The 56,791-nt window shown below is 64.6% G+C and carries 51 protein-coding genes and 1 other RNA gene (1 of these 52 cut by a window edge); 20 read left to right on the top strand and 32 right to left on the bottom strand.

The window, feature by feature from the left end:
* The 7 genes from FOY53_RS08695 to FOY53_RS08665 all read right to left on the bottom strand — a co-directional run.
* On the bottom strand, positions 1 to 546 hold the beginning of the coding sequence (locus FOY53_RS08695) for an SAM-dependent methyltransferase (RefSeq protein ID WP_146587824.1). 663 nt of this gene lie to the left of the window's left edge; only the first 546 of its 1,209 coding nucleotides appear in the window; it begins with the start codon at positions 544 to 546; its stop codon lies off the left edge, out of view.
* 81 nt (positions 547 to 627) lie between these two features.
* Positions 628 to 2,049, bottom strand: a complete 1,422-nt coding sequence (locus FOY53_RS08690) for a cryptochrome/photolyase family protein (RefSeq protein WP_146587822.1) — start codon at positions 2,047 to 2,049, stop codon at positions 628 to 630.
* Between the two features lie 259 nt (positions 2,050 to 2,308).
* Complete coding sequence (locus FOY53_RS08685) at positions 2,309 to 3,949, bottom strand: BCCT family transporter (protein ID WP_146587820.1); 1,641 nt, start codon at positions 3,947 to 3,949, stop codon at positions 2,309 to 2,311.
* Positions 3,950 to 4,286: 337 nt separating this feature from the next.
* Positions 4,287 to 5,279: an acryloyl-CoA reductase gene (gene acuI / locus FOY53_RS08680; RefSeq protein ID WP_146587818.1), complete on the bottom strand. Its 993-nt coding sequence runs from the start codon at positions 5,277 to 5,279 to the stop codon at positions 4,287 to 4,289.
* Between the two features lie 173 nt (positions 5,280 to 5,452).
* Positions 5,453 to 5,962, bottom strand: a complete 510-nt coding sequence (locus tag FOY53_RS08675; RefSeq protein ID WP_186766549.1) for a DinB family protein — start codon at positions 5,960 to 5,962, stop codon at positions 5,453 to 5,455.
* Positions 5,959 to 6,666, bottom strand: a complete 708-nt coding sequence (locus tag FOY53_RS08670) for a DUF1326 domain-containing protein (protein ID WP_146587816.1) — start codon at positions 6,664 to 6,666, stop codon at positions 5,959 to 5,961. Before FOY53_RS08670 ends, FOY53_RS08675 begins: the two co-directional genes overlap by 4 nt.
* A 10-nt stretch (positions 6,667 to 6,676) precedes the next feature.
* Entirely contained in the window at positions 6,677 to 7,429 is a 753-nt protein-coding gene (locus tag FOY53_RS08665) for a DUF2182 domain-containing protein (protein WP_146587813.1), read from the bottom strand.
* Positions 7,430 to 7,508: 79 nt separating this feature from the next.
* Here FOY53_RS08665 and FOY53_RS08660 point away from each other — a divergent pair, with 79 nt between their 5' ends.
* The 10 genes from FOY53_RS08660 (at position 7,509) to FOY53_RS24060 (ending at position 14,155) form a co-directional block, all read left to right on the top strand.
* Positions 7,509 to 8,237: a FadR/GntR family transcriptional regulator gene (locus FOY53_RS08660; RefSeq protein WP_146587811.1), complete on the top strand. Its 729-nt coding sequence runs from the start codon at positions 7,509 to 7,511 to the stop codon at positions 8,235 to 8,237.
* A gap of 162 nt (positions 8,238 to 8,399) precedes the next feature.
* Positions 8,400 to 8,750 (top strand): DUF4345 family protein, encoded by a 351-nt coding sequence (locus FOY53_RS08655; RefSeq protein ID WP_146587808.1) that lies wholly within the window; start codon positions 8,400 to 8,402, stop codon positions 8,748 to 8,750.
* Positions 8,751 to 8,821: 71 nt separating this feature from the next.
* Positions 8,822 to 9,176, top strand: a transfer-messenger RNA (tmRNA) gene (gene ssrA, locus FOY53_RS08650).
* Positions 9,177 to 9,247: 71 nt separating this feature from the next.
* Complete coding sequence (locus tag FOY53_RS08645) at positions 9,248 to 9,898, top strand: DUF1194 domain-containing protein (RefSeq protein WP_146587806.1); 651 nt, start codon at positions 9,248 to 9,250, stop codon at positions 9,896 to 9,898.
* Positions 9,899 to 9,982: 84 nt separating this feature from the next.
* Entirely contained in the window at positions 9,983 to 11,239 is a 1,257-nt protein-coding gene (gene chrA / locus FOY53_RS08640) for a chromate efflux transporter (RefSeq protein WP_146587804.1), read from the top strand.
* 108 nt (positions 11,240 to 11,347) lie between these two features.
* Entirely contained in the window at positions 11,348 to 11,857 is a 510-nt protein-coding gene (locus tag FOY53_RS08635; protein ID WP_146587802.1) for an SspB family protein, read from the top strand.
* A gap of 85 nt (positions 11,858 to 11,942) precedes the next feature.
* Positions 11,943 to 13,343 carry a class II fumarate hydratase gene (gene fumC / locus FOY53_RS08630; RefSeq protein WP_146587801.1) on the top strand — a complete coding sequence of 467 codons (1,401 nt, stop codon included), beginning with the start codon at positions 11,943 to 11,945 and terminating at the stop codon, positions 13,341 to 13,343.
* Between the two features lies 1 nt (position 13,344).
* On the top strand, positions 13,345 to 13,521 hold the full coding sequence (locus tag FOY53_RS08625; protein ID WP_146587799.1) for a DUF4169 family protein: 177 nt from the start codon (positions 13,345 to 13,347) through the stop codon (positions 13,519 to 13,521).
* Complete coding sequence (locus FOY53_RS08620) at positions 13,518 to 13,736, top strand: ribbon-helix-helix domain-containing protein (protein WP_146587797.1); 219 nt, start codon at positions 13,518 to 13,520, stop codon at positions 13,734 to 13,736. Before FOY53_RS08625 ends, FOY53_RS08620 begins: the two co-directional genes overlap by 4 nt.
* 62 nt (positions 13,737 to 13,798) lie before the next feature.
* Positions 13,799 to 14,155, top strand: a complete 357-nt coding sequence (locus tag FOY53_RS24060; RefSeq protein ID WP_342783996.1) for a hypothetical protein — start codon at positions 13,799 to 13,801, stop codon at positions 14,153 to 14,155.
* Here FOY53_RS24060 and FOY53_RS08610 read toward each other — a convergent pair.
* The 4 genes from FOY53_RS08610 to FOY53_RS08595 form a co-directional block, all read right to left on the bottom strand.
* Positions 14,103 to 15,005 carry a fructose bisphosphate aldolase gene (locus tag FOY53_RS08610; RefSeq protein ID WP_146587795.1) on the bottom strand — a complete coding sequence of 301 codons (903 nt, stop codon included), beginning with the start codon at positions 15,003 to 15,005 and terminating at the stop codon, positions 14,103 to 14,105. The two genes, FOY53_RS24060 and FOY53_RS08610, sit on opposite strands and share 53 nt — an antisense overlap.
* A gap of 102 nt (positions 15,006 to 15,107) precedes the next feature.
* Complete coding sequence (locus FOY53_RS08605; protein ID WP_146587793.1) at positions 15,108 to 16,466, bottom strand: cytochrome P450; 1,359 nt, start codon at positions 16,464 to 16,466, stop codon at positions 15,108 to 15,110.
* Complete coding sequence (locus FOY53_RS08600; RefSeq protein WP_146587791.1) at positions 16,463 to 17,695, bottom strand: hypothetical protein; 1,233 nt, start codon at positions 17,693 to 17,695, stop codon at positions 16,463 to 16,465. Before FOY53_RS08600 ends, FOY53_RS08605 begins: the two co-directional genes overlap by 4 nt.
* Before the next feature lie 79 nt (positions 17,696 to 17,774).
* Positions 17,775 to 18,527, bottom strand: a complete 753-nt coding sequence (locus tag FOY53_RS08595) for a cytochrome c biogenesis CcdA family protein (RefSeq protein WP_146588147.1) — start codon at positions 18,525 to 18,527, stop codon at positions 17,775 to 17,777.
* A gap of 93 nt (positions 18,528 to 18,620) precedes the next feature.
* On the opposite strand from FOY53_RS08595, the gene FOY53_RS08590 reads away from it, so the two are divergent.
* Positions 18,621 to 18,845 (top strand): sulfurtransferase TusA family protein, encoded by a 225-nt coding sequence (locus FOY53_RS08590; RefSeq protein WP_146587789.1) that lies wholly within the window; start codon positions 18,621 to 18,623, stop codon positions 18,843 to 18,845.
* Between the two features lie 108 nt (positions 18,846 to 18,953).
* On the opposite strand, the gene FOY53_RS08585 is transcribed toward FOY53_RS08590, so the two are convergent.
* Positions 18,954 to 21,854, bottom strand: a complete 2,901-nt coding sequence (locus tag FOY53_RS08585; protein WP_146587787.1) for a ribonuclease E/G — start codon at positions 21,852 to 21,854, stop codon at positions 18,954 to 18,956.
* A 607-nt stretch (positions 21,855 to 22,461) separates the two neighbouring features.
* Between FOY53_RS08585 and serS the strand changes: the two genes are divergently transcribed.
* The gene (serS, locus tag FOY53_RS08580; protein WP_146587785.1) at positions 22,462 to 23,754 is read left to right on the top strand and encodes a serine--tRNA ligase; all 1,293 of its coding nucleotides are present in this window, start codon (positions 22,462 to 22,464) and stop codon (positions 23,752 to 23,754) included.
* Between the two features lie 3 nt (positions 23,755 to 23,757).
* Positions 23,758 to 24,459 carry a TspO-related membrane protein gene (locus tag FOY53_RS08575; RefSeq protein ID WP_146587783.1) on the top strand — a complete coding sequence of 234 codons (702 nt, stop codon included), beginning with the start codon at positions 23,758 to 23,760 and terminating at the stop codon, positions 24,457 to 24,459.
* A 147-nt stretch (positions 24,460 to 24,606) separates the two neighbouring features.
* On the opposite strand, the gene FOY53_RS08570 is transcribed toward FOY53_RS08575, so the two are convergent.
* The 4 genes from FOY53_RS08570 to FOY53_RS08555 form a co-directional block, all read right to left on the bottom strand.
* A complete protein-coding gene (locus FOY53_RS08570; protein ID WP_146587781.1) occupies positions 24,607 to 26,343 on the bottom strand; it encodes a SulP family inorganic anion transporter in 1,737 nt (578 codons plus the stop codon).
* 264 nt (positions 26,344 to 26,607) lie between these two features.
* Positions 26,608 to 28,080 carry a ribosome biogenesis GTPase Der gene (gene der / locus FOY53_RS08565; protein ID WP_146587779.1) on the bottom strand — a complete coding sequence of 491 codons (1,473 nt, stop codon included), beginning with the start codon at positions 28,078 to 28,080 and terminating at the stop codon, positions 26,608 to 26,610.
* Between the two features lie 64 nt (positions 28,081 to 28,144).
* On the bottom strand, positions 28,145 to 29,452 hold the full coding sequence (locus FOY53_RS08560; protein ID WP_246107332.1) for an outer membrane protein assembly factor BamB family protein: 1,308 nt from the start codon (positions 29,450 to 29,452) through the stop codon (positions 28,145 to 28,147).
* A gap of 106 nt (positions 29,453 to 29,558) precedes the next feature.
* The gene (locus tag FOY53_RS08555) at positions 29,559 to 30,215 is read right to left on the bottom strand and encodes a tetratricopeptide repeat protein (protein ID WP_146587775.1); all 657 of its coding nucleotides are present in this window, start codon (positions 30,213 to 30,215) and stop codon (positions 29,559 to 29,561) included.
* Between the two features lie 337 nt (positions 30,216 to 30,552).
* Between FOY53_RS08555 and FOY53_RS08550 the strand changes: the two genes are divergently transcribed.
* Positions 30,553 to 31,866 carry an efflux RND transporter periplasmic adaptor subunit gene (locus FOY53_RS08550; RefSeq protein ID WP_146587773.1) on the top strand — a complete coding sequence of 438 codons (1,314 nt, stop codon included), beginning with the start codon at positions 30,553 to 30,555 and terminating at the stop codon, positions 31,864 to 31,866.
* On the top strand, positions 31,863 to 35,588 hold the full coding sequence (locus FOY53_RS08545) for an efflux RND transporter permease subunit (RefSeq protein ID WP_146587771.1): 3,726 nt from the start codon (positions 31,863 to 31,865) through the stop codon (positions 35,586 to 35,588). The genes FOY53_RS08550 and FOY53_RS08545 overlap by 4 nt, the downstream gene beginning before the upstream one ends.
* A 70-nt stretch (positions 35,589 to 35,658) precedes the next feature.
* Here the strand turns inward: FOY53_RS08545 and FOY53_RS08540 are convergent, their stop codons facing one another.
* From FOY53_RS08540 to FOY53_RS08530, 3 genes are all read right to left on the bottom strand, one after another.
* Positions 35,659 to 37,485 (bottom strand): ABCB family ABC transporter ATP-binding protein/permease, encoded by a 1,827-nt coding sequence (locus FOY53_RS08540; RefSeq protein ID WP_146587769.1) that lies wholly within the window; start codon positions 37,483 to 37,485, stop codon positions 35,659 to 35,661.
* Between the two features lie 197 nt (positions 37,486 to 37,682).
* Complete coding sequence (locus FOY53_RS08535; RefSeq protein ID WP_222435233.1) at positions 37,683 to 39,527, bottom strand: PAS domain-containing sensor histidine kinase; 1,845 nt, start codon at positions 39,525 to 39,527, stop codon at positions 37,683 to 37,685.
* A gap of 304 nt (positions 39,528 to 39,831) precedes the next feature.
* A complete protein-coding gene (locus FOY53_RS08530) occupies positions 39,832 to 41,373 on the bottom strand; it encodes a LysM peptidoglycan-binding domain-containing protein (protein ID WP_146587764.1) in 1,542 nt (513 codons plus the stop codon).
* Positions 41,374 to 41,484: 111 nt separating this feature from the next.
* Between FOY53_RS08530 and FOY53_RS08525 the strand changes: the two genes are divergently transcribed.
* Positions 41,485 to 42,036 carry an LOG family protein gene (locus FOY53_RS08525; protein ID WP_146587762.1) on the top strand — a complete coding sequence of 184 codons (552 nt, stop codon included), beginning with the start codon at positions 41,485 to 41,487 and terminating at the stop codon, positions 42,034 to 42,036.
* Here FOY53_RS08525 and rarD read toward each other — a convergent pair.
* The 10 genes from rarD to FOY53_RS08475 form a co-directional block, all read right to left on the bottom strand.
* On the bottom strand, positions 41,979 to 42,893 hold the full coding sequence (gene rarD / locus FOY53_RS08520; RefSeq protein WP_146587760.1) for an EamA family transporter RarD: 915 nt from the start codon (positions 42,891 to 42,893) through the stop codon (positions 41,979 to 41,981). The two genes, FOY53_RS08525 and rarD, sit on opposite strands and share 58 nt — an antisense overlap.
* A 291-nt stretch (positions 42,894 to 43,184) precedes the next feature.
* Positions 43,185 to 43,640 carry a baeRF12 domain-containing protein gene (locus tag FOY53_RS08515; RefSeq protein WP_146587758.1) on the bottom strand — a complete coding sequence of 152 codons (456 nt, stop codon included), beginning with the start codon at positions 43,638 to 43,640 and terminating at the stop codon, positions 43,185 to 43,187.
* Complete coding sequence (locus FOY53_RS08510) at positions 43,640 to 43,870, bottom strand: hypothetical protein (protein WP_146587756.1); 231 nt, start codon at positions 43,868 to 43,870, stop codon at positions 43,640 to 43,642. The genes FOY53_RS08515 and FOY53_RS08510 overlap by 1 nt, the downstream gene beginning before the upstream one ends.
* Positions 43,871 to 43,993: 123 nt before the next feature.
* Positions 43,994 to 44,596, bottom strand: a complete 603-nt coding sequence (locus tag FOY53_RS08505) for a superoxide dismutase (RefSeq protein WP_146587753.1) — start codon at positions 44,594 to 44,596, stop codon at positions 43,994 to 43,996.
* Between the two features lie 94 nt (positions 44,597 to 44,690).
* A complete protein-coding gene (locus tag FOY53_RS08500; RefSeq protein ID WP_146587751.1) occupies positions 44,691 to 45,098 on the bottom strand; it encodes a hypothetical protein in 408 nt (135 codons plus the stop codon).
* 153 nt (positions 45,099 to 45,251) lie between these two features.
* A complete protein-coding gene (locus FOY53_RS08495; RefSeq protein ID WP_146587749.1) occupies positions 45,252 to 45,818 on the bottom strand; it encodes a sarcosine oxidase subunit gamma in 567 nt (188 codons plus the stop codon).
* Positions 45,811 to 48,828 (bottom strand): sarcosine oxidase subunit alpha family protein, encoded by a 3,018-nt coding sequence (locus FOY53_RS08490; protein ID WP_146587747.1) that lies wholly within the window; start codon positions 48,826 to 48,828, stop codon positions 45,811 to 45,813. Before FOY53_RS08490 ends, FOY53_RS08495 begins: the two co-directional genes overlap by 8 nt.
* A 62-nt stretch (positions 48,829 to 48,890) precedes the next feature.
* A complete protein-coding gene (locus FOY53_RS08485) occupies positions 48,891 to 49,220 on the bottom strand; it encodes a sarcosine oxidase subunit delta (RefSeq protein WP_146587745.1) in 330 nt (109 codons plus the stop codon).
* Positions 49,221 to 49,313: 93 nt separating this feature from the next.
* Entirely contained in the window at positions 49,314 to 49,637 is a 324-nt protein-coding gene (locus FOY53_RS08480) for a hypothetical protein (protein WP_146587743.1), read from the bottom strand.
* Positions 49,638 to 49,785: 148 nt separating this feature from the next.
* Complete coding sequence (locus FOY53_RS08475; protein ID WP_146587741.1) at positions 49,786 to 51,033, bottom strand: sarcosine oxidase subunit beta family protein; 1,248 nt, start codon at positions 51,031 to 51,033, stop codon at positions 49,786 to 49,788.
* A 188-nt stretch (positions 51,034 to 51,221) separates the two neighbouring features.
* On the opposite strand from FOY53_RS08475, the gene ccmI reads away from it, so the two are divergent.
* The 3 genes from ccmI to FOY53_RS08460 all read left to right on the top strand — a co-directional run bounded on the left by ccmI (position 51,222) and on the right by FOY53_RS08460 (position 53,270).
* A complete protein-coding gene (gene ccmI, locus FOY53_RS08470; RefSeq protein WP_186766548.1) occupies positions 51,222 to 52,454 on the top strand; it encodes a c-type cytochrome biogenesis protein CcmI in 1,233 nt (410 codons plus the stop codon).
* A 91-nt stretch (positions 52,455 to 52,545) separates the two neighbouring features.
* Positions 52,546 to 53,040: a Holliday junction resolvase RuvX gene (gene ruvX, locus FOY53_RS08465; RefSeq protein ID WP_146587739.1), complete on the top strand. Its 495-nt coding sequence runs from the start codon at positions 52,546 to 52,548 to the stop codon at positions 53,038 to 53,040.
* A complete protein-coding gene (locus FOY53_RS08460; RefSeq protein ID WP_146587737.1) occupies positions 53,037 to 53,270 on the top strand; it encodes a DUF1289 domain-containing protein in 234 nt (77 codons plus the stop codon). The genes ruvX and FOY53_RS08460 overlap by 4 nt, the downstream gene beginning before the upstream one ends.
* Positions 53,271 to 53,325: 55 nt before the next feature.
* Here the strand turns inward: FOY53_RS08460 and FOY53_RS08455 are convergent, their stop codons facing one another.
* The 3 genes from FOY53_RS08455 to dusA form a co-directional block, all read right to left on the bottom strand.
* The gene (locus FOY53_RS08455; protein ID WP_146587735.1) at positions 53,326 to 54,093 is read right to left on the bottom strand and encodes a hypothetical protein; all 768 of its coding nucleotides are present in this window, start codon (positions 54,091 to 54,093) and stop codon (positions 53,326 to 53,328) included.
* Between the two features lie 5 nt (positions 54,094 to 54,098).
* Entirely contained in the window at positions 54,099 to 54,923 is an 825-nt protein-coding gene (locus tag FOY53_RS08450) for a sulfite exporter TauE/SafE family protein (protein WP_146587733.1), read from the bottom strand.
* An 82-nt stretch (positions 54,924 to 55,005) separates the two neighbouring features.
* Positions 55,006 to 56,034, bottom strand: a complete 1,029-nt coding sequence (gene dusA / locus FOY53_RS08445; protein WP_146587731.1) for a tRNA dihydrouridine(20/20a) synthase DusA — start codon at positions 56,032 to 56,034, stop codon at positions 55,006 to 55,008.
* Positions 56,035 to 56,356: 322 nt separating this feature from the next.
* On the opposite strand from dusA, the gene FOY53_RS08440 reads away from it, so the two are divergent.
* The coding region (locus tag FOY53_RS08440; RefSeq protein ID WP_146587729.1) for an IS110 family RNA-guided transposase at positions 56,357 to 56,791 on the top strand (435 nt) is incomplete at its 3' end.

Here is a 56,791-nt window from a genome sequence, read left to right as displayed (position 1 = left end):
GCCCATCTGATCCACCAAACTGGCATATTTCGCGATCTGCGCCGACTCGGTGCTTTCCTGTCCGGTCCCGAACAGGGCGCTGGAATAGGTCATCGTCTTGTCGAGCCACAGCCCATAGAAATCGTTACCCAGATCGTAATGCGCCGAAATGTTGCGACGCGCCCCGCGCCGCGAATTGCCCTGCAACCAGAACCGCAGCTTTTCGAACGCCCGCAGCAGCCCCATCCCCGGAAAGCCGTCGTACAGGTCGTCGTTGTCGGCATGCACGAGGTCCATGAAGGCCATGAGATCCGGCGTGCTCCACCAGTTGTCGAGGTAGGCGTCACAAAACCCCAGATCGCCTTCGCGGATGAGGCGGGCAAAGATGTCCGGATTGTGGATGTGCAGTTCGGCCTCCGGCCCCGGATTGCGTCCCTGCGCCCGGAACACCCGTCCGTCCGGCAGCACAAAGTCCATGCGCCCGGTGTTCATGCCTTTCGACATCGCAAACACCCGCGTGAAATAGCGCGGCAATCCCGCCTGGTCTTTGGTATCGGTGTGGATCATAGGGCTGTCAGGCGCGGCCAAGATGGCAACAAGGTTACTGCCATGTGCCTCGACAGTGCAAGTATTAACGCGTTCGTTCATTCAGAAGTCCCTGTTTTCATAGGCATTCAACGCCCTTTTCCGCCCTTCGGCCACATCGACGATCGGCTGGGGGTACGGATCCTGCGCCGCCATGTTCCAGCTTTTCGGGATGGCATCGAAGTAACGCTGCGCATCTTCGGATAGTTTCACCGCGCCCTCTGCAATCCAGCGATCCGCATAGGCATGGTCGGGATCGAACTTTTCCAGCTGGGTGACCGGGTTGAACACCCGAAAGAACGGCGCGGCATCCGGGCCGGAACCGGCCGCCCATTGCCAGCCCATGGCGTTGCTGGCCGGGTCCCAGTCGATCAGCGTCTGCTCGAACCATTTCTGCCCGATCCGCCAATGGGACAGCAGGTGTTTGGTCAGATAGGATCCGACGATCATCCGCCCCCGGTTGTGCATCCGCCCGGTGACGTAGAGTTCTCGCATCGCCGCGTCGACGAACCGGATGCCGGTGCGCCCTTGCTGCCAAGCCCGCACCTCGGCCCGGCGCGGATCCTCGTTCCAGGGGAAGGCGTCCCAGTCCGCTTTCCAGTTGTCGCTCAGGATCCGCGGCGTGTGCCACATCAGATGATAGGCGAACTCGCGCCAGACCAGTTCCTTGAGAAAGGTCTCCGCCCCCGCCTTGCCCGCCTGCCGTGCACGGATCCCGGCATGCCAGCACTGGTGCGGCGTGATCTCGCCAAGGCTGAGGTTCTCGGACAGACCCGAGGTGCCATCGACGGCCGGCAGGTTCCGCGTGTCCACATACCCGGAGACCTTGTGCGTCATGAAGGCGCCCAGCCGGGCCTGCGCCGCATCTTCACCCAGACGCACAAACGGGCGCACCACCTCTGCCCCGCGCTGCATGCCGGCCCCGAGATCCCAGTCGTCCAGAGCCTCGCTGGCCGGCCAGTGGTCCGGCGCGGCAATGCGCCCCGGGCGCGGCAAGGGTTCGGGCACGTCGCGGTCTTTCACCGCCTTCCAGAAGGGCGTGTACACCTTGTAGAACCCGCCGGCCCCGGTCTGCACCGTCCAGGGCTCGAACATCAGATGCCCGGCAAAGCTCTGCGCATCGACACCCCGGTCCCTGAGGGCAGTCTTGACCTGAGCGTCCCGCTCCACGCCCGCGGGGTCATAGGCCCGCATCCAGTAAACCGCCCCGGCCCCGGTCTCCCCGATCAGCGCCTCGAGCACCTCGCGCGCCGGACCGGACCGCAGGATCAGCCGGCTTCCCGCTGCCATCAGGGCGGCCTGATGATGACCCAGTCCCAGCCCCAGCCGCCACTTTGGCGCAGCCCCGAGCCCGTCGACGCTGAAATCCTGGATGAACACCGGAATCACCGGTCGACCGCTGGCGGCCGCCTGTGCCAGCGCCGGGTGATCGCTCAACCGAAGGTCGCGCCGCACCCACAGCAATACCGGTGTCGTCTCTCTCATCCCTGCCCCCCTTCGTCGGTGTCGTGACACATAGCGCGCCGACCCAAAGATCAAACCGGCCAAGCTGCGGCTGTTTCCGGCGAATGGGCGCGGATCCCGGCGCGCCGCGGGCACCGCGCCGCCGCCCCGGTGTCACCCGGCAACCCGCGCCAGAAACCAGAGCGCGCGGCACGCGCGCACAATCGGATCACGCCCCCGCAAAAGGCCCCGGAATTTCTCCCGGGGCCTCCTGTTGGAAGTCACAGTGACAGGGTCGGCCTCAGGCCCGGCGTTCCGCCTGCAACCCCTTGTAGATCGCCCAGCACATCACCAGCAGCACGATGGTAAAGGGCAACCCGGTCGAGATCACCATGCTTTGCAAGGATTTCAGACCACCCGCAGACAGCAGCAGCACGATCGCCACGGCGCCCTCGAAGATGCACCAGAACACCCTCTGCGGCACCGGAGCGTCCACCTTGCCGCCTGCCGTGATGGTGTCGATCACCAGCGAGCCTGAATCGGACGAAGTCACAAAGAACACAATCACCAGGATAATGCCGATAAAGCTGGTGATCCCGGCCAGCGGCAGCCCGTCGAGCATCTTGAACAGCTGCAGTTCCAGCGGTGCATCCTGCGCGACGGTATAGCCATCGGCAATCACCTGATGCAGCGCCGTGCCGCCAAAGACCGACATCCACAACACGCAGACCAGACTCGGGATCAGCAGAACGCAGGTCACGAATTCACGCACGCTGCGGCCCCGCGACACCCGCGCGATGAACATGCCGACAAAGGGGGACCAGCTGATCCACCACGCCCAGTAGAACGATGTCCAGCCCTGGGAAAAGTTCACATCCTCACGCCCGATCGGGTTCGCGAGCGCCGGCAGATATTGCAGATAGGCAGCCAGGGAATCGACAAACCCGGTCAGGATCGCCAGCGTCGGCCCGACAAACAGCACAAACAGCAGCAGCAGCGCCGCCAGCCCCATGTTGATTTCCGACAACACCTTCACGCCGCCGTCCAGTCCGCGCAGAACCGAAATCAACGCAATCGCGGTGATGCCTGAAATCAGCAGCACTTCGGTGGTCGACCCCAGCGGAACGCCGAACAGCTCGTTCAGTCCGGCGCTCGCCTGTGTCGCGCCAAACCCCAGCGACGTGGCAAGTCCGAACAGCGTTGCAAACACCGCGAGGATGTCGATCACATGCCCCGGCCAGCCCCAGACGCGTTCCCCCAGAATCGGGTAAAACGCCGAGCGGATGGTCAGTGGCAAGCCCTTGTTGTAGCTGAACAGCGCCAGCGCCAGCGCGACGATCGCATAGATCGCCCAGGGGTGCAGACCCCAGTGAAAGATCGTCGCCGCCATCCCCAGGCGCAGCGCCGCAGCCTCGTTTCCCGCCGCGGCACCCAGTGGCGCCCAGTCGGTCCGCGGCCCACCGTCAGAGGCTGTGCCGCCCATCGAGGATGAGAAATGGCTCAGTGGCTCCGAGACACCATAGAACATCAGGCCGATGCCCATGCCGGCTGCGAACAGCATCGCGAACCAGCCGACGTAGGAGTAATCCGGGCGCGCCTCGTGGCCCCCCAGACGCACCGACCCCAGCGGCGTGACGATCAGGAGCAGGCAGAACAGCACAAAGATGTTGGCCGCGCCCAGAAAGAACCAGTCGAACCCCTTGGTGACGCTGTTGAACAGCCAACTGAACACCGCCCCCGACTGGTCGGGCAACGCCAGTGTGTAGAACACGAAGGCGACGATGCTCAGCCCGGAAATCATGAACACCGGGTTGTGGATGTCGAACCCGATGGGTCCGATCGAGTTTTCGATGTTGTCCTGACCGATGGTATATTCGGTGTCGATCAGATCGGCGCGCCCCTCGGGCGCAGGTATGCCCTCGGCACCGGTGGCCTCTGTCATGCGTTTGTCCCCTTTTCGTTTTTTCGTTTCCGCCCGTCCTGCAAGGCTCCGGTCCCGGCAGCCGGACGTCATGTCCCGTGAGTGTCCCGTGCAGACCTTCAGCCTACGCGCCGTTGCCGCGCCACCGGGATCGCCCCCGGCAGGACATGGATCAAAAACGACATCACCTGAATGAAAACGCCGCGCAGAGACCCGGTGCTCCGGGCTTCTGCACAGCGTTCCACTTCAGACAGATGTCGAATTTAAGGGTACCGTAACGATGAATTGGCAAATTTACCAGTGCCGGCGACGGCTCAATTCCCGCCGTCGCCGCGAAATGAGTTGTCCGCTTGCGGACTCAGGCGTTGACGTCGACCACGACCCGGCCCTTGACCTTTCCGTTCAGGATATCGGCCCCGAGCTGTGGCAGATCCGACAGCGTCGCGGGCTGGATCATGGCCTCGAGCTTGTCCATCGGCAGATCGCGCGCAATCCGCTGCCAGGCGCGCAGTCGGTTGTCATATGGCTGCATCACGGAATCGATGCCCAGCAGGTTCACCCCGCGCAGCAGGAACGGCACCACCGTGGCCGGCAGTGACGCCCCGCCGGCCAGACCGACCGCCGCAACCGATCCGCCATACTTCATCTGCCCCAGAACACGGGCCAGCATCGCCCCGCCGACCGCATCGACACAGCCGGCCCAGGTCTCGGCCTCCAGCGGGCGCTTCACCGTTTCGTTGATCTCCTCGCGCGCCACGATGCGTGCAGCCCCCAGGTCCTTCAGATAGGCCTCGGTCTCCGGGCGCCCGGTCACGGCCGCCACCTGATACCCCAGCGCCGCCAGAAGCGCCGTCGCAACCGAGCCGACCCCGCCGGCCGCACCGGTGACCAGCACCTCGCCCCCGTCCGGTCGCAGCCCGTGGTCCTCCAGCGCCATCACCGCCAGCATCGCGGTAAAACCGGCGGTGCCCACCGCCATCGCCCGCCGCGAATCCAGCCCCTCGGGCAGCGGCACCAGCCAGTCGGCTCTGACCCGCGCCTTTTGCGCATAGCCGCCCCAATGTGCCTCGCCGACCCGCCAGCCGGTCAACACCACCCGGTCACCGGCGGTGTAGCGGTCATCCGAGGAGTCCTCGACCACGCCGGCAAAATCGATCCCCGGCACATGCGGATACTTGCGCACCAGACCGCCACCCGGGCCAACACACAGCCCGTCCTTGTAATTCACCGTGGAATAATCGACAGCGACCAGAACCTCGCCCTCGGGCAGATCCGCCACCGCAATTTCCCTGACCGCGGCCGACGTCTTGCCGCTCTCCGCATCCTTGTCGACAACCAGTGCTCTGAACATCCGTTCTCCTGTCCTCGCGAGGCAGCCCCCGCGTTTTCTCGTTCCAAATCTGTCGCCTGCCCGCCAGGTGCCGCCCCCGCCGCGGGCTGTCTCATGTCACCTGACCGGATCGCCGACACCGCGGCACCTTGCGGGATGGCGGGTGGGGCGTCGCGGCACGCGCGCGTCACCCGTCATCCCGGCGCGGCAGGCATGAACGCCAGATCCGACACCGGTGCCGTGCTGCCTGCCGCGGTGAGCATCGCGTGGATCTGCCCGCGGTGATGGGTCTGGTGGTTGAACATATGCGCCACACACAGTGCCAGAGGTTGGGTCACCTGTGCCCGCACCGCCCCGGAATACCAGGTCAGCGGCCCGTCCAGATCCTCTGGCCGCAGTCCCTCGGCCCAACGCGCGATCCGCGCATCCAGCAGCCCCCGCGCCAGCGACCACTCGGAAACCGTGCTGACCATGGCACCGCTGTCGGCAATGCCACCCGCCGGGGCATCGCCGCCGTCGAAACGGCTCATCCAGATCGTGTCACCCCAGAGCAGATGGCTCGCCGTGGCGCGGATCGAGCCAAAGAAAGCCCCGCGCTCCTGCGCCCAGTCCGCCGCCGAAAGCACCGCGAAGGCCGCACGCAACTGGCCGTTCTGCCAGGCATTGTATCGCGCCATCGTGGTGCAGTAGGACGGGCTGATCACGGCTTGGGCCCCTTCCAATCGATCGGGCAGATCTCGGCGGACTTGCCGCCAAAATCCCAGATCCGCCCGTAATCCCGCACCTTGGATTTCACTCCCCTGGCAGCGATGATATCCGGCCCCATCCAATAGCTGGAATTGCGGATCATCACCGGATTCTCCGGATCCGCTCCGTCCAGCATCTCGATCTCGCCCTGGATCTTGCGCCCGATATACAGCCCGCGCCTGCGCCCCTCGCGCAGGATTTCGACCTTCTCGCGCTCGGCGCCGACGATGTCGCTCACCAGCATGGTGAACAGCCCCGTCGTGCCGCCGGCCGCGCCGGAAAAGATCTGCAGCAACCCGTGGTAGGCCCTGCCCGAAGCCCGCTCGTCGACATAGGCGGCGACTTTCCAGCCGCCTTCAGCCATGCGCCCCGGAATCTCGACCATCAGCCCGACATTCAGCCCGTCCAGGCTCTCGCCCTCGTAATGCCCCGAGTCGATGGCGATCGCCATCCAGGCATGACAATGTCCCTCGGTCGGCGGATGCGCCCCAAGGCTGACCACGCAGGGGCAGAACACCGTGCACGAGCAGTTCATGAACAGCTCGCCCTTGATCGCCCAGTCGGTCGGCGCCATCCTGCGCCGCCTGGGATTGCCCAGGCGCTGGTCGATCCGCTGGCTGATCGGCAGCCTGTCCGCCCCCGGTACCCGTGTTATCGCCATTCCCGCCTCCTCAGATCACACCCGCGCCCATTGCAACGGCGCCCGCGACCAGCGCCGCGCCAATCGGCCGGGTCACATACCGCCCCACCTGTGGCAGTTTCTCGATCACCATGCACAGCGTCGCCAGTCCCATCCAGGCCAGGCTCATCACCCCGCCGACAAATCCCAGCGCCATGAAGCCCCAGCAGCAGCCTGCGCAATAAACTCCCAGTCCCAGCCCCATGCGCAGCCCGCCGTCAATTCCGGTGCGCCAGTGGCGCAGGAAATACAGTGTCGGCGCGTGGCAGACCCCATGACAGACCGCCTTGGCCCGGCTGAACTGATACAGCCCCACCAGCAGCAGCAGACCCACCGACAGGCCGCGCGTCGTCGCGACGCCCAGACCATCCACCAACCCGGCAGAGAGCAGCCGCAATTGCAGCGCCGCGATCACGGCAGCAAAGCCTACCCAGACCGCAAAATAACCCAGCAGAACCCCCAGCCACCCGGCCCGCGTGCCATTGGCGCTGGTCATCAGATCCTCGTAAGAGCGCAGCGTCGGCACCAATGTCGGCAACATCATTGCCGCCATCATCACCGCCCACATGGCAAACAGCGGCGCAAACCGCGCCATCGGCATCACCGTCGGCGGCGACATCCCTGGCCCCGGGCGTCCCAGCAGGTCCAGCCCCATGCCGACACTCATGGCATACAGCACGGCCCAGGCGCCCAGAATGACCGCGAAATAGCCCAGCCAAAGGCCGCTGCGGATGATCCCCTGCAAGATGCTCTCTCCCGACTCATCTCTTGACCCTAGGAATGTCAGACATTTAAATAGCGATCAAATCCTAAATGTCAGACATATGAAGAAACCTGAACGCCCCGCCGATCTCTCGGCCCAGATCGCCCAGTCGATCCGCGACGCAATTGTTGGCGGCAGACTGCTTGTGGGGGACCGGCTGCCCTCGGAATCCGAACTGGCAGAACAGTTCTCGGTCTCGCGTCCCACGGTGCGCGAGGCGCTGAAACGCCTTGCCGCGCAAAACCTGATCCGCACCCAGCGGGGTGCCACCGGCGGCGCCTTCGTCAACCATCTCTCTTACGCCGAGGCGCATAACCAGCAGATCACCACATCGACGTTGCTGCTGTCGATGAACGCGATCAGCTTTGATGTCGCCTGCGAGGCGCGCTATGCGCTGGAGCGCGCCTGCGCCCCGCTGGCCGCCGCGCGCCGTACCCGGGCGCAGCTTGACACCCTGCGCGCCGAGATCGGCATCCAGAGCCGACCGCGCCTGACGGACGAGGCCTTCTGTGCCTCGGATGTCACCTTTCACCGCGCCCTGGTCGACGCTGCGGGCAATCCGGTGCTGTCCTACCAGTTGGCCGGCGCGGTCGAAGCGATGCAGCCGCTGATGAACATGATCACCTTCAGCGCACGGTCACGCGACATCATTCTGGGCCTGCACACAGAGATTGCCGATGCGCTGGAACACCGCGACCCGGCGGGAACCGACTCGGCGCTGCTGGAACTGGAAAGCTACACCCGCAACCTGGCCCGCAGCCTGCTCGCCCCGCGGGCGGCGCACAGCTGACACCGGGCGGACCCGCGCCACCCCCGGCTTGCCCGTCGGCCGTACCGGGGCGCGCAGGTGTCGCACCGCTGCCTGAAGGGCAGCGCCAGACACAGCCTGTTCGCCCCTTCCCGGATGCCACCACGGCGCTAGATCGCAGCGCAACCCGGTTTGGAGCCCTGAATGACCGATCTTCTCAACCTCACCTGTGCCCTGCTCACCGTTGCCCTCGGGCTGTTCGGATTCCTGGCGCCGCGCTACACCGCGCGGGTGCTTGACCTGGCGCCGACGCACAGCACCATGGGCCTGAGCGAAGTGCGCGCGTCGACCGGCGGCCTGTTTGTCGCCCTTGGCCTTGGCTGCATCCTGTTGGGCACCCCGATGGCCTATGCCATGATGGGGATCGCCTACACCGGGGCCGCTGCTGGCAGAATCGTGTCAATGTCGATCGACAACCCACCGCAACCAAAGGCTTTTCTATACTTTTTCTTCGAAGCTGTCGTTGCGGCCTGGCTGCTTTGGGCCAACTTCTGAGCCGATGCAGGGCCGCCCTTGGCGCATGCCTGCCAGAACGCGCGGCAGCTGTCGCGCGGCGACAGCAGATCGCCATTGAAATGCCGCTGCGACGCGCCTATATTCAACCTGTCTGGCAACAGACTATGGACATAAACGCGCTCGTAATAAGCGGATCGGACCCGGGGGCGGTACCCGGCCACTCCACCATTACCCCCGTTCATTTGGCGGTCATGGGGTGGAAATAGGATCGACGAACGTCTAAAGGGGTTTTGCTTTGTTCCGGTGAGGTACCACCGTTATCGGTCCGAAAAGTACAATTGCAAATGACAATCGTGCTCCGGTGGCTCTTGCCGCGTAAGCGGTCGGAAACATCGAACTCTTAAGCCCTTGCGCCTAGCAGCGTAAGGCGGGGTTCGCAGGCACCTGGCAACAGAAGCCTGCACTTTCCCGCAATCACAGCATGGTCCGCAGCATGGTCCCTTGACCGGACCCGCAATCACAGGCCCAATGGCGGCATGTGGCGTCTTGTGCTGACCCTTTGTGTGTCTCTTGAAGCAAGCCTTGCAAATGCTTGTGAAACCGCGCTTTTGCTGACGATGGACGTTTCCAATTCCGTGGACCCGGGGGAATATCGCCTGCAGGTGGATGGACTTGCGGATGCGTTGCAAGACCCGGCGATCGCCGAAATTCTGGTACGTGATCAGGTCGCGCTGGCGGTGATTCAGTGGTCGGGCGTCGCCAGTCAGCACGTCACCCTGCCCTGGACCCGGATGCGCAGCGCCCTGGATGTCGCCCGGTTTTCGGCCGCCGCCCGCGCCATGCCCCGCGCCTTTGTCCTGTCCGACACGGCGCCTGCCGAAGCGCTGGCCTTTGCGCTGAACCACTTTGGCGAGGTTGCCGACTGTGCGCGCCGCATCGTCGACGTATCGGGCGACGGTACACCCAATGCCGGCTCCGAGGTCGGTCCGATGCGCCGCCGCGCCGAACGTCTGGGGGTGACCATCAACGGCATCGCCATCGAATCCCTTGGTATCGCGATCAGCAATTTCTATCGCAGAACGCTGGTCACCAAGGACGGCTTTGTAGTCACCGCCCGCGGTCACCGCGACTATCCGCGGGCCATCCGCCTCAAGATACTGCGGGAAATCAGCAAGGTCATGAGCTAGGCGTGCGCGCCGCCGTTTCGTGTTGACAGACGCCATCGCTGCAAACACTGCTGCGTACAGATCACTGAATACAGGGGCTGCCCCATGAATCCGCCCTCCTGGTCCGAAATGTTGCGGGTTTTCGGTCGCATCGGCCTGTTGTCCTTTGGCGGACCTGCGGCGCAGATCGGTGTCATGCACCGCGAACTGGTGGACCAACGCCCCTGGCTGAGCGAGCAACAGTTCCTCAACGCGCTGGGGTTCTGCATGTTGCTGCCCGGTCCAGAGGCGATGCAACTGGCCACCTATGCCGGCTGGCGGCTGCGCGGCACCGGGGGCGGGCTGCTGGCCGGGGTGCTGTTTGTGTTGCCCGGCGCCCTGGTGATCGCCGGTCTTACGCTGCTTTATGCCCGCTATGGCGCCCTGCCGCAGACCGAGGCCCTGCTTCTGGGCGTCAAGGCCACGGTGATCGTCATCGTGATCGAGGCGCTGCTTCGCCTTATGCGCAAGGGATTGACCGGACCGGACATGGCCGCCGTTGCCGCCCTGAGTTTTACCGCCATCTTCCTGTTTGCGGTGCCGTTTCCGCTGTTGATCCTGTCCGCCGCCCTGTTCGGTGCCCTGCGTGCGGGCCGCGGCGCACCGGCGCGGGTACCGGAGCGCCTGCCGGCGGGCACCTTCCGCCCCGGTGTCATCGTTTTCTGGGCCGGTCTCTGGCTGCTGCCGTTGCCGCTGCTGGCCCTGGGCGGGCAGACACTGCTCTTTGACCTCTCGGCCTTTTTTGCCAAACTCGCCGTGGTGACCTTTGGCGGCGCCTATGCCGTTCTTGCCTACATGGCGCAGGAAGTGGTGGGCGCGCGCGGCTGGCTTGACCCGCTGCAGATGGTCGATGCGCTGGGTCTGGCCGAGACGACCCCCGGCCCGCTGATCCTGGTCACGCAGTTTGTCGGAATGCTCACCGGGTATGCGTCGGGCGGTATCGGCCTGTCGCTCGCGGCCGGGGCGCTGACCCTGTGGATGACCTTTGTGCCCTGCTTTCTGTGGATCTTTGCCGGGGCGCCTTTTGTCGAACATCTGCAGACACGTCCGCGCCTGAAATCCGCTTTGTCGGCGATCACGGCGGCTGTTGTTGGCGTGATTCTCAATCTGTCGGTCTGGTTCGCGCTGCACGTGGTGTTCGCGCGGGTGTCACAACAGACGTTCGGACCTGTGTCCCTGCCCGTGCCCGACGCCACGAGTCTGCGGCCCGACGCAGTGATGCTGATCGCGCTGGCGGCTCTGTTGCTCCTGGTCTGGCACCGCGGCCCTCTGCTGACCCTGCCGATCATGGCGCTGGCGGGTTGGGGGCTTTCTCTGCTCTGAGGGCGTCTGCGCAGCGCGGAAACCGCCGCCGGAAAAATGCGCTGGTGTCCCCTTTTGTTTCGCGGCAAATAGAATATGGTAATTGTTAAAACCAGAAGGGATTGCGGCATGTCCCGCGGAATTGACTATGGAAATCTGATGCATCGCGCGATGCGCGGCCTCATCCAGGAGGTCCTGACCTCGGTTCAGGCTGATGGCCTCCCGGGCGAGCATCACTTCTTCATCACCTTTGACACGGCGCATCCGGATGTCGAAATTGCCGATTGGCTGTCGGACAGATACCCCGGCGAGATGACCGTCGTGATGCAACACTGGTACGACAATCTGGACGTCACCGACGAAGGCTTTTCCGTCTCGCTGAACTTTGGCGAGGCGCCCGAACGACTGTACATTCCCTATGACGCGATCAAGACGTTTGTCGACCCCTCTGTCGAATTCGGCCTGCGTTTTGAAACGCACGAAGAAGAGGACGACGACGAGGTCGATGCCGAAGACAGTGCAGAGACCGCCGGTGAAGCAAAACCGGCAGCCCCGGCTGCGAAACCAAAACTCGGCAGCTCGGCCAAAGCGGACAAGAAAGACGCGGATGTGGTCAGTCTGGACAGTTTTCGCAAGTAACACCTGCCCCGACGACATCTTGCGGATTGCCCCCTGTCGATCCCGACGGTAAACCCCGCGTGATTGCATAGGACAGGAACGTTTCATGGCCCAGACATCCGCAACCCGCACGGAAACCGACAGCTTTGGCCCGCTTGAGGTGCCCGGTGACAAGTACTGGGGCGCACAGACCCAGCGCTCGATCATGAACTTTCCCATCGGATGGGAACGCCAGCCGGTCACCATCATCCGTGCGCTGGGTGTGATCAAGAAAGCCTGCGCCACCGTCAACATGATGCAGGGCGACATGCAGCCCGAAGTCGGCAATGCCATCACCGCCGCCGCACAGGAAGTGATCGAGGGCAAGTTCGATGACAACTTCCCGCTGGTAGTCTGGCAGACCGGGTCCGGCACCCAGTCGAACATGAACGCGAACGAGGTGATCTCGAACCGGGCGATCGAGATGCTCGGCGGCGAGTTGGGCAGCAAAAAGCCTGTGCACCCCAACGATCACTGCAACATGGGCCAGAGCTCCAACGACACCTTTCCGACAGCGATGCATGTGGCCATCGGCATGAGCGCCCGGGACACGCTGCTGCCCGGCCTGCGCAAGCTGCACGCGGCGCTGGTTGCCAAGGCGGACGAGTTCAAGGACATCATCAAGATCGGCCGCACCCACACGCAGGACGCCACCCCGCTCACTCTGGGCCAGGAATTCGGCGGCTATGCACACCAGGTGGCACAGGGCATCAAGCGGGTCGAGATGTGCCTGCCCGACATCTACGAACTGGCGCAGGGCGGCACCGCCGTCGGCACCGGACTCAACACCCGCAAGGGCTGGGACAGCCGCGTTGCCGCCGAAATCGCCGCGATCACCGGCCTGCCCTTCGTGACCGCGCCGAACAAGTTCGAGGCGCTGGCCGCCCATGACGCCATGGTGATGTTCTCGGGTGCCCTCAAAACCGTCGCGGCGAGCCTGTTCAAGATCGCCAACGACATGCGCCTGCTCGGCTCGGGTCCCCGCTCCGGTCTGGGCGAGCTGATCCTGCCGGAAAACGAACCCGGATCCTCGATCATGCCGGGCAAGGTCAATCCGACCCAGGCCGAGGCGCTGACGATGGTCTGCGCCCAGGTGATGGGCAATGACGCCGCCGTCGGCTTTGCCGGCTCGCAGGGGCACTTCGAGCTTAATGTCTACAACCCGATGATGTCGTACAATGTGCTGCAATCGATGCAGCTGCTGGGCGATGCGGCAGGCAGTTTCACCGACAACATGGTTGTCGGGACCCAGGCCAATGTGGCGCGGATCGACAAGCTGATGAAGGAATCGCTGATGCTGGTCACGGCACTGGCACCGACCATCGGCTACGACAACGCCACCAAGGTTGCCAAGACCGCGCACAAGAACGGCACGACGCTGAAAGAAGAGGCGATTGCCCTCGGTTTTGTCGATGCCGAGACGTTTGACCGCGTGGTCCGCCCCGAAGATATGATCGGGCCGAAGTGAGATGTCCGAACCGGTCAATCTGAACCGGTTCCGCAAGGACAAGGCGCGGGCCGAAAAAAAGGCCCGCGCTGACGAGAATGCCGTGCGTTTCGGCCGCAGCAAAGCTGAAAAGGATCGCGAGGCGGCGCGCGCGGCCCGGGCTGCCAGGGATCTTGACGGCAAGAAGCGCGATCCATGAGCGGGCGGCCGGTCAAACGCTCGCTTACGCTGCGCGGACACCGGACCTCGGTGTCGCTGGAAGATGCCTTCTGGACCGCGTTCCGGGAAATAGCCGAAGCTGAAGCCAAGCCACTGAACCAGCTCGCCGCCGAGATCGACGCCAACCGCGCCGTGGACGTGGGTCTGGCGTCGGCGATCAGGGTCTTTGTGCTGGAGCGGTTAAGAGCGGATTAACCCGGGCGTGCAACGCTGCCGAGATGAGCAGACCCCATTCGGTCCCTTCGCCAGAGATCTGGATGCGCCAGATATTTTCGGCCAAAGCCGCCCTGGATGGCGGCAGCGTGCGGCGGTCACTGCACGATATTGAACGTGTGATTGGGCTGGAAAACTTTCTGTACGAACTGGACCGCCGCGGATATAGCGCGGTCACCAACGCCGGACAGGTGGTGATCTTCTGCAACCGCGAACCTGTGCGTCCGCTGGTCGGTCCGGAAGGACAGCGCCAAAAGTTTTCAGAAAACTTTTGCCAAGACTTTTCTGAAAAGTCTTGGTCCGGCGGAACCGGATTGCCCCGGACCCACCAGACCGGTCACAGCCAGGTTACACCGACGCCTGGTAAATCTTGTCGATATTGCCGCCAAGCGCCGCGTTGAACGCGGGATCGGACTGCTGCTTGCTCAGGCCTTCGGTCAGTGCCCGTGAAAAACTTGCGATCATCTTTCCGTTGCGCGCAAGCCTCTGGCAGGCGTCATCCGTGGTATAACCGCCGGACAGCGCAACAACCCGAACCACCCTGGGGTGATCCGCCAGCACATCGTAAATGTTGTCCTCATCCGGGATCGTCAGCTTCAGCATGACATCCTGCCCGGCGTCCAGCGTGTCGAGATGTTTCAGGATCTCGTCGCGCAGCAGCGCCTCGGCCTCGCCCTTGGTTGCCGAATGGATGTTCACTTCGGGCTCGATGATCGGCACCAAACCGGCGGCGATCACGGTTCTGGCAACCTCGAACTGTTGCGCAACCACCGCCGCGATACCGGCTGCATTCGCCTCGTGAATCACCGAACGCTCCTTGGTGCCGAAGATCCCGAAGCTTGCCGCGTCCGCCAACAGCGCCGCCAGCGTCGGCATCGGCTTCATCATCTGCACACCCTCGGCCTGATCCTCGAGCCCCTTGTCGATCTTCAGGAACGGCACGATTCCACGATCTTCCCAGAGCAGAGCCGCCGTCGGCTTGCCGTTCACTTCGGCGCGCATCGTGCGCTCGAACAGGATTGCGCCCAGTACCTTTTCCGAGGTGAAATCCGGCGCCAGGATGATCCGCGAGCGCATCGCGTGGATCTCGGCATACATCGCCTCTTCACCGGAATAGCTGTCCTCGTCCACGCCGTAGAGCTTCAGCGCCTTCGGAGTCGAGCCGCCGCTCTGATCCAGTGCGGCAATAAAGCCCTTGCCGGTTTTCATGCGCTCGGCCTGTGCCGAAAATGCTGCAGAACCCTGTGCCATCGTCGATCCATCATCCTTGTTGATCACGTTCGCCAATGTCCTAAGGGAAAGATCCGCCCTATGGTAGCGTCTCGACGCAGGTTTAGCGCTAACCGCTTGAAATTATGCCGTGCCGCGCCGTGCAACATGCAGATGAATCCCCGACCGCGCCCGCACCGTGAGATGCGCCACCGGCTCGGGAACCTGCCCCGCAACACAACTCACCCGCAGGTCACGCAGCAGCAGCGACAACAGCAGCGGGCCCTCGATCATGGCAAACCCTGCCCCCGGGCAGACCCGCGCCCCGGCGGAAAACGGGATAAAGGCATCGCGGGCGCAGGTGCGGCCATTCTCTGTCCCCCAGCGCGCCGGATCAAAGCTGTCGGGCTGCTCCCACAACCGCACGTGCCGGTGCAGGTGCCAGGGGCTGATCACCATCTGCGCCCCCTTGGGAATATCCCGCGCGCGCAGATGTTCCGGGCAGGCCGTTTCGCGCACCATCATCGGCACTGGCGGATACAGCCGCAGGGTTTCGCGGAAAACATCCCGGCTGACCCGCAATCGGGCCATTTCCGCAAAGTCGCCCTGTTGCAGCGCCTCCGCCTCGCGCGCAACCTTGTGTTGCCAGTCCGGGAACAGCGCCAGCAGATACAGCGCCCAGGCCAGGGCCGAAGCGCTGGTCTCATGCCCGGCCAGAAAGAAGATCGCCACCTGATCGACCATTTCCTCGGAAGAAAAGCGCTGCCCGGTTTCGGGGTCCGGCGTTGTCATGATCTTGGTCGCCAGATCATCCGGCGCCGTGCCGTCAGCGATGGCCTGCGCCCGCTCTGCGGTCAGTTGCCTGATCAAAGCGCGAATCCGGCGCGCCGCGGCGCGGGTGTCGCGGCGAAAGAACCGCGGCATCCAGTCCGGCAGCGGGACAAAGGCGGCGAGGTTCACGATCGGCTGCGTGCGTTGATAGGCGCGGAATTCGGTAAAGACTTCCTGTGCCACGGCGTCTTCGATCGGGATCGAGAACAATGTGCGAAAGATCACATCCGCCGCCACATGGCTGGCCACTTCCTCGATTTCGACCACCTCGCCCGCGCGTGCGCTCAGCCGGTGCCGTGCCGCTTCGGCCGCCGCCCACATCGCAGGCCAGGTTTCGCGCAGCCGTCCGCCCTCGAAGGCCGGGTCGATGATGCGGCGCTGGCGCTCCCATTGCGCACCATTGGTCAGGAAAACGCTTTGCCCCAGCAGCGGCCGCAGGCCTTCGCTGATGCGGTCCGACTTGGGGAAATCCCGCGGGCGTTCCTTCAGTACCAGCCGCACAAGATCCGGCTGGTTGAGCAGGTACGAACGAAAGAACGGCGTGCGGAACTCGGCCATCCAGGCCCGGTACAGGCGCGCGGGCTGGGCCGACAGGATGTCGGCGCGGAACAGTTTCAGGTACCGCCACAGCGACACCCTGTCGGGCCGTGCCCTGGGTTTGGGTGGGATCATGCCGCCATCGAGGTATATTTCGACACCGCGACATCAATCCGGCTGGCCGAAGGCGGGCGATCGGCATAACGGCTGGCAAGGCTGTGCGGTCCCGCCGTGATCTGGAAATAATCGTAATCCAGCGGCCGGTCGAAGGCGCAGAGGTATTGGAAATGCAGGCGAAAGAATTTCCAGCGCAGGTGTTTCCACCGCTCCGGGCTCAGCGATCTGGTGAACTGGGCTGAAAACACCAGCGGCCAGCGCTTGCCTGGCGGCGCCACGCCACTGACCGCCACCGGATCACACAGCGCAAAGGCGCAGCCATCCCCCGGCGCCGTCACATCGACCCAGGTCAGGGCGTCGCTGGATGACAGATAATGCAGATCGGCGCGAAGCCGGGTGGCCTTTGGCAAAAAGGACACCATCGGCACCACCTGCCCCAGGCTCAGGAACGCCAGCCTTGGTCCGTTCGCGGGCACCCGCCCCTGCCGGATCAGGTCGGCGAGGATCGACACCGCCAGATGCGCACCCGAAGAGTGGCCGACGACCAGAACCTCGTCCACAGGCTCCAGCAGTGCCGCGCCGATCGTGTCCGTGAACTCTGCCATCCGCCGCTCGAGCTCCGGGGGGTTTGCCCCACCGAGCCGGGCCGAATAGGCGTAGTCATGCATCAGGTAATAGGCAAACAGCCTGCCGTCGCGCCGCTTGAACCATCGCAGGATCATCACCGCAACCGCCAGGCCCAGCACCATGCCGCCCGCCGACGCAACAACGCCCAGCCAGGGGCCGAATATCCGCGCGGTTCCGGCAGCGACCACCCAGCCCGCGACGATTCCCAGAACCGCCTGCGCCAGCAGCATCCCGATCGGGTAGAGCGCCGCGATCACCGGCCCCTTGCGCAGAAGCATCAGCCGCCGCAACGTGCCGCTGGCGATATAGGTCCAGGCGGTGCGCACAAGTTGCAGGTAGGTTGCCGGGATGGACTGTGACATCGACCCGCGCACGATGTCGGACCAGACCAGCACCTGGACATCGGCTTCCACCCTCTGCCCGTCAATCCGGGCCGAAACGTGCCAGCCATAGGGGCCTTTGGTGGTCTTGGGTGTCAGGCCGATCTCATAGCCGGAAATCGCGGCCTGCGCCGCGCCTTCCTTGCGGTACAACTCGCGGTATCGGCGGGGATGAATCGGATCGTAGCCGGGAATGTAGAACACCCGGCGCCGGCCGATCTCGGGATGTGATTCAGTCATGGCTCACCTCGGCGCAGTCACCCAGAGCCTACGCATCCATTCCGGCAAGAGTAAGGCACATTCGCCGCAGCCGCCTGCGTCACCCCAGCGTCGAGAGTGCGGGAAAGGTCTCGAGCAGCCAGAAGGAAAAGCTTGAAAACGCCCCGGTGACCAACGCCAGGCCGACCACGATCAGCAACACGCCCATCACCCGTTCGATCAGCTTCATATGTCGCTTGAGCCGGTTCATCAGCGTCATCGCCCGGCTCAGGAACAGCGCCGCCAGCAAGAAGGGAATGCCCAGTCCGGCGGCATAGATGCCCAGCAGCAAAGTGCCCCGGGTCACCGAGGCCTCGGAGGCCGCCAACGACAGGATCGCGCCAAGTTGCGGGCCGATGCAGGGGGTCCAGCCAAAGGCAAAGGCCAGCCCCAGGATGTAGGCACCAAAGGCAGACCCGCCGCTGTCCCCGGCATCTACCCGCGCTTCGCGATCCAGAAAGGGAATGCGAAACACTCCCAGAAAATGCAGCCCGAAAACCATGACGACAACGCCTGAGATTTGCGCCAGAAGCTCCTGGTTCTGAAGAAAGAACAGGCCGAAGGCCGAAGCCGTGAACCCCAGAAGCAGGAACACGGTCGACAACCCCATCACAAAGAACAGCGCTGCCGTGACCGCCCGGAAACGGGCCGAACCGCCACCCTGCATCTCGGCCACGCTGACCCCCGACATATAGGCAAGGTACGGCGGCACGATGGGCAGCACACAGGGGCTCAGAAACGAGATGACCCCGGCCAGAAGCGCCACGAACATGGCGGGCGCAAGTCCCGCGTCGATGATTTCAAATCCGAACATGAAACCGACATAGGCCATTGCGCAACCGCCGTCACGTCCGGTTGCGTCACAACACTGTGGACACATTGTAACACAGCGCCTAAGTCACAAATCATGACCCATGATCTCGATGCAACCGGGCTGCTGTGTCCCCTTCCCGTGCTCAAGGCGCGCAAGCGTCTGACGGCGCTTGCTTGCGGCGATGTGCTGTCATTGCGCACCGACGATCCGGCCGCGGTGATCGACGTGCCACATTTCTGCGCCGAAGCCGGGCATCTGCTGGAGGCTTCCGTCGCAGACGGTCCTGCCATGGTCTGGACCATCCGCAAAGGCGCGTAGGCCCTACCCCGGGCAGGTCATCCGGAACTGCGTCCCCGGCCCACCGGCACATAGACAGCAAAAAGCCCCGGCGGATCTGCCGGGGCTTTTTTCATCGTGCAGACGGACCTAGCGGCCGATCGACCACCAGCCGCGCTTTTTCGGCTTGCCATCGTCTGATGCGTCACTCTCGGCCTCGGCGGATTCGAGTTGCCGGTCGCTCTCTGGCGCAGCCTCGGCCACCGGCTCCACTTCGGGTTCCGGAGCAGACGTCGCTTCGGCCAAGGTGTCCGCGTATACTGGCGCTTCTGACGCCGGCGCTTGCTCAGACTGCGCAGCCTCTTCGGGCTCGGCCTGCGCTTCCGGGGTGACCTGCTCGGCGGTGCTGGCGACCGGCTCGGGCTTCTCGACTGCGGGTTGCGCCGCTGCTTCGGGTTCCGGCACTGGCTCCGCCGCAATCGCCGCCTCGACCGGTGCCGCTGCTTCTGCGGTTTCCGCGACCGGCACCGTTGCTTCGGCGTCAGGTTTGGTCACCGTTTCGGCCGGAGCTTCCTCAACCTTCTTGCGGCTGCGGGTCCGGGTGCGCTTCGGCTTGGGCTTTTCCTCAACGTCACTGTCAGCAACAGCGGTCTCAGTCGCCGCATCCTTGGCTGCGGGCTTCTTCGCGCGCGACCGGGTGCGTTTGGCCTTGGGCTTGGGCTCTTCGGCAACCGCCTCGACTGCCTCAGCTGTACCGTCCACCGCCTCCGCAGGCGTCGCACCCGTCTCGGTCGGTTGCGTAGCTTCGGTATCCGCCGCTGCCGGTGCTTCCGCCGCGACCTCGGCCGGGGCGTCTTGCGACGTCACGACCTCTGTTGCGACCGCTGCAACCGGCTCCGCAGCATCCTTGCCTTCGTCGTCGCCGTTCTGATCCTCGGACTCGCCGTTGCCGTTGGACTTGCCCCGGCTGCGCCGACGCCGCCGACGACGCTTTTTCGGTTTGCCGTCGTCATCGCCGGACTCGCCATTCGGCTGGGCCGGTGCTTCGGATACGACTTCCGCGTCTTCGATCGGCAATTCGTCTTCGACGTCGTCCTCGTCGACCTGGTCTTCATCGACCTGATCCATCAGCGAGGTGTCGACCGACACCACATAAGCGGTCGCCTCGGGCACGGTACGGGTCGCAGTCTTGAACTTTTCAAGGCTGAAATCCGGGCTGACAAGATGCGGGTCACCTTCGATCCGGACGGCCATGCCATAGCGCAGCTCGATCTGGGCGATGTGTTCCCGCTTCATGTTCATCAGGTAGTTGGCGATGCCGACCGGGCATTTCGCCAGCACTTCACGCGACCGCTTGCGCACGCCCTCTTCCTCGATCTCCCGCAGGATGGACAGCGCGAGATTGTCATCCGAGCGGATCAGACCGGTGCCGTGGCAGGCCGGGCACGGCGATGTCGTCGCCTCGATCATGCCGGGGCGCAGGCGCTGACGGGACATTTCCATCAGGCCAAAGCCTGAAATCCGGCCCACCTGGATGCGGGCGCGGTCGGTCTTGAGCTTGTCCTTGATCTTCTTTTCGACAGCGAGGTTGTTCTTGCGCTCGTCCATGTCGATGAAGTCGATCACGATCAGGCCCGCAAGATCGCGCAGACGCAGCTGGCGTGCCACCTCTTCGGCTGCCTCGAGGTTGGTCTTGGTCGCGGTCTCCTCGATCGAGCCTTCCTTGGTGGCACGGCCCGAGTTCACGTCGATCGCCACCAGCGCCTCTGTCACACCGATCACGATATAGCCGCCCGACTTGAGCTGCACCGTCGGGTTGAACATCGAGCTGAGATAGCTCTCGACCTGATAGCGCGCAAAAAGCGGCATGGATTCAGCGTAATGCTTCACGTTCTTCGCGTGGGACGGCATGATCATCTTCATGAAGTCCTTGGCGATGCGGTAGCCGCGCTCGCCCTCGACAAACACCTCGTCGATGTCGCGGTTGTACAGATCGCGGATCGACCGCTTGATCAGGTCGCCCTCTTCGTAAATCTTCGCGGGCGCAATCGACTTGAGCGTCAGCTCGCGGATCTGCTCCCACAGACGCTGCAGGTATTCGTAGTCGCGCTTGATCTCGGTCTTGGTCCGCTTGGCCCCGGCGGTGCGCACGATCAGGCCGGCGCCCTTCGGCACCTCGATGCTCTGTGCGATTTCCTTGAGCTTGGAGCGGTCCGCGGCATTGGTGATCTTGCGCGAAATGCCGCCGCCACGCGCGGTGTTGGGCATCAGCACGCAATAACGTCCGGCAAGCGACAGATAGGTGGTGAGCGCCGCGCCCTTGTTGCCGCGCTCTTCCTTGACGACCTGCACCAGCAGGATCTGACGGACCTTGATGACTTCCTGGATCTTGTAGCGGCGCGGGCGCGGTTTGCGCACCGGACGGAAATCCTCCTCGGTGTCGTCATCTGCAACCGATTCAATGGATTCGTCACGGTCAGACGCCTGCTGAACTTCGTCAGTGTCCTCGGCCGCCGTCTCTGCACCTTCGGCCTGATCGTCCTCGGGTTCGTCTACCGGGGTCGCCGCAACGGTCTCCATCGGCGACAGACCTTCGACATCCGCCGCATCGTCGTCGTCCAGATCAATGGTCTCCATGCCCGACACCTCTTGCGAGGTGGTGGCATCATCCGACCGGGTGCTCTCGGGTTTGGAGCGCCCGCGGGTCCGGGTGCGGGACCGCTTGGGCTTTTCGTCTTCGTCTTCGCGTTGCTGGGCCTCGGCATAGGCCTGCTCTTCGTCCATCAGCGCCTTACGGTCAGCGACGGGAATCTGATAATAATCAGGATGAATCTCGGAAAAGGCGAGGAACCCGTGACGGTTGCCGCCGTAATCGACAAAAGCCGCCTGAAGCGACGGTTCGACCCGGGTTACCTTTGCGAGATAGATGTTGCCAGCAAGCTGGCGCTTGTTTTCGGATTCAAAGTCGAATTCCTCGACCTTGTTTCCGTCAACCACCACAACGCGGGTCTCTTCCGCGTGGGTGGCGTCGATAAGCATTTTCTTAGCCATTTTGTCCGTTTGCACACCAGACGCGCGCCGGACCCTGGCGGGAACAGCGCGGTGTGGGGGTGTCTTGTCAAGGCGAGGGGCGGCGCGCAGGCAGGCAAAGACCTTTGGTCTTTCGCCGGGTGCCTCAGTATGATCGCGCGCGTCATCGCGGTTCTTCTCCGACGCAAGAGCGGTTAGATCCCTGGGGATCCTGTCCGTCTGCGCCCATTTAATGCCCGACGCGCGGTGCGCCCGGGCGAACTTGGTGGCCTTGCGGCCCTATCGGTCTGTCCAGGTCTCGGGGATTTCCCCGTGTCGATCTGTCCAGCGAAACTCTTGCGGCGTTTCGCGATACGCGAAAACGGCCTGTCGAGCAGCATAAGGCCACGGTGCCTGCCATGACAATGGGCAATCGTCAGGCAAAGAGCGTTAGTATACTTAAAGTTGTTGAACAACCCTTCCGGGATGTGACATGTCACCAGTCTTTGGCCAACGGCGCGCATTTGCCGCCGCGCCCCGGGGGCCGCACCACTGGCCTGGGGACATGGCGATAACCCGCCCTACACCTTGGGCCATTTCTGTTGCATAAGACGGCGACGACTCAACTTTGCCTTCAAGGACAGATCCCATGCATGACATCCGTGCCCTCCGCGAAAATCCGGCTGCTTTTGATGCAGCACTCTCGCGTCGCGGGGGCGCAGGTGTCTCGGACGCGGTCCTGAAGCTGGATGAGGCCCGCCGCGGCGCGATCCATGCCGCCGAGACAGCCCAGGCCGAGCAGAATGCGGCCTCGAAACTTGTCGGCAAGGCCAAGGCGAGCGGTGACGAGGCCGAGTTCGAACGGCTGCGCGCGCTGGTCGGCGACAAGAAGGCCGAAGTGGCGGCGATGCAGGCCCGCGCCAAAGAACTGGACGAGGAACTGACAACGCTGCTGATGGGCATTCCCAACCTGCCCTATGACGACACCCCCGAGGGCACCGACGAGTCCGACAATGTCGAGATCCGCCGCTGGGGCGAGCCGCGTACTCTGGATTTTGCCCCGAGGGAACATTACGAAATCCCGGCTGTGCTTCCGGGCATGGATTTCGAGACCGCCGCCAAACTGTCGGGCGCCCGTTTTGTGGTGTTGTCGGGCGCCGTGGCGCGGGTGCACCGGGCGCTGGCGCAGTTCATGCTCGACACCCATGTCGAGGACAACGGCCTGACCGAGACCTGGACCCCGGTTCTGGTGCGCGACGAGATGATGCTGGGCACCGGACAATTGCCGAAGTTCGGCGAGGACAGCTACCGCACCACAAACGGCTGGTGGCTTGTTCCGACCGCCGAAGTGACGCTGACCAACATCGTGAACGGCCTGACGGTCGAGCAATCCTCCCTGCCGCGCCGTTACGTGGCACACACGCAATGTTTCCGCTCGGAAGCCGGTTCGGCGGGGCGCGACACCGCCGGGATGCTGCGACAGCACCAGTTCGAGAAAGTCGAGATGGTGTCGATCACCCATCCGGACAACAGCCGCGAAGAGCTGGACCGGATGACCGGTTGCGCCGAGGGCATTCTGGAACGATTGGGCCTGCCCTACCGTACGGTTGTGCTATGCACCGGCGACATGGGATTTGGCGCCCGCCGCACCCATGACATCGAAGTCTGGCTGCCCGGACAGAACATGTACCGCGAAATCAGCTCGGTCTCGGTCTGTGGCGATTTTCAGGCCCGCCGGATGAATGCCCGCTTCAAGCCGACGGCCGGAGGCAAGCCCGATTTCCTGCACACGCTGAACGGATCCGGACTGGCTGTCGGGCGCTGCCTGATCGCGGTGCTGGAAAACGGGCAGCAGGCCGATGGATCCGTCGAGTTGCCGCAGGCGCTGCACCCCTGGCTGCGCGGCAGGACATGCATCACCGCCCAGGGCGCGCTGGTCTGAACCATGGTACGCCTCTGGTCCATACTGGTTCTGGTCTCCGCACTGGCCTTTGCCGCCTCGCCCTGGCTGGTCGACGGTTTCAACGGCTTTGCGCCCGAACAGTTCCCGGTGCCGCAGAACGAACCGCCGGTGCAGCCCGCAGGGTATGCCTTTGCGATCTGGGGGCTGATTTACGTCTGGCTGATTGCCGCCGCCGTCTTTGGCGTCATGAAGCGCAGCGACGATCCCGACTGGGCAGACATGCGCCCGCCGCTCTTTGTCAGCCTGACCCTCGGGGCAACCTGGCTGCCGGTTGCGGTCCTGTCGCCGATCTGGGCAACGGTGCTCATCTGGATCATGCTTGCGGCGGCGCTGCTGTCGCTGTTCCGGGTCGGGGACACCGACCGCTGGCTGCAACAGGCACCGGTGGCGATCTATGCCGGCTGGCTCACCGCCGCCAGCGCGGTGTCGCTTGGCTTGTTGCTGGGCGGCTATGGCTGGATGCCCGAGACCCCGGCAGCGCTGTTTTCCCTGAGCATCGGCCTGATCATTGCGCTGGTGGTGCAGTACCGGCTGCACCGCATGCCCAGCTACGGGATCACGGTGATCTGGGCTTTGGTCGCGGTCATCGTCGCCAACTACCAGCCCTTCAACGTCGCCGTTTCGGGCCTGGCGGCACTGGGCATCATCGCGATCCTGGCGCTGCGCGGGACGGATACCGAATAACTCCGCCGACCTTGGTGCTCATGCACCGGAAGCACGCCAATCCTTCGCTGCCGCCCGGCCGAGGGTGAGTGCCGCGCGCTGCCCCCCTGCCCGGCGCGCCCGCTCCGCACAGGTTTCCGGCAGCCGGACCGGCCTCCCGGCGTTTTCTCACTGCGCTGCGGATGCCTGCAGCCCGGATACGCTCTGGTACGCCTCATATTGTGACAGAAACACCTGGCCGGTCATCTTTTCCAGCAGATGACCGCGCTGCAAGCGGTCCATCACCGGCCCCTTGACCTCGGAGAGGTGCAGTTTGACCCCCATCTCGGCCAGGCGTGTGTTGATCGCCTCCAGGGATTCCAACGCGCTCAGATCTATTTCATTGACCGCCGAGCACATCAGGATCACGTGGCGCAGGGCCGTTTCTCCGGCGACCCGGTTGGAGAGGTAATCCTCCAGAAATCTGGCATTGGCGAAATACAGGCTCTCGTCCACCCGCAGTGTCAGCACCGTCGGATCGGTCTGCACCGCGTGGCGCAGGATGTTGCGGAAGTGCTCGGTGCCGGGCACCAGCCCCACCTCGGCCACATGTGGCCGCGAGGTCTTGTACAGATGCAACAGGATCGACAGCAGCACGCCCGAGGACACCCCGGCCTCGACGCCGAAGACAAGGGTCGCCAGCATGGTCACAGAAACCGCGGCGAAATCGGCGCGCGAATAGTTCCAGGCCGTCCTGAGGATCGACAGGTCCACCAGACCCAGCACCGCGACGATGATCGTCGCGGCCAGCGTGGCGTCCGGCAGATAGTGGATCAGTGGCGTCAGCATCAGTGCCGCGACCGCCAGTCCGACAGCGGTAAAGGCCCCCGCGGCAGGCGTCTCGGCCCCGGCGTCAAAATTCACCACCGAGCGGGAAAATCCCCCCGTCACCGGAAAGCCGCCGGTGAAGGCGGCACCAAGGTTGGCGGCTCCCAGCCCGATCAACTCCTGATCCGGGTCAATGCGCTGGCGGCGTCGGGCTGCCAGCGTCTGCGCCACCGACACCGACTCGACAAAGCCGATCACCGAAATCAGCAGCGCGGGCACCAGCAGCTGGCGCAACAGCTCGGGTGACAGCGATGGCAGGGTCAGTGGCGGCAGGCTTTGCGGTACGGCGCCGACGATGCTGACGCCGCGGTCCTGCAGCCCCAGCCCCCAGACCAGGGCGGTGCTGACCACCACGGCCGCCACCGGCCCCGCCTTGGTCAGCGCATCGGCCACCCCGGGCGTCAGGCCGCGCGCCAGCAGCAAGGGCTTCAATCCCCTGCGCACCCAGAACAGGAACCCGGTCGCCGCCAGACCGATGAACAGGGTCCAGAGGCTGAGCGCACCCAGATTTTCCCCCAAAGACCACAGGATACCGACCAGGGTATGGCCTCCGCCTTCGATGCCGAGGATGTGCTTGAGCTGACTGGCTGCGATCAGGATGCCCGAGGCGGTGATGAACCCGGCAATCACCGGATGTGACAGAAAATTCGCCAGGAACCCAAGCCGGAAAATCCCCATGGCCAGAAGCATCAGCCCCGACAGCAGCGCCAGGCTCAGCGCGGCCATGGCATAGCCGACCGTGCCCTGGGCCGCGATGGTGCCGATGGCCGCCGCGGTCATCAGCGACACCACCGCCACCGGCCCGACCGCCAGGGTGCGGCTGGTGCCGAACACGGCATAAAGCAGGATCGGCACGATCGAGGCATACAGCCCCGCCTCTGGCGGCAAGCCCGCCAGCAGGGCATAGGCCAGGGACTGCGGGATCAGCATGATGGTGACAATCAGCGCCGCCAGCAGGTCATTGCCCAGTGCCCCGCGACCATAGGTGCGCCCCCAGTCAAGGATCGGCAGATAGCGGGCAAGGCTGCGAAGTGTCATGGCTAGGGTCCGGTACGGGCCGTTGTCCCGTCAGCGAACGGTAGCGCGGGCGAAGGGTTCAGCCGCCGGAAGAACCCCGGCGCACCGGCCTAATGTAACGGTGAGGAGTCCAAACTCAAGACGCATTCAATAAAAAGAATACGTTCCGACCCCCGTGCCGCAGGAACAGCCCCCGGATCTTGGTGGCTCGCATCGCAGCAAGCGCCAGAAAGCAGCGCGCGCGGAACGCGCGCCCATTGGGATCAGGAGCGCCCTGGCCCCGGCTCACTTGTTGGTGGGCCGCTTTCCCAGATGTTTGGTCAGGGCACCGGCATTGGTCTTGCGCCGCCCCTTGTAGGGGTTCTTGTCGGACTGACCACGCATGTACAGGCGGATCGGCGTGCCCGGCATGTCGAAATCTTCGCGCAGGGAATTCACCAGATAGCGGGAATAGCTTTCGGGCATCTTGTCCGGGTGCGAGCACATCACCACGAATCCCGGCGGCCGGGTCTTGGCCTGGGTCATGTACCGCAGCTTGATCCGCTTGCCCTGGGGCGCGGGCGGCGGATGCTGCTCCAGCATGCCGGACAGCCAGCGGTTCAGCTGTGCCGTCGACACGCGCCGGTTCCAGACCTCCTGCGCCTTCATGATGGCGGTGTGCAGCCGGTCCAGCCCCTTGCCGGTCTTGGCCGAGACGGTGACCAGCGGCGCGCCGCGCAGCTGCGGCAGAAGCCGGGTGAATTCCTCACGCAGCATCTTCAGCTTTTCCTGCTTGTCGTCCTCGATGTCCCACTTGTTCACCGCGATCACCACCGCACGCCCTTCGCGTTCGGCGAGGTCGGCGATGCGCAGGTCCTGCTGTTCGAAGGGGATCGCCGCATCCAGCAGCACCACGACCACCTCGGCAAACTTCACCGCCCGCAGCCCGTCCGAGACCGACAGCTTTTCCAGCTTTTCCTGCACCTTGGCCTTCTTGCGCATGCCGGCGGTGTCAAAGATGCGCATCGGCACCGCCACCCCGTCCGGCCCTGCCCAGTCGATCTGAACCGAGATCGCATCGCGGGTGATACCGGCCTCGGGGCCGGTCAGCAGGCGCTCTTCGCCCATGATCTGGTTGATCAGCGTCGACTTGCCGGCGTTGGGGCGCCCGACGACGGCGATCTGCAACGGCCTGGCCCTTGTGATCGGCCGGGGGGAATCGTCATCCTCTTCGCCGACGTCGACATCGACCTCGGGCGCCTCTTCCTCGGCGCGCTCTTCATAGGCGTCCGCCAGGGGCATCAGCTGGGCATAAAGATCGTTCAGACCTTCGCCATGTTCGGCAGAGAGGCGAATCGGCTCGCCGAGTCCCAGGCCATAGGCCTCGAGCACCCCGGAATCCGCAGCCGAGCCCTCGCCCTTGTTGGCGGCCAGGATCACGTGTTTGGCCCGCTTGCGCAGGATCTCCGCCAGCACTTCATCGGTGGGGGTCACGCCGACGCGCGCGTCGATCATGAACAGACAGATGTCCGCCATGTCCACCGCACGTTCGGTCAGCTTGCGCATCCGGCCCTGCAACGATTCATCGGTGGCCTCTTCCAGACCGGCGGTGTCGATCACGGTAAAGCGCAGATCGCCCAGCCGGGCCGCGCCTTCGCGCAGGTCCCGGGTGACGCCGGGCTGGTCATCGACCAGCGCCAGGCGCTTGCCCACAAGGCGGTTGAACAGGGTCGACTTGCCCACATTGGGGCGTCCCACGATGGCGAGGGAAAAACTCATGGTCAGGCTCCTCGGGTCGGCGCAGCCGCCCGTTGTCAAGCCGCCCCTCTAACGCATAGCGCGTCTAACGGAAAGCATGCAATTGCCCGTTGCCCGCGACCACGTACAGCACGCCGCCCGCCACGATGGGCCGGGTGGTCGCACCGCCGTCGATGGCGGTGCTGCCCACAAGCGCGCCGCTGACCGGGTCAAAGCTGCGGATCTGTCCGTCGGTTGACGCAACGATCAGCCGGCCTCCGGCCAGAATCGGCCCAAGATTGGCATGGGTCCGGTCACGCTGTTTCTGCGGATTGCTGCGCCGCACATAGCCGGGCAGATCGACGGCCCAGATCTGGCTGCCGGTGGTGGCGTCGAGCCGCACCAGCTGGTTGCGGTCCGAGACCAGGAACACCGAATCCCCCGCAGGCCACATCGGCCCCAGCGCGCCCTGCTTGGCCGTCCACAAACGCTCGCCCGACGCCTTGTCGAAGGCGACGGTGCGGCCCGAGAAATTGCCCGCGAAGACCGTGTTGCCCGCAATCAGCGGATCACCGGTCACATCGTCGATCAGGGCGATCGCAGATCCCTCGCGACCGCCGGCAATGTCGGCGTTCCACAACCGCAGACCGCCCTGACGGAAGGCCGCCTGCAGGGTGCCGTTGCCATAGGCGAAGACCACGCGCTGATCGTCCACCGCAGGCGCCGGGGCACCGGCGACATTGTTGATGTCAGCCACCCCGTCGATCTGCCAGCGGATGCGCCCGTCCTGCGCCTCGATGGCCCAGGCGAGATTGTCCCCCGAGGTGAGATAGACCACGCCATCGCGGTAGGTCGGCGCACCGGTCGCGGTGCTGTCCAGTCGCTGGGTCCAGATCTCGGCCCCCGTGGCTGCGTCCATCGCGCTGAGAGTGCCGAACCCGGAGGCAACATACAGCCGCCCGTCGGCTGCGGCAAACCCGCCGCCCTGGGCCTGGCTGTTGTCGTCGCGCAGCGGGGTGAGATCACGGGTCCAGAGCACCTGCCCGCTGCTGGACACGGCCGTGACCTGATTGGCGCTGTCCAGGGTGAATATCCGCCCGCCTGACGCCACCGGATCAGTGTTCAGCTTGTGACGTCGCCTGTCGCCCTGCCCGATGTTGACCGACCACAGCGGTGACAGGCCACTTGCCAGGGCGGCGTGATCCGTACGCACGAAGGGGCTGACCGGGCTTTGGGGCCAGGACGTGTTGGCCACCTGCCCGGGCAGGTTGATGGCGCGGGCGGTGTTGGCTGGGGCGGCCTCGTCGGCACCCCGGGTCTGCAGAACTTCGCGGATGCCCAGCCGTTCTCCGGGCAGGATCGCTTCGCGTTCGCTGCAGGCGGCGAGCAGGGTCGCACCCAGAAGACCGGCCATAATCGTCATATTGCGCAAAGGTCTGCCCCCGTGGTCCGTCTGATCCCGTGCCGGGACTTTATCCGGGCGGAATGTACCGCGCCCGGCGCCGTGCACCCTGGCCTGTTCAGGCCGCATCCAATGTTCCGCCCAGCGACACAATCAACTGTGATGCGCGGCGGCGCAAGCCTGCAGTCGCCTCGCTGTCGGCCAGAATTGCCTTCAGGCGGCTCAGCGCCGACTCGGTGTCACCCGCCTCGATGTCCAGCAGCGCAATCTGTTCCTCGGCGAGCAACCGAAGCGGCGCGCCCGCGGTTGCCAAGGCCTCGAATCCGCTGCGCCGCACGTCGATACTCAGGGCGCTGCCTTTCCGGCTCAGCGCCTTGAAGCTGGCAATCTGGCGGTAGATCAGCGGAACGTCGCTGGCGTTTGCAATGGTATCAAGCGTCTGCGTCGCCGCTGCGTCGTCCTGGGCGTCGCCCTGTTCGGCTGCCAGCAACATCGCCAGTATCGCCTGCGCCCCGGGCTGAGGTGCCTGTATGGCGGAAAGGGCTGCGATCCGGGCTTCGGCGTCGTCGGACTCCAGCGCCGCAGAGATCGCATCACCAAAGGCCTGAGCACTGCTGCGCGCCTGTGCCTTCTGGTATTCCCGCCAGGCGGCGCCGCCGACGATCAGGACCACCACCAGGATTGCAATCCACCCGTATTTGCGAAAGCTCGCATAAAGCCGGTCACGGCGGACCTCTTCCGTCACTTCGTCGATGAAACTGTCGGTATTGCTCAAGGGGCGCCTCGCGTCGGGTTTGCGGTTTGCTCCCTCATACCCCGCTCGTCCCGGACTGCCAAGCCATCTGATCCAGAGGCTAAATTCGGTCGCGCACCGTCAGGGGCGGCAGGCCGGCATGCCCGGTTCGCCCGCACGCCGCCAGTTCACTGCGCTTTTTCCGCCAATTGATGCGATAGTGACATTTTGTGGCATGTATTCTGACATACACGCGCGCTAATTCTTGTAAAAAGTCGTGCGGTATTTTATCTGAACCAGTCAGTTCAGTGTATTTTCGCAGTGCCGGTCAGGAATCAGCCCCTCCGGTCCGCCCATTGCCCGAAACAGGAAATTCCGCATGCGCCTTATTCCGATCCTCACTGCCCTGATCGTGGCTGCGGTGCTCTACGCGCTGGTGATCGAGCGTGAGCGCCTGCTTGAATTCGCCCGGCAGATGAGTCCGGTCCGCAGCGCCGAGACGGCGCAGCCCCCTGAAGCACCACAGCCAGACACGGTGGCCGAAGCCGCCGCCGAGACCCAGGCGCAGGGTGCGGTGGGAGTGGTCGCAATCCATTCGGTGGCCCGCGAGGTCAACAACGCCGTGGTTCTGCGCGGCGAAACCCAGGCCCTGCGCGAAGTGGACGTTCAGGCCGAGAGTTCAGGCAAGGTTGTGTCGGTGCCGCTGCGCAAAGGCGCGTTTGTCGAACAGGGCCAGGTGCTGTGCCGGCTGGACCCCGGCACCAGCCTCGCCAGTCTGGCCGAGGCAGAAGGCATGCTGCTCGAGGCGCGCGCGCGCATTCCCGAAACCGAAGCCCGCGTTCCCGAAGCCGAGGCCCGGCTCGCAGAGGCCCGCGCCCGGCTGGAAGAAGCCCAGATCACCGAAAATGCCGCCACAAAGCTGTCGCAGGGCGGTTTTGCCAGCGACACGCGAGTCGCCGGGGCACAGGCCGGCAAACGCAGTGCCGAAGCGGCGGTGAGCAGCGCCGAGGCCGGGCTCAAGGCGGCGCAATCGGGCATGCAGGCGGTTGACGCCGCGATCCAGAGCGCCGAGGCGGCGGTGGCCCGCGCGCAGACCGAGATTGACCGTCTGACGATCCACGCGCCATTTGCCGGCCTGCTGGAAACGGACACCGCGGAATTGGGCAGTTTGATGCAGTCACAGGGCGGCAGCGCGCTGTGCGCAACCATCCTCCAGCTGGACCCAATCAAGCTGGTCGGCTTTGTTCCCGAAGTGGGTGTCGGCCGTATCGAGGTCGGCGCGCCCGTGCGTGCCCGCCTGACCGAGGGCGGTACGGTCGAGGGACGCGTGACCTTTCTGTCGCGCAGTGCCGATCCGTTGACCCGCACCTTCCGCGTCGAAGTCACGGTGCCGAACCCTGACCTTGGACTGCGGGCCGGACAGACGGCGGAAATTGCGGTGCAGGCCGAAGGCGCACCGGCGCATCTGGTGCCGCAGTCGGCACTGACCCTGAACGACGAAGGCGCCCTCGGGGTGCGCACGGTGGATGCCGACGGACTGGCGGCGTTCCTGCCGGTCGAGGTCTTGCGCGACACGCCCCAAGGCATGCTCGTGACCGGCCTGCCGGACAGGGTCAGCATCATCACCGTCGGCCAGGAATATGTCACCGATGGTGTTCCGGTCGCGCCCAGTTATGAGGATGTCCTGCAATGACCGGTATCGTCGACTGGGCCGCCGGCCGCGCCCGCATGGTGATTGCCTTTATCGTGCTGTCGCTTGTGGTGGGCACCTATGCCTATGTCGCCCTGCCGAAAGAAGGCGAGCCGGACATCGAAATCCCGGCGCTGTTCGTCTCGGTTCCCTTCCCCGGGATCTCGGCGGCGGATTCCGAGACGCTGCTGGTCAAACCGATGGAAACCGAGCTGTCGGATCTGGACGGTCTGAAATCGCTGGGCGGCACCGCTGCGGAAAACTATGCCGGCGTGTCGATGGAATTCGAATTCGGCTGGGACAAGACCAAGATCTTGGCCGATGTGCGCGACGCCATGACCAAGGCACAGGCAAAATTCCCGGAAGGCGCCGAGCAATACACGATCAACGAAATCAATTTCTCCGAATTTCCGATCATCATCGTCAACCTGACCGGCCCGGTGCCGGAACGCACCATGGCGCGGGTCGCCAAGGACCTGCAGGACCGGCTGGAATCGCTGGACGCGGTGCTTGAGGCCGGGATTGCCGGCAACCGGGACGAGATGCTTGAGGTCCAGATCGACCCGCTGCGGCTGGAATCCTACAACGTGACCGCCGGCGAGTTGCTGGCGGTGGTGCAGAACAACAACCAGCTGATTGCGGCGGGAGAGGTCGAAACGGCGACCGGCAGCTTCGCGATCAAGATCCCGTCGAGTTTCGATTCCGCGCAGGACATCTACGAACTGCCGGTCAAGGTGAACGGTGACCGGGTTGTGACACTGGGGGATCTGGCGCGCATCTCGCTGACCTTCGAGGACCGCACCGGCATTGCGCGTTTCAACGGCGAGAACACCGTTGCGCTGCAGGTGGTCAAGCGCAAGGGCTATAACCTGATTGATACCGTCACTCTGGTCAACGCCGAGGTCGCCGCCGCACAGGCGGCCTGGCCGGCGGAACTGCGCGCCGTGGTCAAGTCCGGCACTTCGAACGATCAGTCCCGGCAGGTTGCCAGCATGGTCAGCCAGCTCGAGGGGTCGGTGCTGACCGCCATCGCGCTGGTGATGATCGTGGTTCTGGCCGCCCTCGGCACCCGCCCCGCGCTTCTGGTGGGGTTCGCAATTCCGACCTCGTTCCTGCTCTGCTTTGCCTTTCTGGCCCTGATGGGCATCAGCGTTTCCAACATCGTGATGTTCGGCCTGATCCTTGCCGTGGGCATGCTGGTCGACGGCGCCATCGTCGTCGTCGAATATGCCGACAAGCGGATTTCCGAAGGGTCCGGCCCGATGAGCGCCTATGTCGAGGCCGCAAAGCGGATGTTCTGGCCGGTTGTGTCGTCCACGGCCACAACGCTGTGCGCTTTCATGCCGATGCTGTTCTGGCCCGGGGTGCCGGGGGAGTTCATGGGAATGCTGCCGGTCACCCTGATCTTCGTGCTCTCGGCTTCGCTGGTTGTGGCACTGGTCTATCTGCCGGTCATGGGTGGTGTCACCGGACGGTTCTCGCGGATCCTCGACCGGGCCACCGGCGCATTGAAGCGGCGGTTGCCCTGGCTGGTCCGCCTGGCCCTGGTGCCGGTTGTGCTGTTTGGCATGTTTGTCGGCGCGATGATGATCCTCAACCCCGCCTATCTCTTTCCGCCCCTGGCCGCCGGTTTTGCCGGCATGCTCCCGGGGATCGTGGTGTTCCTGCTGTTCGCGGTGTCGGCCTCGATCGTGATGGGCGCGGCCCGGATCGAACGCCGCAAGAAGCGTATCGACGGGCGGTACCGCAGAACCCTGTTCGGCTGGTTCATCACCGCCATCGCGGGCAATCCGGTGATGCCGCTGGTGACCATCGGATTGGTGGGTTTCTTTGTGGTTTCGACCTTCAGCTACTTCGGAGCCAACAACAACGGTGTCGAATTCTTTGTCGAATCCGAACCCGAGCAGGCGATCGTCTATATCCGCGCCCGCGGCAACCTGAGCCTGACCGAAAAAGACGCCCTGGTGCAGCGGGCCGAAGCGGTGGTGCAGGCGCATCCCGGTGTGAAGACCGTCTTTGCCTTTGCCGGCGAGGGGGGCCTGAACAACAACACCGGCGGTGCGCAGGGGCCCAAGGATGCCATCGGTCAGGTGCAGTTCGAAACCATTCCCTGGGAGGACCGCGCCGACCGCCCCGATCTGGACGGCAACGTCGTCATTGACGAGCTCAGCGCCGAACTGGCGAAGATTCCCGGCATCAAGACCGAAGTCACGGAACTGGCCCAGGGTCCGGCCAGCGGCAAGCCGGTGCACCTGCGCCTCAAGGGACAGAACTGGCAGGCGCTGCTTGATGCGACGGCCCAGGCGCGCGCGCGGTTCGAAGCGACCCCCGGTCTGGTCCAGGTCGAGGACACGCTGCCCCTGCCCGGCATCGACTGGCAGATCGACGTCGATGTGGAAAAGGCCGGCCGCTATGGTGCGGATGTCGCCGTTGTCGGCGCCATGGTGCAACTGGTGACCCGCGGCATCCTGCTCGACACCATGCGGGTCGACAGTTCGGACGAGGAAATCGACATCCGCGTCCGCCTGCCCGAAGAATACCGCCTGCTGTCCACTCTGGACACGCTCAAGGTGCGCACGGCTGACGGTCTGGTGCCCCTGACGAACTTTGTCAGCCGCAAACCGGTGGCCAAGCTGGCCGAGATCAACCGGATCGACCAGAAACGGTATTTCGACGTCAAGGCCGACGTCACGCCGAACCTTGCCAAACTGGTCGGCGACACTGCCGATGGCGCGCAGACGCAGGCCATCGTCAAGGTGCTGGAAGACGGCAGGAGCTTGCAGGATTCGCTGCGTGATCCGAGCGGAACGCAATATGCCCTCGTCTCGCTCTCGGACGGCTTTGACCGCGAGGCCGTCTCCGAAGACCTGACCGAGGGCGATCTGCGCGTCGTGCCGATCAATGGCAACGAACGCATCGCCCTGCTGAACGAATGGCTGGCCACCAGCCCCCTGCCCGCCGGAATCGAAACCGAATGGACCGGCGATCAGGAAGAGCAGGAAGAAAGCCAGGCGTTCCTGGGCAAGGCGTTCGGCGCCGCTCTGGGGCTGATGTTCATCATCCTGCTGGCGCAGTTCAACAGTTTTTACAACGCCACGCTGGTGCTGCTGGCTGTGGTCCTGTCCACCGCCGGGGTGCTGATCGGCATGCTGGTCATGGGCCAGACCTTCAGCATCATCATGACCGGCACCGGCATCGTCGCGCTGGCCGGGATCGTGGTGAACAACAACATCGTGCTGATCGACACCTATCAGGAATACGAACGCTACATGCCGCGGATCGAAGCCATCGTGCGCACCGCCGAGGACCGCATCCGCCCGGTCCTGCTGACCACCATCACCACCATGGCGGGCCTGGCGCCGATGATGTTCGGGCTGAGCCTGGATTTCTTCGGCGGCGGGTATTCCATCGATTCCCCCACCGCGCTGTGGTGGAAGCAACTGGCGACGGCAGTGGTCTTTGGCCTTGGTATCGCCACGGTGCTGACGCTGGTCTTTACACCGTCGATGCTGGCCCTGCGGGTGTGGTTCGTGACCTATGTGCGCTGGTTCGCACGGCTTCTGGCCCGTCTTTCCCTGGGACGGTCGAGCCGGGCCGCACGCGACTGGGCATTGCAGCGCGCCGCCCGGCGCATTCACGCTCCGGAAATCCTGTGGGAAGACGACGCCCCCGCGCAGCGTGACCTGCAACAGCAGCCGGAACTGCCCCTGCGCGCCGCCGAATAGCGGCCCGCCCGCGAACCAAAGCGCGTCGGCGGTGTGATATCTTGCGAAAGAACCCGCGCCGCCGTCGCTGTCAGGCGGCTTCTTCCTCGTCAGCCTGCTGGCGTTGCCAAAGCTGGGCGTAACGTCCCTGCCGCGCCAGCAATACGTCATGCGTGCCGCTCTCGATCACTTCGCCGTCCTGCAGCACCACGATGCGGTCAGCATCGGCGATGGTGCTCAGACGATGCGCGATGGTGATCACGGTGCGGCCTTCGGCGGCGACGCGCAGGGCCGACTGGATCTCGGCCTCGGTTTCGGTGTCCAGCGCGCTTGTCGCCTCGTCCAGCAACAGGATCGGAGGGTTCTTGAGCAGGGTGCGGGCGATCCCCACCCGCTGCTTTTCTCCGCCCGACAGCTTCAGCCCGCGTTCACCGACCATGGTGTCATACCCCTCGGGCAACTGCGAGATAAAGTCGTGGATCTGCGCCGAACGCGCGGCGGCGATGATCTCGTCATCGGTCGCGCCATCGCGGCCATAGGCGATGTTGTACCGGATGGTGTCGTTGAACAGCACCGTGTCCTGCGGCACCACACCGATGGCGTGGTGCAGGCTGTCCTGCGTCACGTCACGCACGTCCTGCCCGTCGATGGTCAGCGCGCCGCCGGTCACGTCATAGAACCGGAACAGCAGCCGCCCGATGGTCGACTTGCCCGACCCGGACGGGCCGACCAGCGCCACGTTTTCGCCCGCGCCGACCTTCAGCGACACGCCCTTGAGGATCGGCCGCTCGGCGTCATAGCCGAAACGGATGTCTTTCAGCTCGACCACCCCGCCTGACACCTGAATCGCGCGCGCTCCGGGCTTGTCGGTCACTTCGGCGGGCTGGCCCAGCAGATCGAACATCTGGCCCATATCGACAAGGCTCTGGCGGATCTCGCGGTAGACCGTGCCCAGAAAGTTCAGCGGCATGGTGATCTGGATCATGTAGGCGTTGACCATGACAAAATCGCCCACCGTCAGGGCACCGCGCTGGACCCCCACCGCGGCCATCACCATCACCCCGACCAGGCCGGCGGTGATCAGCACCGACTGGCCAAAGTTGAGGAATGCCAGCGAGGTCGCGGTCTTCACCGCCGCCGCCTCGTAACCCTGCATTGCCCGGTCATAGCGCCGGGCCTCGCGGGTTTCGGCACCAAAATATTTGACGGTTTCAAAGTTCAGAAGTGAATCGATGGCCTTCTGGTTGGCATCGGTGTCCTGATCGTTCATTTCGCGGCGCAGCTTCACCCGCCATTCCGTCACCTTGAAGGTGAACCACACATAAAGGCCGATGGTGACCGCGACCACGACCAGATACCAGACGTCGAACAGAAAGAACAAAACCCCCGCGATCAGCAGCAGTTCGAGCACCAGCGGCCCGACGCTGAACAGCATGAAGCGCAGCAGGAAATCGACCCCCTTGACGCCGCGCTCGATGATCCGCGACAGCCCGCCGGTCCTGCGGGTGATGTGGTAACGCATCGACAGGTGGTGGATATGACTGAAGGTTTCGAGCGCAAGCGCCCGCAGGGCACGCTGCCCGACCCGGGCAAAGATCCCGTCGCGCAGTTGCTGAAAGCCCACGGTCATCAGCCGCGCCATGCCGTAGGCAACGGTCAGTCCGATCGCGCCCAGCGCCAGATCCGGCACTTCGCCACCCAGCGTGTCGACGGCCGCCTTGTACAGCAGCGGCGTGCCGACGGCGATCAGCTTGGCCACCAGCAGCAACACAAGCGACAGCGTCACCCGATGGCGAACCCACGGCGCATCCGCCGGCCAGAGATACGGGGCCACACGGCGGATGGTGCGCCAACCCGAGGCGCGCTCTTCGCGGGCAAGTTCTGCGGTTTCCGGCTCCGGCGCGGCATCTGGCGGCATCGTGTTTCCTTGATCCATACCGGGACGGAATAGACCGGAGCGCCCGAAATGGCCAGAGCCCGCACCGCGAGCATGGCGGCCATGCAGGCGCCGCTTTGGCACAGTTGCAGGGACAATTGTCCGCGGTACGGTCACACCGCGCCGACACCGGATCTGCGCTCAGAAAGACGCGCAGCCAGGCGTCGATGAAGGTGGCTTCACTCGGCAGGCAGCGGCAAGCTGAGAGTAAAGTGGAACTCCGGCTCAAATTCCGTCGTCACCTTGCCGAACCATTTTGATTCAATCAGCTGCTGGATCAGCTTGGTCCCGAACCCGGTGCTGGGCGCAACCACCGCCGCACAACCGCGCACATCGCGCCAGGTCAGTACAAAATCCTTGCCACCCTCTCTCGAAACGACATTCCAGCTCAGGGAAACGCGACCGTCCGCGCCGGAAAAAGCTCCGTATTTGCTGGAATTTGTCGCCAGTTCGTGCAGGACCAGACCCAGATCAAAGCACAGATCCGCCGCCAGGATCACGTCGCGTCCCTTGATCTCTGTCCGACCCTCAAACGGCTCGAGCGTCTGCGCCACCAGGTCCCGCACACCGCATTTGGTCCAGCCCTCATTGCTGATCAGCAGGTTGGATCGCGACATCTGCGCCAGACGCACCTCGAACTTTGATTTCGCTTCGGTCAGGTTTTCCGAGTTGCGCACGGTCTGATTGAACACCGAGGTGACGAATTGCAGCATATTGCCTGACCGGTGCGCGATCTCGCGGACCAGTAGCATCTGGCGTTTGCCGAATTCGTGCTGCCGGTGGCAACTGGCGATCAGGTTCGCAACGGTGACCAGAAACTCGACCTCACCCTCGCTGAAGTCGCGCAATTTGGTATCATGCACGCCGATGACGCCAAACGGGCGCGACCCGGACCCCGGTATCGTCACGCTTATGCCGCTGCGCACCCCGTGGTCATGCAGCAGTGCCGGGCCATCAAACCGGGTTTCGCTCTGCAAGTCCCGCACGACGACAGGGCCCTGCACTGACAGGGTATAACCCGCCTGCGACGCCAGTTCGACACCGACTCTGGCCTGTCCGACCAGACCGCTTTTCCAGCCAACACCGGCGGCCAGCCAAAGGTGATCCGCCTGATCCGCATAGGGCAGAATCTTGGCCAGCGGCAGTTCCAGAACCTCGGCCACCAGCGCGATGGTGTAATCCATGAATTCCTGGAACGAGCCCTTTGCCAGAGCCAGGGCGCCGATTTCACTCAGCGCCTTTTGCAAGGCCAGCTGCTGTGCCTTTTCCCGTGCCTCGCGCAACTCCCGGGTGATGTCGCGAGAGATGACCAGAAAACCGGTCGGTGTGCCGTCAGCATCGCTGATCAGGGACAGCATTTCGTCCCAGGTCGTCACCTTGCCGGACTGGTTGACGAAGTCGGCAGTGAAACGGCCGGAGCCGGTCCGAAGGGCGGACCGGCTTGCCTCCAGTGCTGCACCGCGGTCACCACCCTGCCAGAAATCGAAGTAATTCATACCCACGGCTTCGTCTGCGTGCGACAGTTCGAGGCTGGTGCAGCCACAGGGGTTGATGGATTGCAGGGTCCCGTCGAGATCCAGCAGTTTGATACAGTCCTTGCTGTTGCGCAGGATCGATTCGGTCAGCAGGTTGCTGGTGTCCCGGGCACGCTCGATCTCGCGGAGCTCGGTGATATCGTTGATCGTGTTGATGGCGCCGATCATCTCGCCCGCGGTGTTGTGGATTGGCTGCGGTGACACCAGTACATGTTTGAGAGCGCCGTCCGGGTTCTCGACAAGGATCTCCCGGTTGCTCAGCGGCTGGTTGGTTTTCAGGCAGACCGCCATGGGACAGTCCTCATGCGCCATCGGCGTTCCGTCCAGGGACTGTATTCGGAACGACCCGCACCACTTGCTCACTCCGACGGTCGGCTCACGGCCCCAGAGTCTGGCGGCAGCCGGATTGAAATACGTGATGATGCCGTTGCTGTCCGTCGTGTACACAGCACTCGACATCGCATCGAGCAACGGCTGCGATATATCCATGCCTGCACCTTGCGGCAGGCTGCTCAGGGTCGTCGAGGACATCTCCGTACGTTCCTTCTTTGCGGGCAGCGCCCCAGAGGATCAGAGTCAAGCGATGCTAATTTAGCACGATATGCATCGCTGAAAATCAAGTTCAATGTCTGGATCGCATTTAGTACGAATTCGGCCCGCGCTGTCACCAGCCCACGTCACCCGGGCAGACAAACCGTGCACGCCGGCCTGCCGGTGATGGCCGGGGTGCACGGTTTGTCAGGCTTCGCCTCGCCCGGTTCGCCGCGCTCCGGGCACAGTCCCGGCAAGCTGGTCACTCGGGAATGGTGAACACCTGCCCGGGGTAGATCAGGTCAGGATCGCGGATCGCTTCCTTGTTCGCTTCGAAAACGCGGACATAGGCAATGCCCTCGCCATAGCGGTCACGGGCGATGGCCCAAAGCGTGTTTCCGGGCTGGACGGTGACAGCCTGGACCGCCGCATCCCCGGCCCTTGCTGAGGCTGCCGCCACTGCATCGGAAGTTTCGCGCAGAAACGGGCTTTCGACTCGCGACGTGACGCTGCCCCGTGGACCAAGCTGGTCGACACGCAGGGTATAGGTGCCACTGGCGATATCGCGCAGCAGCACCTGCCACCGCCCGTCAGGACCGATCTGCGACGCGCTGACCGGACGGTTGTCCAGATAGATGCGCACGCTGTCCGCGCCCCTGCCCCGCCCGGTGAGCACGACCGCACCATCATCTTCATAGGTGATCGCGTCCAGCGCGACCTCACTTTGGACGACCGGCCGCGCCGTGGGTCCCGACGGCGCCTGCAACACCTGGACGCCCGTACTGTTCGACAGGATCACGGTCGGTGCCTGCCCCGATGCCGGTGCCGTTGTCGTGGCAGGTGGCGCGGGATCGGTGTCCGCCGCGCCCGCGGTCCCGGGCTTGTCCGGCGTCACATCCAGTACGGTCGGCGTCGCCGCGCCCGCATCCGGAGCGGACAGCGCGGCCACCGCCTCGGTGGCGGCCTCTTCTGCGGTGACGGTGATGGCTGCGCCTGCGACCGCTTCGGCAACGTCTTCCGCCTGCAAGGCCGCGGTCTGGGCCGGTTCCGCGCCGCTGTCCCCTGCCAGTGCCGCAACCGGCGCCGCCGGTCCGGACTGAGGCGGCGCGACGTCGGCCGCCGACAGCGGGTCGTCCTGTGCAGGGGCAATCGCATCGGTACCCGCGGCCGTGGTCGACAGCCCGGAGGCCGACGGGGTCTGCGCGGCATCACCCGCGCCCGTGTCCTGTGCCATGTCCGACGCGTCGATGGCGGCTTGCGAGGATGGCGCAAGGATGACCTGGTCAGCCGAGTCGAGCGCACCGGTCGGCGACGGCACCCGCAGGCTGATCACCCGGGCGAGATCCGCCTGGGCAAGGCTGATGAAGCTCACGAACTTTCCGGTGGCATCGGTCTGCGTCGTGGCGACAAGCAGACCGTCGATCAGGACCTCGACCGGACCATTCGGCGCGGCAATGCCCGCGACCAGCGTTTCGCCGTCCGGCTGCACACGCACGATATCGAAACTGGGCAACACAACGTCGCCCGCATCCGGATCGACCGGCTGCGGCCCGACCGCATCCACCGCCGCCGAAGGCGGGTCCGTGACCGGCACAGCGGCGGGTGCAGGCTGCGGCGCCTCGCCACCGGACAGGTTGCCCGAAAGGTCCCCGGCGACGGGCGCCGATGAACTCGCAGTCTCGGGTTCGGGATCGCGCGGCGCCAGGCGGCCCGACAGCGCCAGTCCTGCCAGCGTCAGCGCAAGTGCGGCGGTGGCCCCAAGAGCCACTCCGCCCCCACCCTGCAATATACCGATTCTGGCCATCCGTTTTCCTTTGCCCCATCCCGGGCAGTGCTGCGGCGCTCTGAACGGTTGAGGGTGTATAACAAGAGCGTTATCACCGGTCAAAACCACAACGCCGTCAGGACCTTAATTATGACAATGAAATCGATCTGTGTCTATTGTGGCAGCCGTTCCGGCGCGAATCCGGAGTTTGCCCGACAGGCCGAAGCACTGGGTCGAGACATTGCCGCCGCGGGCTGGCGGCTGGTCTACGGTGCCGGGGATGTCGGCCTGATGGGGGTTGTGGCCCGTGCCGCGCAGGCCGCGGGCGGAGAAACCTTCGGTGTGATGCCCCAGCACTTGCTGTCCCTCGAAGTGGGCAAGACCGACCTGACCCACTTTGTCGTCACCGAAACCATGCATGAACGCAAAAAGGTCATGGTGATGAACGCCGATGCCATCGTGGTGATGCCGGGTGGTGCCGGGTCGCTGGACGAATTCTTTGAGGTGCTGACCTGGAGACAGCTGGGCCTTCACGCCAAACCGATCGTGTTGTTCAACATGGCGGGTTACTGGGATCCGCTGCTGGGTCTGCTCGACCACGTGGTCGCGCAGGGCTTTGCCGACAGCAGCCTGCTGGACTTTGTTCAGAGCGAAGGGTCGGCCAGCGCCGTACTGGACGCCCTGCGGCGCAGCCTGTCCTGACGCAGCGACGCGCCGGAATACAGCGCCAACGCGGTCCAGATCAGCCCGAAGGCCACCGCGTCGACAGGCCCGAACGGTTCGCCAAACACAAGCACGGCGCAGAGAAACTGCAACGTCGGGTTCAGATATTGCACAAGGCCGACGGTGGCCATGGTGACCCGCTGGCTGGCGTAGGAAAACAGGATGAGCGGGATTGCCGTCAACGGACCCGAGATCATCAACAGGGCGCTGGTCGCAGCATCATCGCCAAAGACGCCACCGCTGCCCTGATGCAGGTGCCACAGCCAGCCGGCCGCCAGCGGTGACAGCAGCAGCACCTCGGCCGTCACCGAAACCACCGGACCGACGGTCAGCGATTTCTTGACCACACTGTACAGACCGAAACTCAGTGCGATGATCAGCGATACCCACGGCGGCGTCCCCAGCGCCACGGACAGGATCAGAACTGCCACTGCCGCCAGTCCGACGGCGCAGGCCTGCAAGCTGCCCAACCGCTCACCGAAGGCGATCATGCCCAGCAGCACCGCCACGAGCGGATAGACGTAATATCCCAGCGACGCTTCGGTCGTGTGGCCGTTCTGAACCGAAAAGATGAACAGGAACCAGTTGGTCGAGATCATCAGCGCCGCAAACGCGAGGATCACCACGCTTCGCGCTGTGTCCAGAGCCGATCCGAGTCGTTCAAGCCGCCCCTGCACCAGCAGAACCGCGACAAAAAACGCCGCTGACCAGAGGGTGCGATGCGCCAGAACTTCGAGCGGCGGCACCTGAGAAAGCATCTTGTAATACAGCGGCGACAGGCCCCAGATGGTGCAGCTGGCCACCATCGCGAATACTCCGGCGCGTGCGCTTTGCATCTGGGTCTTCCTGCATGGTCCCTGTGAGGCGCGTTCTACCGCGCCCCCTGCCCGGCAGCAACCGGGCGCGGATGTCCCCGGCTGGCGGTTGCTGCCGCGGTCCAGCCTTTGTGGCGCCTCTGCCCAGGACTTACTGCATTTACTGCTGCCCCAGATCGACAGGCGTCCGCGCCGATCACCGACCGGCGCGGATCAGACTGATGTTTCTTTCGAAATCTGGGGTCTGCGGCGTGCTCCACCCCGGCGCCACCGCCGGGCCGGCCGCACACCGGGGACTGCGCCCCGCGTGGCTCAGGTGGTTTCAAGCAGATCGCGCAACAGCAACTCGATCTTGTCCAACGGGTGATTGGTCAGGGTCTTGTCGATCTCTGCAACCACGCGGTCAGACACTTCCTTGTGCAGCTTGCTGCGCAGCTCGCCAAGGGTGGCAGGTGGCGCGACCAGAATGATCCGCTCGAAGGCACCTCTGTGGGCCTGTTTGTAGAGGATCTCTGCCAGTTCGTCGGCAAAGCGGTCCTTTGCAAGCTGGTGCCAGTCGGTGTCGTCGTACGCCGAACGCTGGCCCGGCCCGTTGTCATGCATCCGCCCCGGGCGGTTGGCTGACTGCTCCCGGTTTGACGGGTTGTCCTGCTGCTCGATGCGGACGACGTTCAGATCGGGGTTCATGTCGTCCAGATCGTTGCGCAGGAACAGCGCCTTTTCACTGTCAGCGACCAGCACCCAGGTGCCTCGGGTGAGAATGGCCATCACACCTTCTCCTTGTCGCCGCTGCTGTTCTTGTCCTGCCCCAACGCACGGGTCACGCCGGCAGAGGTTTCGTCGTACTGCTTGCCTTCGTCGCGGGTGCCGACCTTGCGCTGCAGCTGGCCATCCGCGCGGCCTTGCTGCGACGGTGCCGGCTTCATCTCTGCCGGGTTCTGACCAAGCACTTCTTCGGTTTCGCTTCTGCCGTCCTTGGATCTGTGACGCTCTGCCATCGGAACTCTCCTTGGTTGTGTGTCATATCAACGCCCGCAGAGGCACGGCGTTCCCCGACAAATGCAAAACGCCCCGCAGTTTCCTGCGGGGCGTGTCACGGAATGTCACCGGTCCTGAAGGGTTCAGCCCAGACGCGAAGCCACGTTTTCCCAGTTCACCAGATTGTCGAGGAAGTTGGTGAGGTAGGCCGGACGCTTGTTGCGGAAGTCGATGTAGTAGGAATGTTCCCACACATCGCAGCCCAGCAGCGTGGTCTGGTTGAAACACAGCGGGTTCACGCCATTCTCGGTCTTGGTGATCTTGAGCGTGCCGTCACCGTCCACAACCAGCCAGGACCAGCCCGAGCCGAACTGACCGGCACCCGCGGCCGCGAACGCTTCCTTGAACTTGTCGACCGAACCGAACGCGTCGGTTATACGGCTTTCCAGTTCGCCCGGCATGTCGTTGCCGCCCGGTCCCATCATCTCCCAGAACTGGGTGTGGTTCCAGTGCTGGCTGGCATTGTTGAAGATGCCCGACTGAGCCACGGCACCGGCGTCATAGGTGCCCTTGACGATCTCCTCGACCGACTTGCCTTCCCATTCGGTGCCGGCGATCAGCTTGTTGCCGTTGTCGACATAGGCCTTGTGGTGGATGTCATGGTGGAACTCGAGCGTTTCCTTGGACATGCCCTTGCTGGCCAGTGCGTCGTGTGCGTAGGGAAGATCCGGAAGTTCAAAAGCCATTTTATGTGCCCTCTCGTGTTATGAAAATCGCTGAGTGATACCTGATGCCTCGCAGCCCCAAGGTCAAGTCCGAGCGCGCTTTGTCCGCTGTGGTTCAACGCTGCTCGACCTGACAGGTTCCTTCGCCGCTGTAATGGCTGCCAAAACCGGGCGGGGTTGCTGATACCAGCATCCGGCCGGCGGCCTTGACGTAGGTTGCGGTGTATTGCAGGTGCCGGGCATACTGTCCCGACCGGGTTCTGGCCGGGATGGTCCAGACAAATGTCTTGCGCCGGGGGTTGTCCATCGCCACCCGGCCCCGCACCGGGGCGCGGTCGTTGAAATACAGGATCAGCGGGTCCGATACCACAACACTGCTGTTGTCGTCCTCGACTCCGAGGAACAGGATTTCGGGAATCCAGCCGCTGTTTCCATGTTCCTGGATACGGCAAACATAGGTCTGTGCCGCTTTGGCCATCGGGGCGGCGAACAGGCAGGCCGCCAGCATTATGGCTCTGAGCACAAAATCATCCCTTGTGTGACACGCTGTCAGCCCTGCGAGCCTAAGGGCAACTTCCCGAACTGAACAGGGTTGGCCGGGAAATAGTTGCTGCTGACGGGCCAAACCGCGCGCTGCCGCCCGGCTCAGGGCAGACTTGCGACATGCCGGGCACTATCAGAACATGCCGACCTCGCCGCCGGGTGCCGCCGCAGTGCACAGCAGGGCGAACATGTAGGGCGCCACAGATCGGAAGCACACGATCCGGGCCTCCGCGTCGTCGACCAGCCAGACCGCAGCCGCGACCTGGGCAAACCGGGTCCGTCGGATCGTCCCGGGTTGAAAGGCGGCGGCGGACATGTCCACCGGCGCAAGTTTGGCGATCACCTCGCGCATACGGGGCCCGCGCACCTCGAATACAGCCCGGGCATCCGAGACATCGACCGCAAGGGCATGTGCCCCGCCGAGCGCATCCGTCAACTGCGCCAGGGTGGCGCCGGCCTCGGGATAGGGACAGAACACCAGCAGCTCGTCCGGCGACATCCATGCGGCCCCCCGCGCCCCGTCAAAAACCACGGTGCGGGGCGCCGGCACCCCGACACCGGCGCTGTTGGTGACGGCGCTCTGCAGTGCCTCGCTGTCCAGATCGCCCCGCAGCGCGATCATGCCGTGCAGCCCGGCCTCCTGCACATGCACCAGACCATCAAAAGAGGCGTTGCTCAGTGCGCTTACAGGCTCAGACATTCTGTTTCTCCCCTTCCGGGTCAAAGAACACGGCGTTGACAATTTTTGTCGGCACGGTCGTGCCGTCGAGCTTGCTGAACTCCAGCGTTTCGCCCATGCGCTCCGGTCCGTTCAGGACCAGACCCATGGCGATGCCCCGGCCCAGCGTCGGCGAATGGTAGGTCGAGGTGACCCGCCCTTGGGTATTGCGCTGGCCGTTGGCGTTTTTGCCCGGCGCGGCGGCAAGGGCACCGTCCGGCAGCACCGACCCATCTGCGGTCTCAAGTCCGACCAGCTGCCAGCGCGTCGGGTCCGTCATATGGCTGCGGGCCTGGGCGCGCTTGCCGATATAATCCGCCTTCTTCTTCGAAATGGCCCAGCCCAGACCGAGATCCTGTGGGATCACGGTGCCGTCGGTTTCATCGCCGATCATGATGAACCCCTTTTCCGCCCGCAGGATGTGCAGCGCCTCGGTGCCGTAGGCGGTGGCGTTCCATTCGGCGCCCGCCGCATGCAGCATTTCCCAGAGCGCAAGCCCCTGCGAGGCCGGCACCGCCACCTCGTAACTGAGTTCGCCGGAAAACGAGATGCGGAAGATCCGCGCCGGGATTCCCGCCAGTGTGCCGTCGCTCCACTGCATGAACGGCAAGGCATCCTTGCTCACATCCATGCCGCCCAGCTTTTCCAGCAGCTTGCGGGCGTTGGGGCCGACCACGGCGATCTGGGCGTATTGCTCGGTGACATTCGCGGTGTAGACCTTCCAGTCCCACCATTCGGTTTGCAGCCACTCTTCCATGTGACCGTGAATGCGCTCGGCACCGCCGGTGGTGGTGTGGCAGAGCCAGGTGTCGTCACTGATCCGGGCGACAACGCCGTCATCCATCAGGAACCCGTTCTCGCTGCACATGAGACCATAGCGGCATTTTCCCACCGGCAGGGTCGACATCATGTTGGTGTAGAGCATGTCGAGAAAGCGGCCCGCGTCCGGCCCCTTGACAACGATCTTGCCCAGGGTCGAGGCATCGAGCAGGCCAAGGCTGGCGCGGGTGGCGATGACCTCGCGCTGTACCGCCTGCTCCACGGTCTCGCCGCCCTGGGGAAAGCAGTAGGGACGGCGCCACTGACCGACCGGTTCCCAGTGCGCGGCGTGGCTCTGGTGCCACTGGTGCAAGGGAGTCTCGCGTACGGGCTGAAAGATCTCGCCCCGCGCCTGACCGGCGATGGCCCCCATCGAGATCGGGGTATAGGGCGGGCGGAAGGTGGTGGTGCCGACGCTGGGAATATCAGCCCCAAGCGCCCGAGAAAGGGTCGCCAGACCGTTGATGTTGCTAAGCTTTCCCTGATCCGTGGCCATGCCCAGCGTGGTGTAGCGCTTGGCGTGTTCGACGGATTCATACCCTTCCTGCGCCGCGAGCTGGATATCCGAGACCTTGACGTCGTTCTGGAAATCCAGCCAGGCCTTTGCGCGCAGCGCGACATTCGCGCCCTGCGGCATCAGCCAGACCGCCATCATCGGCGCCTCGGGCTGTTCCGGGGCCTGCGGCACGGCCGTGCTCTTCGGCTTGAATCCGGCGGCGGTGGCAGCCGACACACCGGCGGTGGTGGCGTCGGTCAGGGTGTCGCGCAGGTGAATGTAGCCGTTGGCGGCCCCGGCCGGGATCACAAAGGGCGTGCCGTCATGGCCGGTCGGCGCCTTGCCAAGATCGGGACGGAAAAACGCCTGTTGTTCATCCCAGACGAGTTTGCCGCCGCAGTGCGACCACAGGTGCACCACCGGGGACCAGCCGCCGGACATGGCAACCGCGTCGCAGGCAATGGTTTCCAGCACCGCGCCCTCGCCGGCCTGGGCGCAGATGGTGACACCGGTGACCTTGCGGCTGCCCTGGACCGAGGCGATGGCCTTGCCCCTGAGCACCCGGATGCCGAGGGCTTCGGCCTGCTGCATCAGTGCGCCGCCGCCCTGCGGCCTCGCATCGAGGATCACCGGTACGTCGAGGCCGTGCTCCTGCAGGCAGATCGCGGTGCGATAGGCGTCGTCGTTGTTGGTGACGACCACGGTGCGGTCGCCGATCGAGACCCCGTAGTTCACCACATAGTCGCGCACCGCCGAAGCGAGCAGCACCCCGGGCACATCGTTGCCCGCAAAGCTGAGCGGACGTTCGATGGCGCCTGTCGCGGTGACGATCTGCCGCGCGCGGATGCGCCAGAGCCGGTGGCGCGGGCCGGCGGCTTCCGGCGCGTGATCGTTCAGCCGCTCGTAGCCGAGCGCATAGCCGTGGTCATAGACCCCTGCCCCCATGGTGCGGTTTCTGAGCGTGACATTGTCCATGTTCCCAAGGGCCTGGACAGCGTCATTGATCCAGTCCTGTACCGGTTTTCCGTCAATCTCGCCACCATCGACCGGGGTGCGGCCGCCCCAGTCCGCCGATTGTTCCAGCAACAGCACCTGGGCCCCGGACCCTGCGGCGCCAAGCGCCGCCTGAAGCCCGGCAACGCCGCCGCCGAGGATCAGCACATCGGTGAAGGCGTAGAAATGTTCGTAGGTATCGGCATCGACGGTTTCGGCGTCAGGCGCGGCTCCGAGACCGGCCGAGCGGCGGATGATCGGTTCGTAGAAGTGTTTCCACAGCGGGCGCGGATGGATGAACATCTTGTAGTAGAAGCCGGCAGGCAGAAAGCGGCTGAGGTGGGTGTTGACCGCGCCCACGTCGAAGTTGAGGCTGGGCCAGTGGTTCTGGCTGGTGGCGGTCAGCCCGTCGAACAGCTCGGTTGTGGTGGCGCGCTGGTTGGGCTCGAACCGCGCGCCCTGCCCGAGATTGACCAGCGCGTTCGGCTCTTCGGCGCCGGAGGCAACCGGGCCGCGCGGTCGGTGATATTTGAAACTGCGCCCCATCAGCAACTGGCCGCTGGCCAGCAGCGCCGAGGCCAGAGTGTCGCCCTGCACACCGCGCAGGTTCTGACCGTTGAAACGGAAACTCATCGGTTTGGAGCGGTCGGTCAGGCGGCCGCCGGTGGCGAGTCGGGTGCTCATGTCTTAGACCTCTGCGCTGGGTGTCGGGGCGGATTCTCGAGTATTTGCAAAGAGAAGAAACATCATCCCTGATCACTCCACGACCAGCCGGGCCGCCGGGCGGCGATGCGGTCGCGGATCTGCTGCGGTGGTTCGCTGACCTGGGCGCTGTAGGTGCCGAAGACTTCGAGAGTCGCGGTGCACCGGGCGGCGTGAAACCATTTGCCGCAGCCGTAGGCATGGCGCCAGCGTTCGAAATGCACGCCCTTGGGATTCTGGCGCTGGAACAGGTAGCTCTCGAAGGCGTCATCGGAACTGTCGGGGCCCCGGCGCACGAGATGCGCCTCACCACCGCCGTGCAGTTCGGTTTCCTCGGCCTTGACGCCGCAATAGGGACATTCGAGGATCAGCACGATGTGGCTCCTTCCGGACGGGGGGCGAACGCCAAAAGACCGGTCCCGCGCTGGGCGGGGCCGGTCCGGTCGCAAGAGAAAAGATGTGTCGGCTCAGTTGCCTTCGGTTGCGCTCTTGGCAGCGCCCTCGACAGCTTCCGCAGCGCTTTCGATGGCCGTGCCCGCGTCGGACGCTGCATCCCCGGTACCTTCGACGGTGATGTTGACATCGGACGGGCTCGACGCGGTTTCGCCACCGTCGTTATCGCCACCGAACATGACAAAGGCCAGAACCGCGACAACGACGACGAGGATGCCGACGATGAAGGCCATGCCGGTGTTGCCGCCGGAATTCGTGGTTGTGGTGGTTGTGGTGCTGGAGGGCGGCGGCGATTGCGGAGGGGTGGTGTGCGGCGGGGTGTTGTACGGTTCGGCCATGTCGGTGCTCCTGTGTGGTGGTCTGTTGCAGAGGCAACGACCGACAGCGCACGCAGGTTCCCGCCAATACTGCCAAAGTCCGGACCCGGCGATTTTTCGCCAGTTGGCGCCGCACAGGGCAGCGGGGACATGACGCCGGACCGAGGCATCAGTGCGCCACTCCGGCGGCCACGGATTCGTCGATGAAACGCCCTTCGCGGAAGCGGTCAAGCCCGAAGGCCGAGGCCAGTGGTCCCGGCTCGCCGCGGGCGATCATCTCGGCGGTGGCCCAGCCCGAGCCGGGGATCGCCTTGAAGCCGCCGGTGCCCCAGCCGCAGTTCACGAAGCAGCCCGCCAGCGGCGTTCTGGACAGGATGGGCGAGCGGTCGCCGGTGACATCCACGATACCCCCCCACTGCCGCAGCATCTTCAGCCGCGAGAGCATCGGAAAGGTCTCGATCAGTGCGCGCACGGTTTCCTCGACGTGATGGAACGAGCCGCGCTGGGTGTAGTTGTTGTAGCCGTCGGTGCCGCCGCCGATCACCATTTCGCCCTTGTCGGACTGGCTCATGTAGCCGTGCACGGTGTTGGCCATGATCACCACGTCCATGATCGGCTTGATCGGCTCGGAGACCAGCGCCTGCAGCGCCACGGATTCGATCGGCAGCCGGAAGCCGGCCATCTGTGCCAGCACCCCGGAGTGACCGGCGACGACGATGGCCAGCTTGTCGCAGTCGATCTCGCCCTTGTTGGTGGTCACGCCCCGGACCTTGCCCGCTTCGGAGCGTACAGCCGTGACCTCGCATTGCTGGATGATGTCCATGCCCATGTCCGAGCAGGCCCGCGCGTATCCCCAGGCCACGGCGTCATGACGCGCAGTGCCACCGCGCGGCTGCCAGAGCGCGCCGAGCACCGGATAACGCGGGCCGTCCAGACGGATGATCGGACACAGTTCCTTGACCTTTTCCGGGCCGATGAACTGGGTGTCGACCCCTTGCAGGGCATTGGCATGGGCAGTGCGCTCGTAGCCGCGCACCTCGTGATGGGTCTGGGCCAGCATCATCACGCCACGCGGCGAGAACATCACGTTGTAGTTCAGATCCTGGCTCATCGTCTCGTAGAGGCTGCGGGCCTTTTCGTAGATCGCGGCCGAGGGATCCTGCAGGTAGTTCGAGCGGATGATCGTGGTGTTGCGTCCGGTGTTGCCACCGCCGAGCCAGCCCTTTTCAAGGATCGCCACATTGCGGATGCCATGGTTTTTGCCAAGGTAATAGGCGGTGGCCAGGCCATGTCCGCCGGCGCCGACGATCACCACATCGTACTTTTTCTTCGGCGTGGCCTTGCGCCAGGCACGCTCCCATCCCGAATGATGACGCAGGGCCTCTCGGGCGATGGCAAAGGCGGAATAGCGTTTCATGGCACTCGATTCTGATCCATGGGAGGCGTTGGACGTTATGTGGACTGGAGCACGTTTGAGACCAATGCCGCAACCGTCACAACATCGCGCAGTTGCGACATGCGGCGAGATGTCGGGGATTTGCCCCTTTTGTCGGAGGCCCCCGCGCATTAGATGTCAGGCAGAAACGACACGGTTGGGGAGACCGCATGATTTTGTTCTGGAGCCTTTGCGCCGGGCTTGCGCTTGCGATGACCGGCCTGCTGGTCCTGACGCTGTTGCGCGGACGGCGGGACACCGGGCCGGTGCAGGCCTTCGACATGCAGGTCTACCGAGACCAGCTGCGCGAGGTGGAACGGGATCTGGCGCGGGGCACCATCGGCGAGGAAGACGGCGAGCGGCTGCGGGCCGAAGTGTCGCGTCGGCTGCTGGCAGCGGATTCCGAAGTGCGCGGCGATACCGGCGGGGCAACGCAGCCACAGGGCGTGGCGCTGATGGCCGCGCTGTTGATCGCAGGAGTGCTCGTGGGTGGCGGCGGCTGGCTTTACACCCGGCTCGGTGCACCGGGCTATGGTGATCTGGGCCTGCAGGCCCGGATCGCGGCGGCGGCTGATGCCCGTCAGAACCGCCCCCGTCAACAAGAAGCCGAAGCGCAGTTGCCCGAGACCACGCAGCCAGAGGCGCCGCAGGAATATGTCGACCTCGTGCTGCGGCTGCGGGAAGCGGTGGCCGAACGCCCGGACGACCTGCAGGGACATGTCCTGCTGGCCCGCAGCGAGGCGGCGCTGGGTCATTTCGCCCGGGCCTACAAAGCCCAGCAACAGATCTTGCGGCTGAAAGGCGATTCCGCCAGCGCCAAGGATTACGCCGATCTGGCCGACATGATGGTGCTGGCGGCAGGGGGCTATGTCTCGCCCGAGGCCGAAGCCGCACTGGACGCGGCGATGGCGCGCGACCCCGACAACGGCGTGGCGCGGTATTACGGCGGGCTCATGCTGGCCCAGACCGGGCGCCCGGATGCCGCTTTCCGTCTGTGGGACAACCTGCTGCGGGAAAGCCGCCCCGAGGATCCCTGGGTGGCGCCGGTCTCCGGCCAGATCGAGGACATGGCCCTGCGCGCAGGGATCACCGACTACCGCCTGCCGGAAACCGCGCTGCCACTGGCGGGCCCATCGCAGGACGACATCACGGCAGCCGCGGAACTGACGCCGGAACAGCGCATCGAGATGATTCGCAGCATGGTGGTGCGTCTGTCGGACCGGCTTGCCACCGAGGGCGGCACACCGCAGGAATGGGCCCGGCTGATCGGCGCCTATGGTGTGCTCGACAACCAGGCGCAGGCCATCGCCATCTGGGACAACGCCAAGGAGGTCTTTGCCGGCAAGGAAGACGCGCTGGAGATCGTCCGTGAAGGCGCGCGCAACGCCGGTATCGCCCAATGACCCCGGTGTATCCGCACCTGAGGCGACCGGCAGTGGTCCGCGGAACGGCGGGGGATGTTCCCCTGCCCCGCTGCCGGGCGGCGGTGATGCCATGATCCTTGAATCCATCGAGGAATTTGCCGCCACGCTGCCCCGGGCCCGGCCGATCCTTGGCCTGGATCTGGGCGAGAAGACCATCGGCGTGGCCACATCCGATGGTCTGCTGACCGTCGCCACGCCACTGGAAACCATTCGCCGCAAGAAGTTCACCCTCGACGCCGCCCGCCTGCAGGAACTCATCGCCGGTCGCGACGTTGCCGGGGTCGTTCTGGGTCTGCCGCGCAACATGGATGGCTCGGAAGGACCGCGCTGCCAGTCCACCCGGGCCTTTGCGCGCAATTTCGAACGGCTCTGGCCCGGGGCGATCACCTACTGGGATGAACGCCTGTCCACCGTTGCCGCCGAACGTGCCCTGCTCGAGGCGGATACGTCGCGAAAGCGTCGTGCCGAGGTGATCGACCATGTCGCCGCCTCGTATATCCTTCAGGGTGTGCTGGACCGGCTCCGCCACATTCGACTTTACCCGCAGACAGGCTCTGACGCATGAGTGACGACATCTGGACGCGCAACGAGATTGACAGCCCCTGCACCAAGATCTGCGTCATCCATCCCGAGGCGCGGCTTTGTACCGGCTGCCTGCGCAGCATCGACGAGATAACCCGCTGGTCGAAGATGCCGCCGGAAGAGCGCCGTCGCCTGATGGCGGAACTGCCCTCGCGTCAGGGACAGTTGAGCAAACGCCGCGGCGGTCGCGCCGCGCGGCTGACACGCGGCTGAGAGCACCCCGCGCATCCGCCGGTTGCCTGCGGACCCACCGGCACGTTTCGGCGTGTCACGGCCGCGACGACAGCCATGCTGTGACCCCGCCCGGCATCAGCGGGCGGAAATAGGCCATCATCCGGCCCTCGGGAGGGGCCTGTGCTCCTGGCTCCCACGGGCCGACGCCGTGCAGGATCAGGCGGTGCAGCAGCAGCGCCTCGCCCGGAATGGCGCGCAACGGCACACGCGGGCAGGTCTCGAACACCACACGACGGGCCGCCTGATATGCCTCGGTCACGTCGATGCGGTGCCACTCCCGGGGATCATGGGGATCCAGCGCCCTGAGCAGCGCCGCGCGCAGAATTTCGTGACTGCCCTCCCAGACCACAAGCGGGCTGGCGCCTGCGTCGCAATGTGTGAGTGGCAGCCCGAGTATGAAGGCATGCGGCTCGAGAATCCGGCGCCGCCGCGCGTCGCCCTCGGCGATGATCCCGTCGACATGCGCCGAATCGCGGTTCAGCCGGTACCGGAACGCGGCCGCGCTGTCCTCCCTGCGCGGACGCGGGTAACCGGGATAGGTGATCGACAACTGCGCCGGGTGCAGCGGCGGCAGCGGGTCCAGCGTGTCCAGTGCCGGGCCTTGCAGCGGCACGCCGTCGATGCTGCCGTCCGGGGCCGTGGGCAAGGCATCGACCCCGACGAACCAGGTGCCATCACAGTCAAGGTGGGCAGCCCGCATCTCGGGATCCCGCGCCACCCGCAGCCCGGCACGATGCGCCGCCCTGGCCCAGGTCAGTGTGGCGGCATCAGCGGCGAAACGAGACCAGCCGCGATCGTTCATCGGATTTATCCCCACGTCGCCTTGCGCAACATGTTTAACGCAACGAACAGGATAAACACAGCAAACACCCGGCGCAGCACCATTGCGTCCATCGCATGCGCAAGCCGCGCGCCCAGCGGCGCCGTGATCAGCGTCATCGACACCGCCACCGCAAACGCCGCGAGGTTGACCGAGCCCAGCATGTAGGGCGGCTGCGCCTCGACCGGAACGCCAACCAGGAGGAACACAGCAACGGACGGCACCGCGATCAGCACGCCGAAACCTGCCGCTGTCGCCACGGCCCGGTGCATCGCCACGCCGAACAGCGACATCAGCGGCACTCCAAAGCTGCCTCCGCCGATGCCCATCAGCACCGACAGGAACCCGACAACCGGCGAGAGCAGCGCCCGCAACAGGCCACCGGGCATTTGTGCGCCCAGCCGCCAGCTCTGGCGCCCGAACGCCAGGTAGAGCCCGACCAGAAAGGCGGTGACGCCAAAGATCACCTGCAGCGTCGTGGTCCGCAGCGCCGCCGCGATCATCACCCCCAGCAACGCGCCGATGGCGATCCCCGGAGCCCAGCTGCGCAGGATGTCCCAGTCGACCGCGCCGCGCTTTTGATGCGCCATGACGGAACGCATCGACGTCACGATGATCGCCGCCAGAGATGTCGCCAGACAGATCCGCATCAGGTAGGGCCCGTCATAGCCAAGGGTCTGGAACACATAGAAAAACGCCGGCACATGCACGATGCCGCCGCCGACGCCCAGCATCCCCGCCAACAAGCCGGCAAACGCGCCGGCCACCATCAGCAGGCTGATCAGCGGCAAAAGGGTGTTGACGTCGGCCATGCTCGGATTCCTGTGTGATGTTGGCGGTGATAGACAGGCTTGGACCGCCAATGGCAAGGTCAAAGGCCCCCTCCGGCATTCATCACGCGGGTTGTGCGGCCTGCATGCGCGCAAGTGCCTGGTGAATGAGCGCCGGCCCCGCCCCTCTCTTCGAGGCCCCTTCTGACAGCACCCGCCGCCAGAGCCGCCCGCCCGGTCGTCCCGCGAACAGGCCCATCATGTGTCGCGTGATCTGGTGCAACCGACCGCCCGCGACCAGATGCGCCTCGATATAGGGGATCATGGCCAGCGCGATGTCGACCGGGTCCGCTGTGGCGGCGATCTCGCCAAAGATCCGTGCATCCGCCTGGGCCAGGATATCCCAGGGCTGATGGTAGGCGGCACGGCCCACCATCACGCCATCCAGACCCGCGTCCAGGAACGCCTGCGCCTGCTCCAGCGAGGTGATGCCGCCGTTGACCGACAGGTGCAGCGCCGGGAACAGGCCCTTCATCCGCAGCACCAGATCGTAGTCCAATGGCGGAATGTCCCGGTTCTCCTTCGGGCTCAGGCCCTGCAACCAGGCCTTGCGGGCATGAATGATGAACCGGTCACAGCCCGTCGCCGCGACACGCGCGATGAATTCCGGCAGAACGTCTTCCGCGTCCTGGTCGTCGACTCCGATCCGGCACTTGACGGTCACCGGCACGGCGACGGCATCCTGCATCGCGGCGACACACTCGGCCACCAGACCGGGTTGTTTCATCAGGATCGCCCCAAACGTACCCGACTGCACCCGGTCGGACGGACACCCGACATTGAGGTTGATTTCGTCATACCCAGCGCGCGCCCCGAGCCGCGCCGCCGCCGCGAGCTCTGCCGGGTCCGAGCCGCCCAACTGCAGCGCAACCGGATGTTCATCGGGATGAAAGTCCAGCAAATGCAGCGCCCCGCCCCTGACGAGCGCCGGAGAGGTGACCATCTCGGTGTACAGCAGCGACCGGCTTGAAAGCAGACGGTGCATGTATCTGCAATGACGGTCGGTCCAGTCCATCATGGGTGCCACGGACAGGCGAGCGGCGCGGACAACGTCCGATTTCCCTTGTTTTATTGGGTCTTCCTGCTCAGCCATCCGTTCCGTCTTCCTCTGTTTGGGGCCTGTTTGCCCCCGTTTTTGCACCCGGTGCAACACAATGTTGCACCCCGGCCGAATTGTTGCACCGCCGCGCACGCCCTCCGCCTGGCCGTTCTCAATCATGGAAACGGCACCAGCTTCCCGCCGCAGCGCGGGTCTTTCAGCGCATCGATGATGAGATATCGAACTTAGGGCACGGATCCAAACGCGCCCTGAATTCCGAGCCGATTTCCCGGATATGGCTTTGATGATGTGACCGCCCCCCGACGGCATCAATGTGCCAAGGTGGGTCTGCGATGATCCACAAAGGAGGACGGTCATGTCGGAGATTATCACGGTCGGGCTCGATCTGGCGAAGAATGTGTTCCAGGTGCATGGGGCCGACGGCACTGGTTGTGCGGTCCTGCGCAAGAAGTTACGGCGCGCTCAGGTGCTGGAGTTTTTCGGACAACTGCCAGCCTGCGTCGTCGCGATGGAAGCCTGCGGCGGCGCTCATTTCTGGGGTCGTGAGATCGGCAAGCTGGGCCATGACGTTCGGCTGATCCCACCCGCCTACGTCAAGCTGTTCGTGAAGCGGCAGAAGAATGATGCGGCCGATGCCGAGGCGATCTGCGAGGCGGCATTGCGGCCGACGATGCGCTTCGTTCCGGTGAAGAGCGAAGAGACCCAGGGCGCGGCCATGGTGTTCCGCGTGCGCGATCTTCTGATCCGGCAGCGGACTCAGGCCATAAATGCGCTGCGCGGTCATCTGGCC

Origin of the sequence: Puniceibacterium confluentis (assembly GCF_007923445.1) — a bacterium.
Lineage (GTDB): Bacteria > Pseudomonadota > Alphaproteobacteria > Rhodobacterales > Rhodobacteraceae > Puniceibacterium > Puniceibacterium confluentis.
This window is presented reverse-complemented; position numbering and strand designations above follow the sequence as displayed.

Bases quoted from the DNA above. Each gene is read 5' to 3' on its own strand.
- FOY53_RS08525 (WP_146587762.1), top strand. From the start codon at position 41,485: ATGACAATGAAATCGATCTGTGTCTATTGTGGCAGCCGTTCCGGCGCG.
- FOY53_RS08540 (WP_146587769.1), bottom strand. From the start codon at position 37,485: ATGCCGCCAGATGCCGCGCCGGAGCCGGAAACCGCAGAACTTGCCCGC.
- FOY53_RS08605 (WP_146587793.1), bottom strand. From the start codon at position 16,466: ATGATCCCACCCAAACCCAGGGCACGGCCCGACAGGGTGTCGCTGTGG.
- chrA (WP_146587804.1), top strand. From the start codon at position 9,983: ATGAATCCGCCCTCCTGGTCCGAAATGTTGCGGGTTTTCGGTCGCATC.
- FOY53_RS08610 (WP_146587795.1), bottom strand. From the start codon at position 15,005: ATGGCACAGGGTTCTGCAGCATTTTCGGCACAGGCCGAGCGCATGAAA.
- FOY53_RS08450 (WP_146587733.1), bottom strand. From the start codon at position 54,923: ATGGCCGACGTCAACACCCTTTTGCCGCTGATCAGCCTGCTGATGGTG.
- FOY53_RS08495 (WP_146587749.1), bottom strand. From the start codon at position 45,818: ATGTCTGAGCCTGTAAGCGCACTGAGCAACGCCTCTTTTGATGGTCTG.
- FOY53_RS08475 (WP_146587741.1), bottom strand. From the start codon at position 51,033: ATGAAACGCTATTCCGCCTTTGCCATCGCCCGAGAGGCCCTGCGTCAT.
- FOY53_RS08600 (WP_146587791.1), bottom strand. From the start codon at position 17,695: ATGACTGAATCACATCCCGAGATCGGCCGGCGCCGGGTGTTCTACATT.
- FOY53_RS08530 (WP_146587764.1), bottom strand. From the start codon at position 41,373: ATGGCCAGAATCGGTATATTGCAGGGTGGGGGCGGAGTGGCTCTTGGG.
- FOY53_RS08670 (WP_146587816.1), bottom strand. From the start codon at position 6,666: ATGGCGATAACACGGGTACCGGGGGCGGACAGGCTGCCGATCAGCCAG.
- FOY53_RS08620 (WP_146587797.1), top strand. From the start codon at position 13,518: ATGAGCGGGCGGCCGGTCAAACGCTCGCTTACGCTGCGCGGACACCGG.
- FOY53_RS08595 (WP_146588147.1), bottom strand. From the start codon at position 18,527: ATGTTCGGATTTGAAATCATCGACGCGGGACTTGCGCCCGCCATGTTC.
- FOY53_RS08570 (WP_146587781.1), bottom strand. From the start codon at position 26,343: ATGACACTTCGCAGCCTTGCCCGCTATCTGCCGATCCTTGACTGGGGG.
- FOY53_RS08690 (WP_146587822.1), bottom strand. From the start codon at position 2,049: ATGAGAGAGACGACACCGGTATTGCTGTGGGTGCGGCGCGACCTTCGG.
- FOY53_RS08655 (WP_146587808.1), top strand. From the start codon at position 8,400: ATGACCGATCTTCTCAACCTCACCTGTGCCCTGCTCACCGTTGCCCTC.
- FOY53_RS08455 (WP_146587735.1), bottom strand. From the start codon at position 54,093: ATGAACGATCGCGGCTGGTCTCGTTTCGCCGCTGATGCCGCCACACTG.
- FOY53_RS08545 (WP_146587771.1), top strand. From the start codon at position 31,863: ATGACCGGTATCGTCGACTGGGCCGCCGGCCGCGCCCGCATGGTGATT.
- ccmI (WP_186766548.1), top strand. From the start codon at position 51,222: ATGATTTTGTTCTGGAGCCTTTGCGCCGGGCTTGCGCTTGCGATGACC.
- FOY53_RS08585 (WP_146587787.1), bottom strand. From the start codon at position 21,854: ATGGCTAAGAAAATGCTTATCGACGCCACCCACGCGGAAGAGACCCGC.
- FOY53_RS08490 (WP_146587747.1), bottom strand. From the start codon at position 48,828: ATGAGCACCCGACTCGCCACCGGCGGCCGCCTGACCGACCGCTCCAAA.
- FOY53_RS08635 (WP_146587802.1), top strand. From the start codon at position 11,348: ATGTCCCGCGGAATTGACTATGGAAATCTGATGCATCGCGCGATGCGC.
- FOY53_RS08625 (WP_146587799.1), top strand. From the start codon at position 13,345: ATGTCCGAACCGGTCAATCTGAACCGGTTCCGCAAGGACAAGGCGCGG.
- dusA (WP_146587731.1), bottom strand. From the start codon at position 56,034: ATGGCTGAGCAGGAAGACCCAATAAAACAAGGGAAATCGGACGTTGTC.
- ruvX (WP_146587739.1), top strand. From the start codon at position 52,546: ATGATCCTTGAATCCATCGAGGAATTTGCCGCCACGCTGCCCCGGGCC.
- FOY53_RS08505 (WP_146587753.1), bottom strand. From the start codon at position 44,596: ATGGCTTTTGAACTTCCGGATCTTCCCTACGCACACGACGCACTGGCC.
- FOY53_RS08660 (WP_146587811.1), top strand. From the start codon at position 7,509: ATGAAGAAACCTGAACGCCCCGCCGATCTCTCGGCCCAGATCGCCCAG.
- FOY53_RS08575 (WP_146587783.1), top strand. From the start codon at position 23,758: ATGGTACGCCTCTGGTCCATACTGGTTCTGGTCTCCGCACTGGCCTTT.
- FOY53_RS08645 (WP_146587806.1), top strand. From the start codon at position 9,248: ATGTGGCGTCTTGTGCTGACCCTTTGTGTGTCTCTTGAAGCAAGCCTT.
- fumC (WP_146587801.1), top strand. From the start codon at position 11,943: ATGGCCCAGACATCCGCAACCCGCACGGAAACCGACAGCTTTGGCCCG.
- FOY53_RS24060 (WP_342783996.1), top strand. From the start codon at position 13,799: ATGCGCCAGATATTTTCGGCCAAAGCCGCCCTGGATGGCGGCAGCGTG.
- FOY53_RS08515 (WP_146587758.1), bottom strand. From the start codon at position 43,640: ATGGCCATTCTCACCCGAGGCACCTGGGTGCTGGTCGCTGACAGTGAA.
- FOY53_RS08535 (WP_222435233.1), bottom strand. From the start codon at position 39,527: ATGGATATATCGCAGCCGTTGCTCGATGCGATGTCGAGTGCTGTGTAC.
- serS (WP_146587785.1), top strand. From the start codon at position 22,462: ATGCATGACATCCGTGCCCTCCGCGAAAATCCGGCTGCTTTTGATGCA.
- FOY53_RS08460 (WP_146587737.1), top strand. From the start codon at position 53,037: ATGAGTGACGACATCTGGACGCGCAACGAGATTGACAGCCCCTGCACC.
- FOY53_RS08510 (WP_146587756.1), bottom strand. From the start codon at position 43,870: ATGGCAGAGCGTCACAGATCCAAGGACGGCAGAAGCGAAACCGAAGAA.
- acuI (WP_146587818.1), bottom strand. From the start codon at position 5,279: ATGTTCAGAGCACTGGTTGTCGACAAGGATGCGGAGAGCGGCAAGACG.
- FOY53_RS08590 (WP_146587789.1), top strand. From the start codon at position 18,621: ATGACCCATGATCTCGATGCAACCGGGCTGCTGTGTCCCCTTCCCGTG.
- FOY53_RS08560 (WP_246107332.1), bottom strand. From the start codon at position 29,452: ATGGCCGGTCTTCTGGGTGCGACCCTGCTCGCCGCCTGCAGCGAACGC.
- rarD (WP_146587760.1), bottom strand. From the start codon at position 42,893: ATGCAAAGCGCACGCGCCGGAGTATTCGCGATGGTGGCCAGCTGCACC.
- der (WP_146587779.1), bottom strand. From the start codon at position 28,080: ATGAGTTTTTCCCTCGCCATCGTGGGACGCCCCAATGTGGGCAAGTCG.
- FOY53_RS08480 (WP_146587743.1), bottom strand. From the start codon at position 49,637: ATGGCCGAACCGTACAACACCCCGCCGCACACCACCCCTCCGCAATCG.
- FOY53_RS08685 (WP_146587820.1), bottom strand. From the start codon at position 3,949: ATGACAGAGGCCACCGGTGCCGAGGGCATACCTGCGCCCGAGGGGCGC.
- FOY53_RS08550 (WP_146587773.1), top strand. From the start codon at position 30,553: ATGCGCCTTATTCCGATCCTCACTGCCCTGATCGTGGCTGCGGTGCTC.